Annotated in this window: 56 protein-coding genes and 2 pseudogenes (2 of these 58 cut by a window edge); 25 read left to right on the top strand and 33 right to left on the bottom strand. The window is 66.3% G+C overall.

Translation table 11 applies throughout. The features are described from left to right. From LCM15_RS22900 to LCM15_RS14315, 8 genes and pseudogenes are all read right to left on the bottom strand, one after another. A pseudogene (locus LCM15_RS22900) lies at window positions 1–249 on the bottom strand (siderophore-interacting protein); its annotated part reaches 108 nt to the left of the window's first position; the annotation flags it as partial. Between the two features lie 111 nt (window positions 250–360). Beyond that, complete coding sequence (locus LCM15_RS14345) at window positions 361–774, bottom strand: PadR family transcriptional regulator (protein ID WP_224857560.1); 414 nt, start codon at window positions 772–774, stop codon at window positions 361–363. A 369-nt stretch (window positions 775–1143) separates the two neighbouring features. Continuing rightward, window positions 1144–1434 carry a hypothetical protein gene (locus LCM15_RS14340; protein WP_224857558.1) on the bottom strand — a complete coding sequence of 97 codons (291 nt, stop codon included), beginning with the start codon at window positions 1432–1434 and terminating at the stop codon, window positions 1144–1146. A gap of 155 nt (window positions 1435–1589) precedes the next feature. Continuing rightward, on the bottom strand, window positions 1590–2861 hold the full coding sequence (locus LCM15_RS14335) for a TRAP transporter large permease (protein ID WP_224857556.1): 1272 nt from the start codon (window positions 2859–2861) through the stop codon (window positions 1590–1592). Between the two features lie 10 nt (window positions 2862–2871). Then, the gene (locus LCM15_RS14330; RefSeq protein ID WP_224857554.1) at window positions 2872–3363 is read right to left on the bottom strand and encodes a TRAP transporter small permease; all 492 of its coding nucleotides are present in this window, start codon (window positions 3361–3363) and stop codon (window positions 2872–2874) included. A gap of 60 nt (window positions 3364–3423) precedes the next feature. Further along, window positions 3424–4398, bottom strand: coding sequence for a C4-dicarboxylate TRAP transporter substrate-binding protein (locus tag LCM15_RS14325; RefSeq protein WP_224857552.1), 975 nt, complete (start codon window positions 4396–4398; stop codon window positions 3424–3426). Between the two features lie 14 nt (window positions 4399–4412). Beyond that, window positions 4413–5153: a FadR/GntR family transcriptional regulator gene (locus LCM15_RS14320; RefSeq protein ID WP_224857550.1), complete on the bottom strand. Its 741-nt coding sequence runs from the start codon at window positions 5151–5153 to the stop codon at window positions 4413–4415. Between the two features lie 100 nt (window positions 5154–5253). Continuing rightward, window positions 5254–6144 (bottom strand): GntR family transcriptional regulator, encoded by an 891-nt coding sequence (locus LCM15_RS14315; RefSeq protein ID WP_224857548.1) that lies wholly within the window; start codon window positions 6142–6144, stop codon window positions 5254–5256. Between the two features lie 123 nt (window positions 6145–6267). Here LCM15_RS14315 and LCM15_RS14310 point away from each other — a divergent pair, with 123 nt between their 5' ends. The 3 genes from LCM15_RS14310 to LCM15_RS14300 are packed head-to-tail and all read left to right on the top strand — an operon-like array spanning window position 6268 to window position 9873. Then, a complete protein-coding gene (locus tag LCM15_RS14310; protein WP_224857529.1) occupies window positions 6268–7272 on the top strand; it encodes a zinc-binding alcohol dehydrogenase family protein in 1005 nt (334 codons plus the stop codon). Beyond that, complete coding sequence (locus LCM15_RS14305; RefSeq protein ID WP_224857527.1) at window positions 7269–8375, top strand: mannitol dehydrogenase family protein; 1107 nt, start codon at window positions 7269–7271, stop codon at window positions 8373–8375. Before LCM15_RS14310 ends, LCM15_RS14305 begins: the two co-directional genes overlap by 4 nt. A gap of 1 nt (window position 8376) precedes the next feature. After that, on the top strand, window positions 8377–9873 hold the full coding sequence (locus LCM15_RS14300) for a UxaA family hydrolase (protein WP_224857526.1): 1497 nt from the start codon (window positions 8377–8379) through the stop codon (window positions 9871–9873). A 701-nt stretch (window positions 9874–10574) separates the two neighbouring features. Here the strand turns inward: LCM15_RS14300 and LCM15_RS14295 are convergent. Continuing rightward, a complete protein-coding gene (locus LCM15_RS14295) occupies window positions 10575–10814 on the bottom strand; it encodes a DUF2842 domain-containing protein (protein WP_224857524.1) in 240 nt (79 codons plus the stop codon). Then, entirely contained in the window at window positions 10814–12109 is a 1296-nt protein-coding gene (locus LCM15_RS14290; RefSeq protein ID WP_224857522.1) for an adenylosuccinate synthase, read from the bottom strand. The genes LCM15_RS14295 and LCM15_RS14290 overlap by 1 nt, the downstream gene beginning before the upstream one ends. A gap of 180 nt (window positions 12110–12289) precedes the next feature. Between LCM15_RS14290 and LCM15_RS14285 the strand changes: the two are divergent. Continuing rightward, window positions 12290–12382: pseudogene (locus tag LCM15_RS14285) on the top strand (IS5/IS1182 family transposase); the annotation flags it as partial. A 105-nt stretch (window positions 12383–12487) separates the two neighbouring features. Here LCM15_RS14285 and LCM15_RS14280 read toward each other — a convergent pair. Continuing rightward, window positions 12488–12802: a hypothetical protein gene (locus LCM15_RS14280; protein WP_224857520.1), complete on the bottom strand. Its 315-nt coding sequence runs from the start codon at window positions 12800–12802 to the stop codon at window positions 12488–12490. Window positions 12803–13102: 300 nt separating this feature from the next. Here LCM15_RS14280 and LCM15_RS14275 point away from each other — a divergent pair, with 300 nt between their 5' ends. Then, window positions 13103–14773, top strand: a complete 1671-nt coding sequence (locus tag LCM15_RS14275; protein WP_224857518.1) for a putative transporter — start codon at window positions 13103–13105, stop codon at window positions 14771–14773. Window positions 14774–14798: 25 nt separating this feature from the next. Here the strand turns inward: LCM15_RS14275 and LCM15_RS14270 are convergent, their stop codons facing one another. After that, window positions 14799–15236 (bottom strand): DMT family transporter, encoded by a 438-nt coding sequence (locus LCM15_RS14270; RefSeq protein WP_224857516.1) that lies wholly within the window; start codon window positions 15234–15236, stop codon window positions 14799–14801. Further along, the gene (locus LCM15_RS14265; RefSeq protein ID WP_224857514.1) at window positions 15233–15778 is read right to left on the bottom strand and encodes a GNAT family N-acetyltransferase; all 546 of its coding nucleotides are present in this window, start codon (window positions 15776–15778) and stop codon (window positions 15233–15235) included. The genes LCM15_RS14270 and LCM15_RS14265 overlap by 4 nt, the downstream gene beginning before the upstream one ends. 42 nt (window positions 15779–15820) lie before the next feature. Between LCM15_RS14265 and LCM15_RS14260 the strand changes: the two genes are divergently transcribed. Continuing rightward, window positions 15821–16354 (top strand): helix-turn-helix domain-containing protein, encoded by a 534-nt coding sequence (locus LCM15_RS14260; RefSeq protein ID WP_263619660.1) that lies wholly within the window; start codon window positions 15821–15823, stop codon window positions 16352–16354. 34 nt (window positions 16355–16388) lie between these two features. On the opposite strand, the gene LCM15_RS14255 is transcribed toward LCM15_RS14260, so the two are convergent. From LCM15_RS14255 to acs, 10 genes are all read right to left on the bottom strand, one after another. Further along, on the bottom strand, window positions 16389–16814 hold the full coding sequence (locus LCM15_RS14255; RefSeq protein ID WP_224857511.1) for a universal stress protein: 426 nt from the start codon (window positions 16812–16814) through the stop codon (window positions 16389–16391). Window positions 16815–16826: 12 nt separating this feature from the next. Further along, the gene (locus tag LCM15_RS14250; protein WP_224857677.1) at window positions 16827–19454 is read right to left on the bottom strand and encodes a TRAP transporter permease; all 2628 of its coding nucleotides are present in this window, start codon (window positions 19452–19454) and stop codon (window positions 16827–16829) included. Between the two features lie 119 nt (window positions 19455–19573). After that, window positions 19574–20542 carry a TAXI family TRAP transporter solute-binding subunit gene (locus LCM15_RS14245; RefSeq protein WP_224857510.1) on the bottom strand — a complete coding sequence of 323 codons (969 nt, stop codon included), beginning with the start codon at window positions 20540–20542 and terminating at the stop codon, window positions 19574–19576. A gap of 606 nt (window positions 20543–21148) precedes the next feature. Continuing rightward, entirely contained in the window at window positions 21149–22558 is a 1410-nt protein-coding gene (locus tag LCM15_RS14240; protein ID WP_224857509.1) for a 3'-5' exonuclease, read from the bottom strand. Then, a complete protein-coding gene (locus LCM15_RS14235) occupies window positions 22555–23067 on the bottom strand; it encodes a hypothetical protein (protein ID WP_224857508.1) in 513 nt (170 codons plus the stop codon). The genes LCM15_RS14240 and LCM15_RS14235 overlap by 4 nt, the downstream gene beginning before the upstream one ends. 24 nt (window positions 23068–23091) lie before the next feature. Next, window positions 23092–24915, bottom strand: coding sequence for a putative nucleotidyltransferase substrate binding domain-containing protein (locus tag LCM15_RS14230; protein ID WP_224857507.1), 1824 nt, complete (start codon window positions 24913–24915; stop codon window positions 23092–23094). A 111-nt stretch (window positions 24916–25026) separates the two neighbouring features. Further along, window positions 25027–26805: a sodium:solute symporter family protein gene (locus LCM15_RS14225; RefSeq protein ID WP_224857506.1), complete on the bottom strand. Its 1779-nt coding sequence runs from the start codon at window positions 26803–26805 to the stop codon at window positions 25027–25029. 5 nt (window positions 26806–26810) lie between these two features. After that, entirely contained in the window at window positions 26811–27074 is a 264-nt protein-coding gene (locus LCM15_RS14220; protein WP_224857505.1) for a DUF4212 domain-containing protein, read from the bottom strand. Between the two features lie 68 nt (window positions 27075–27142). Continuing rightward, window positions 27143–27829 (bottom strand): adenylate kinase, encoded by a 687-nt coding sequence (locus tag LCM15_RS14215; RefSeq protein WP_224857503.1) that lies wholly within the window; start codon window positions 27827–27829, stop codon window positions 27143–27145. Window positions 27830–27835: 6 nt separating this feature from the next. After that, window positions 27836–29806 carry an acetate--CoA ligase gene (gene acs / locus LCM15_RS14210; RefSeq protein WP_224857501.1) on the bottom strand — a complete coding sequence of 657 codons (1971 nt, stop codon included), beginning with the start codon at window positions 29804–29806 and terminating at the stop codon, window positions 27836–27838. A gap of 426 nt (window positions 29807–30232) precedes the next feature. On the opposite strand from acs, the gene dctP reads away from it, so the two are divergent. From dctP to LCM15_RS14185, 5 genes are all read left to right on the top strand, one after another. Continuing rightward, on the top strand, window positions 30233–31246 hold the full coding sequence (dctP, locus tag LCM15_RS14205; protein ID WP_224857499.1) for a TRAP transporter substrate-binding protein DctP: 1014 nt from the start codon (window positions 30233–30235) through the stop codon (window positions 31244–31246). 83 nt (window positions 31247–31329) lie between these two features. Beyond that, on the top strand, window positions 31330–31962 hold the full coding sequence (locus LCM15_RS14200) for a TRAP transporter small permease subunit (protein WP_224857497.1): 633 nt from the start codon (window positions 31330–31332) through the stop codon (window positions 31960–31962). Then, complete coding sequence (locus LCM15_RS14195; protein WP_224857495.1) at window positions 31962–33359, top strand: TRAP transporter large permease; 1398 nt, start codon at window positions 31962–31964, stop codon at window positions 33357–33359. The genes LCM15_RS14200 and LCM15_RS14195 overlap by 1 nt, the downstream gene beginning before the upstream one ends. A 376-nt stretch (window positions 33360–33735) precedes the next feature. Then, window positions 33736–33924, top strand: a complete 189-nt coding sequence (locus LCM15_RS14190; protein WP_224857493.1) for a PLD nuclease N-terminal domain-containing protein — start codon at window positions 33736–33738, stop codon at window positions 33922–33924. A gap of 56 nt (window positions 33925–33980) precedes the next feature. Then, window positions 33981–34145, top strand: a complete 165-nt coding sequence (locus LCM15_RS14185) for a DUF1328 domain-containing protein (RefSeq protein WP_224857491.1) — start codon at window positions 33981–33983, stop codon at window positions 34143–34145. A gap of 180 nt (window positions 34146–34325) precedes the next feature. Here LCM15_RS14185 and LCM15_RS14180 read toward each other — a convergent pair whose 3' ends face one another. Next, the gene (locus LCM15_RS14180; protein WP_224857489.1) at window positions 34326–35126 is read right to left on the bottom strand and encodes a response regulator; all 801 of its coding nucleotides are present in this window, start codon (window positions 35124–35126) and stop codon (window positions 34326–34328) included. Between the two features lie 115 nt (window positions 35127–35241). Between LCM15_RS14180 and LCM15_RS14175 the strand changes: the two genes are divergently transcribed. The 5 genes from LCM15_RS14175 (at window position 35242) to LCM15_RS14155 (ending at window position 39511) form a co-directional block, all read left to right on the top strand. Continuing rightward, window positions 35242–35412 carry a NepR family anti-sigma factor gene (locus LCM15_RS14175; RefSeq protein WP_224857487.1) on the top strand — a complete coding sequence of 57 codons (171 nt, stop codon included), beginning with the start codon at window positions 35242–35244 and terminating at the stop codon, window positions 35410–35412. Beyond that, on the top strand, window positions 35409–35963 hold the full coding sequence (locus LCM15_RS14170) for an RNA polymerase sigma factor (protein WP_224857485.1): 555 nt from the start codon (window positions 35409–35411) through the stop codon (window positions 35961–35963). Before LCM15_RS14175 ends, LCM15_RS14170 begins: the two co-directional genes overlap by 4 nt. 62 nt (window positions 35964–36025) lie before the next feature. Continuing rightward, window positions 36026–37816: a sensor histidine kinase gene (locus LCM15_RS14165; RefSeq protein ID WP_224857483.1), complete on the top strand. Its 1791-nt coding sequence runs from the start codon at window positions 36026–36028 to the stop codon at window positions 37814–37816. Beyond that, on the top strand, window positions 37800–38771 hold the full coding sequence (locus LCM15_RS14160) for an amidoligase family protein (RefSeq protein WP_224857481.1): 972 nt from the start codon (window positions 37800–37802) through the stop codon (window positions 38769–38771). The genes LCM15_RS14165 and LCM15_RS14160 overlap by 17 nt, the downstream gene beginning before the upstream one ends. Continuing rightward, window positions 38768–39511: a gamma-glutamyl-gamma-aminobutyrate hydrolase family protein gene (locus LCM15_RS14155; RefSeq protein WP_224857479.1), complete on the top strand. Its 744-nt coding sequence runs from the start codon at window positions 38768–38770 to the stop codon at window positions 39509–39511. Before LCM15_RS14160 ends, LCM15_RS14155 begins: the two co-directional genes overlap by 4 nt. A gap of 23 nt (window positions 39512–39534) precedes the next feature. Here LCM15_RS14155 and LCM15_RS14150 read toward each other — a convergent pair whose 3' ends face one another. Next, window positions 39535–40221 (bottom strand): PRC-barrel domain-containing protein, encoded by a 687-nt coding sequence (locus LCM15_RS14150; protein WP_224857477.1) that lies wholly within the window; start codon window positions 40219–40221, stop codon window positions 39535–39537. 475 nt (window positions 40222–40696) lie between these two features. On the opposite strand from LCM15_RS14150, the gene LCM15_RS14145 reads away from it, so the two are divergent. The 8 genes from LCM15_RS14145 to LCM15_RS14110 are packed head-to-tail and all read left to right on the top strand — an operon-like array spanning window position 40697 to window position 46640. Continuing rightward, the gene (locus tag LCM15_RS14145; protein WP_224857475.1) at window positions 40697–40846 is read left to right on the top strand and encodes a hypothetical protein; all 150 of its coding nucleotides are present in this window, start codon (window positions 40697–40699) and stop codon (window positions 40844–40846) included. Beyond that, window positions 40843–41004 carry a hemin uptake protein HemP gene (gene hemP, locus LCM15_RS14140; RefSeq protein WP_224857473.1) on the top strand — a complete coding sequence of 54 codons (162 nt, stop codon included), beginning with the start codon at window positions 40843–40845 and terminating at the stop codon, window positions 41002–41004. Before LCM15_RS14145 ends, hemP begins: the two co-directional genes overlap by 4 nt. Before the next feature lie 56 nt (window positions 41005–41060). Next, complete coding sequence (locus tag LCM15_RS14135) at window positions 41061–42320, top strand: imelysin family protein (protein WP_224857471.1); 1260 nt, start codon at window positions 41061–41063, stop codon at window positions 42318–42320. A 12-nt stretch (window positions 42321–42332) separates the two neighbouring features. Further along, on the top strand, window positions 42333–42587 hold the full coding sequence (locus LCM15_RS14130; RefSeq protein WP_224857469.1) for a bacterioferritin-associated ferredoxin: 255 nt from the start codon (window positions 42333–42335) through the stop codon (window positions 42585–42587). Then, window positions 42577–43062 (top strand): bacterioferritin, encoded by a 486-nt coding sequence (bfr, locus tag LCM15_RS14125; RefSeq protein WP_224857467.1) that lies wholly within the window; start codon window positions 42577–42579, stop codon window positions 43060–43062. The genes LCM15_RS14130 and bfr overlap by 11 nt, the downstream gene beginning before the upstream one ends. Next, the gene (locus LCM15_RS14120) at window positions 43034–44578 is read left to right on the top strand and encodes a di-heme oxidoredictase family protein (protein ID WP_224857465.1); all 1545 of its coding nucleotides are present in this window, start codon (window positions 43034–43036) and stop codon (window positions 44576–44578) included. The genes bfr and LCM15_RS14120 overlap by 29 nt, the downstream gene beginning before the upstream one ends. Further along, window positions 44579–45562 (top strand): imelysin family protein, encoded by a 984-nt coding sequence (locus tag LCM15_RS14115; protein WP_224857463.1) that lies wholly within the window; start codon window positions 44579–44581, stop codon window positions 45560–45562. It begins immediately after the preceding gene. Between the two features lie 4 nt (window positions 45563–45566). Continuing rightward, window positions 45567–46640: a DUF1513 domain-containing protein gene (locus tag LCM15_RS14110; protein ID WP_224857461.1), complete on the top strand. Its 1074-nt coding sequence runs from the start codon at window positions 45567–45569 to the stop codon at window positions 46638–46640. Between the two features lie 226 nt (window positions 46641–46866). Here the strand turns inward: LCM15_RS14110 and LCM15_RS14105 are convergent, their stop codons facing one another. From LCM15_RS14105 to LCM15_RS14070, 8 genes are all read right to left on the bottom strand, one after another. Beyond that, window positions 46867–48333 carry a mannitol dehydrogenase family protein gene (locus LCM15_RS14105; protein WP_224857459.1) on the bottom strand — a complete coding sequence of 489 codons (1467 nt, stop codon included), beginning with the start codon at window positions 48331–48333 and terminating at the stop codon, window positions 46867–46869. 14 nt (window positions 48334–48347) lie between these two features. Then, the gene (locus tag LCM15_RS14100) at window positions 48348–49121 is read right to left on the bottom strand and encodes an L-iditol 2-dehydrogenase (RefSeq protein ID WP_224857457.1); all 774 of its coding nucleotides are present in this window, start codon (window positions 49119–49121) and stop codon (window positions 48348–48350) included. Continuing rightward, the gene (locus LCM15_RS14095) at window positions 49118–50119 is read right to left on the bottom strand and encodes an ABC transporter ATP-binding protein (protein ID WP_224857455.1); all 1002 of its coding nucleotides are present in this window, start codon (window positions 50117–50119) and stop codon (window positions 49118–49120) included. Before LCM15_RS14095 ends, LCM15_RS14100 begins: the two co-directional genes overlap by 4 nt. Before the next feature lie 19 nt (window positions 50120–50138). Continuing rightward, window positions 50139–50969 (bottom strand): carbohydrate ABC transporter permease, encoded by an 831-nt coding sequence (locus tag LCM15_RS14090; RefSeq protein WP_224857453.1) that lies wholly within the window; start codon window positions 50967–50969, stop codon window positions 50139–50141. Between the two features lie 13 nt (window positions 50970–50982). After that, window positions 50983–51849: a carbohydrate ABC transporter permease gene (locus LCM15_RS14085; protein ID WP_224857451.1), complete on the bottom strand. Its 867-nt coding sequence runs from the start codon at window positions 51847–51849 to the stop codon at window positions 50983–50985. A 140-nt stretch (window positions 51850–51989) separates the two neighbouring features. Beyond that, on the bottom strand, window positions 51990–53294 hold the full coding sequence (locus tag LCM15_RS14080; RefSeq protein WP_224857449.1) for an ABC transporter substrate-binding protein: 1305 nt from the start codon (window positions 53292–53294) through the stop codon (window positions 51990–51992). 105 nt (window positions 53295–53399) lie between these two features. Beyond that, entirely contained in the window at window positions 53400–54347 is a 948-nt protein-coding gene (locus LCM15_RS14075; protein ID WP_224857446.1) for a sugar-binding transcriptional regulator, read from the bottom strand. Next, complete coding sequence (locus LCM15_RS14070) at window positions 54340–55038, bottom strand: HAD family hydrolase (RefSeq protein WP_224857444.1); 699 nt, start codon at window positions 55036–55038, stop codon at window positions 54340–54342. The genes LCM15_RS14075 and LCM15_RS14070 overlap by 8 nt, the downstream gene beginning before the upstream one ends. Window positions 55039–55212: 174 nt before the next feature. On the opposite strand from LCM15_RS14070, the gene LCM15_RS14065 reads away from it, so the two are divergent. After that, a protein-coding gene (locus tag LCM15_RS14065; RefSeq protein WP_224857442.1) for an HU family DNA-binding protein crosses the window boundary here: on the top strand, window positions 55213–55374 show its 5' portion. The gene runs 258 nt beyond the window's last position; the window shows 162 of its 420 coding nt (coding positions 1–162); it begins with the start codon at window positions 55213–55215; the stop codon falls past the right edge of the window.

Here is a 55374-nt window from a genome sequence, read left to right as displayed (position 1 = left end):
CCGAACCGCGCGGCCTGCCAAGGGTGAGGTGTGGACGGACGCCGCGTCGATCGCCCCGGACGGGCACCGTGCAACGCGACACCGAGGACCAGTTTGCCGCGCTCTGCGTCGAAGGCGCGGCGAGTATTCTCGCCTCTCGGGCGTCGCGGCGACGCGGGGAAAGATCAGCTTGATGTGGGCTTCCGCACCAAGGCTGGTGACATCGGCAAGCTCGTCGTTGTGAAGCACGATGCGGATTATGTGCGGCGTAAGATGGCCCGCTTCACGCGCCGTGAGGGTGCACCGTTTGAGCTTTTCCGATGCCTCGAAACGATCTGGGAAAGTGAAGAACTATACTTAGAATTAAGGTTCTTACGACGCTTACTTAATGTTTTCTGAAATCTCCTGCGCGGTCCTGCGCAGCGTGTCGGTCAGGGCCTCGATCACCGCGGGATCATGGTCGCAGGCTGCGAGGCGCCGGCGCAGGGCCAGCTTTATGTCGTCCATCGCGGTGACGATTTCCTCGGGCGCGCTGGCACGGTGATCTGCCGGGAGGGTGCGGGTCAGCAACGCATCGGCGGCGGAGCGGTTCTCCGCGACGAAGCCCTCGCCCTCGGGGGTGATGCGCGCGAGCTTCAGCGCGTCCTCGTCAGGTGCCACAGCGATGTAGCCCATCTCCTCTAGCCACGACAGGCAGGGATATATCACGCCGGGGCTGGGACGGTAGCCGCCGTTGAAGCGCTCTTCGATGGCGGTGATGATCTCGTAGCCGTGGCGCGGGCTTTGCTCGATCATCGCGAGGAGCAGAAGCCGCAGCTCGTCATACCCGAACAGCCGTTTCGGGCTGGGTTTCGCGGGAGCCTTGTGCCGATCGGGTGAGGGTCTGGCGTGAGGGCGGGATGGGCCGGAAGGTTTGCGGGTCATCGCACGGGAACCATGGCTGGGCTGAGGTGAAAAACTCAGCTCAAGATGTATCCGGATTTACCCCGTTTGCAAGACTGTCGTTCATTCACATGCTGCGCGAAGTTTGCGGCTTAGGAGTCTGATAGTATTTGATAAAAATAAATATAGATCGCCCACTCTGGCATGTCCATATGTGTGCCCACACCCGGCCTCGGTCAGACGTCACGCGGCCAGATCCTGCGCCGCCATTGGGTCAGGCTGTTATCCGGAGGGACGTCCCTGCGGCGCGGTCTGGCGGTCTGCCAGACGCTGCTTGGCGGTGGCGAACTTCACCCGCGCGGTCTCGAGCCGGAGGAGCGCGCGGGCACGGGCCTCGTAGAGTTCGCGCATCCGCGAGCCGGGATCGCCGATCGCCGCACGGTAGGGCCGCGCGCCGGTCGGAAACCACTGCCGCATGTCCGAAAGCGCGAGCGCCCACGCGCGGTCGGCCTTGAGATAGCGCTCATATGTGAGGTGCAGGAGCCGGCGTCGGGTCATCAGTTCTGACTGCATCGTCTCCTCCCTGAGTTCGGATCCAGTACCGGAGGAGTATAGCAGGCGATCGGCCTCGCGCAAAATCGCATCTCGTTGAAGCGGCCCAGAGATGACAACGCCCGCATCCCAAGGGAGGGGGATGCGGGCGTTCTCGGCTGGTCTCGGGGAGGAGATCAGACCAGCGCGAGGGAAATCGCGGGGATGAAGGTGACCATCATCAGCGCGATCAGCAGGGCCAGCAGGAACGGCCAGCCGCGTTTGACGAACTCTCCGAAGGGGGTCTCGGTGAGGTTGCAGACCAGCAGCATCACCGTGCCGACCGGCGGGGTCAGCGTGCCGAGCGCGAGGTTGAGGATCATCACGATGCCGAAATGCACCGGGTCGATGCCGAGCTGCATCACCACGGGCTTCAGCAGCGGCACAAGGATGATGAGCAGCGCGTTGCCCTCGATGAACATGCCCAGCACCAGCAGGATCACGTTCACGATGAGCAGGAACGTCCACGGGTTCTGCGTCAGCGACATGATCCACTCGGCCAGCGCCACGCCGGCCTGCTCGAGCGAGAAGATCCAGCCGAGCGCCGAGGACATCATGATGACCAAGAGCACCGCCGCGGTCTGACGCGCGGTCTGGCTGAAGGCGTCGGTCAGGTCGCGCAGCCGCATTTCGCGATAGACGAAGAGCCCGATCACGATGGTCACAACGGTGGCGATGGCACCGGCCTCGGTGGGCGTGAAGATCGCCATCCGGATGCCGCCGATGATCACGAGGATCAGCAGGAAGGCGGGCCAGGCGTTGGCCAGCGTGCTGGTGGTCTCCTTGGCGGTGGGCCAGCTGGTGCGCGAGGGCTTGTAGCCCTCCTTCTTGGCGACCCAGTAGGTTGCCGCGATCAGCAGGGCGGCGCAGAGCAGGCCGGGCAGGATGCCGGCCACGAACATCGAGCCGATCGAGACATCGGCCACCAGCCCGTAGATGATCAGCGCGATGCCCGGCGGCAGGATCGGGGTGATCAGCGCCGAGGCGGCGGTGATGGCAGCGGCGGTGCCGCGGTTGTAGCCGGCCTTGAGCATGTCCGGCACCAGCATCCGGCACATCATCGCGGCATCCGCGAGGTTCGAGGCCGAGAGCCCGCCCATCAGGGTCGAGAGCATGATGTTGGTGTGGCCGAGCCCGCCGGTGAGCTTGCCGACCAGCAGGTCGGCGACCTTCAAGAGCCGCGAGGCAATGCCGGTGGTGCCCAGAAGCGTGCCCAGCAGAATGAAGAACGGGATCGCCAGCAGCGAGGGGTTCTGCGTCGGCGCGATCAGGCGCTGCACCGCGATCTGGATGGGGATCTGCTGGAAGAACAGGAAGTAGCCGAGGATCGCCGCGAACATCGCGAGGTAGATCCGCATGTTCAGGGCAAACAGCAGGAACATGATGGGGATGATGATGAACCAGTCCATGTCGCGCGCCTCAGCCCAGATCTTCGGACGTGTCGTCGACGGAAGGCACGGGGCGGTTCAGGATCAGAAGCCCGATCCGCCACAGCATCACCAGCGCGATGCCGATGGCGCCCACGGTCACGGCGATGTCGATCCAATACCACGACATGCGCAGGATCTGCGTCTTCTTCAGCGCGGCGCTCTCGGCCAGCCGGTAGCCAAGCCAAGCCATGTAGCCCAGCAGCCCCACCGAGGCGAGGCCGACGACCACGCCGAGCCAGCGTTCAAGCGCCTTGGGCAGCATCAGGGTGATGACATCGATCTTGAGGTGTTGGTCCTCGATCTCGCAGGCGATGGCGCCGAGGAACACGATCCAGATCAGCAGGAACGCCGACATCTCCTCGGTCCACTGGATCGGGGTGCCAAGCAGGTAGCGGGCGATCACGGCGGCGGCAGTGATCGCGATCAGCGCGAAGACCAGCAGGCCGGCCAGCGCCGAGACGAATTTGTAGGAAAGCTTCACGACGGACCTTCGGACTAGAGGGCGGCCCGCGCGACAGGCATCGCGCGGGCCGGGATCGGATTACTGGCCAAGCTGCTCCTGGATCTCTTCGTAGAGACCCTCGGACCACTCGGGGAACTGGTCGTAGACCGCCATGGCCTTTTCCTTGAACGGGGCAATGTCGGGGTAGGTCACGGTGACGCCGGCGGCTTCCATGTCGGCGAGGATCTTCTCGTCGGCTTCCGCGGCGAGCTCCTGGCTGTAGAGGCCTGCCTCGTAGCCGGTCTCGTGCAGCATCTCGACGACCTCCGGGTCGAGCGTGTCGAAATAGGCCTGACCGCCAAGCCAAAGCGAGGTGTTCTGCAGGTAGGAGATCATCGACAGCTCCTTGGCCTGCTCGTGCAGCTTCTGGCCGAACAGCACCGGGAGCGGGTTCTCGACACCGTCGATCACGCCTTGGGTCAGTGCCGGGTAGACATCGCCCAGCGGCATCGGGGTCGGCGTGCCGCCCATCGCCTCGATGGCGCGGATCTGCATGATGTTGTTGGGCGTGCGGATCTTCATGCCCTCGAGGTCCGCCGGGGTCTCGACCTTCTTGGTCGCGAGCAGCTGGCGGGTGCCGTAGAGGTAGTTCTTGATCACGATGTGGATGCCCTGCTCCTGCAGCGCGGCCTCTTTCTCCTTGAACCAGTCGGATTCGTAGATGTCGAACAGGCTCTGCGCGTCTTCGGTGAGGTAGGGGCCAAAGAGGATGCCGAGATCGGGATCATAGTCGGTCAGGAAGCCCACATCGGCGATGGTGATGACGTTGACGCCGAGCATGCCCTGCTCGATCACGTCCTTCTTCGCGCCAAGCTGCGAGGAGGGGTAGAGCTCCAGCACCACTTCGCCGTCCGAGGCCTCGGCCACCAGTTCTTTCCAGCGGTTCATAACGAGGTCCGCGGGCTCGCCCGGGTTGTTCTCGTAGGCGATGCGCACGGTGGTTTCCGCCAGCGCCGGCATCGCCAGCATCATCGCGGTGGTGGCGCCGAGCAGGGCCTTGGTGAGTGTTTTCATGGGTCTCCTCCGTATCACGGTTGCTGGGTCGGTCGGGGCGCGCGCTGAACCGGCCAGATGGTGATCGGTTCGGAACGCTGCTCGCGGGAGGTCAGCCAACTGGCCAGAACCTCGCCGGAATGCTGGAAATGGTCGGACAGGGCTGCGCCGAGCGCGGCGGCATCATGGTCCTCGAGCGCCGCGACGATGCGGTCGTGCTGGGCCTTGGCGGTCGCGGTGTTGAGCTCCTGCGACTTGCCGACCTCGAGATAGTATTTCAGCGGCACGGAGAGCACGTCATACATCCGGCTCAGCACCGTGTTGCCGGCGGCCTGCACCAGCCCGTAATGAAAATCGTAATCCGCCTGCGCGGCCTCGGCGGCGGTCAGCGCGCCGACCATGCGGTCGTTGGCGGCGCGGATCGCGTCGAGCTGCGCGGGCGTGACGTGGCAGATCATCAGCGGCGCCGCACCGGTTTCGTTGATGCGGCGGAAGTTCAGCACATCGGTGAAGCTGCGCGCCGACGTGTCGAAATGATCGGTCAGTTCCTGGAACATGATGCCGAAATCCGGCGTCCGTACCTTGGCACCGCGCTTCGTCTTTTCGATCAGGGAAAGCGCCTCGAGATGGATCATCGTCTCGCGGATGGTGTTGCGCGACACGTCGAACCGCTCCGCAAGCTCGCGCTCGTTGGGCATGAGATCGCCGGGCCGATAGCTTTCGGCGATTTCGCGGCGCAGTACGTCGCGGATCTCTTCCACCGTCGATTTGGCCACCTGCTCCTCCCACAGATCGTGACTTTGGTTGGACCATAGGGCCACAGAAAAAGCGCCGTCAAGCGCTCGCAAACCTGTTTGCGCAAACAGAGTGGCGGGTTCAGGACCAGTTCACAGAGGCGAGCAGGGTCTCGCGGGCGGTTTGCAGATGCTGGTCGAACGCGTCGCGCGCCTCATCGCTGCGACCCTGCAAAACTGCTTGAATCACAGCGAGATGCTCGCGGATCGCCTCGCGGTTCCGCACCGTCTCGTCGCGCTTGTTCCACTGGTAGTGGTAGTGGACGATGATCGAAATCCGGTGCGCGAATTCGTCGTAGAAGCGGTTGCGCGCGGCACTGCAGACCAGCCGGTGAAACCGCGCATCAAGGGCCGGGAACTCGGTCATCGCCGAATCGTCGCGGGCCAGAAGATTGATGTGCAGCCGCTCCATCTCGACCATGCGGGGCAGGGCGGGATGGTCGGGATCGGCGCAGAGCCGGCGCATCGCCTCGCGCTCGATCAGCTCGCGCATGTCGCACATTTCGAGCGCGTAGTCGCGGGTGAAGCCCCGAAACGTCCAATGTTTGTTGGGGTTCTTCTCGACCAGCCCGCTGACCCGGAAGTTCTGCAGCAGGTCGCGGACCAGCGCCACGGAGATGCCGAGCTGGCGCGCCAGCTCGCTTTCGTGGATCTGCGCGTTGGGCGGCAGGTCGGTGCGCAGGATCCATTCGTGGAACTGGTGCTCGGCGCGCTCCGCCGGCAGGGCCACGTCTTCGGGCGGAAAGCGGTCCGCCACCGTGGGCGCCCGCAAGAGCACCTTGCGGCGGCCCTCCCATTCGAGAATCCCGAGGTTCGCCAGATGCGACAGCACGTTGCGCGCTGTGGTGCGCGAGATTTCGAGCCGGTCGCAGAGCTCGGCCTCGGTGCCCAGCTCGCAGCCCGGCTCGAGGCCTGAAAACAGGTCCATCGCCTGGTTGGCGGCGGCTTTGAACGTCTGGTTCTGTCGCGACATCTGGCACGCCTTTCCGGCTGACCGCTCTTTCAACTTGAGTGGAATGTATTTTATTTATAAAAAACCGTAAAGGGGCGCGCGACTCCCCCGCTTTCGCGTGCCCTCAGCCGACGGAGGATTCCCATGACCGCGACCGAAATGAAGGCTCTGCTCTGCGACGAGCCGGGCAAACTGAGCTGCGTGACCCGCCCGCGTCCCGAGGACAGGCCGGGCCATCTGCGCATCCGCATCGAGGCCATCGGCATCTGCGGCACCGACTATCACATCTACGGCGGCAACCAGCCCTTCCTGCAATACCCGCGCGTCATGGGCCACGAGCTCTCGGCCCGCGCCATGGCCGACAGCGCCGATGGCCGCATCCGGCAGGGCGATCTGGTGGTCGTGAACCCCTATCTCACCTGCGGCACGTGCCGCGCCTGCACCATCGGCAAGCCCAACTGCTGCGAGAACATCGCCGTGCTGGGCGTGCACACCGATGGCGGCATGTGCGAGGAGATCGTGGTGCCCGAGGGCAACCTCTACCCGGCCGGAGACCTCAGCCCGGCGGCGGCGGCGATGGTCGAGTTCCTTGCCATCGGCGCCCACGGCGTGCGCCGCTCGGGGCTGGGCGCCGGGGTGACGGCGCTGATCGTCGGAGCAGGCCCGATCGGCGTGGGAGCGGGTCTCTTCGCCCACATCGCCGGGGCCGAGGTCACCTTGCGCGATACCTCGCCCGACCGCCTTGCGCTGGCCAAGGAGATCATTCCCGCCGCCAAAACCGAGCTTGTCTCGGAGATGGCCGACACGGTCTATGACACCGTCTTCGACGCCACCGGCAATATCGGCGCGATGAACGCAGGGCTGAGCTACCTTGCCCATGGCGGCAACTACGTGCTGCTCTCGGTGGTGAAGGGCGATCTGAGCTTCGCCGATCCGGAATTTCACAAGCGCGAGACCACGCTCTTCGCCAGCCGCAACGCGCTCAAGGCCGATTTCGAGCATGTCATGGACTGCATGGCCAAGGGGCTGGTCCCGGTCGACAAGATCGGCACCCACCGCACCACGATCGAGGGCGCGGTGGAGGATCTGCCGAAATGGGCCGAGGACCGGGGCAGCGTGGTCAAGGCGCTGATCGAGGTGCGTGCATGACCGGTGTGACCACCCCCATCGTGCAGTTCGGCACCTCGCGCTTCCTGCAGGCCCATGCCGACCTGTTCTTTTCCGAAGGCTCGCCCGCCCGTGCCATCACCGTGGTGCAGAGCTCGGGAGATCCCGCCCGCGCGGCGCGGCTCGGGGCGCTGGCCGCGGAGGGCGGCTTCCCGGTGCGCGTGCGCGGCCAGCAGGACGGCAAGGTCGTCGACGAAGAGCGCCGCGTGACCTCGGTCAGGCGGACGCTCTCGACCGCCTCCGACTGGGCCGAGCTGTCGCGCGTCGTCACCGGGGAGGCGGAGCTCATCCTGTCGAACACCGGCGATGCGGGGTTCGACCCCAAGCCTGCCGACGATCAGGCACGGCCCAATCAGGCGATGTCGTACCCGGCCAAGCTCTTCCACCTGCTGGCGGCGCGTCACGCGAGCGGGGGCCAGCCACTCACGATCTTCCCGATGGAGCTGATCCCCAACAACGGCAGGGTTCTCAAGGCGCGCGTGCTCGAGATCGCCGCCGGCAAGAAGGCCGACCCGGTGCTGATCGAGTGGCTGAACGCCTGTCTGTGGGTGAACAGTCTCGTCGACCGCATCGTTTCGGAGCCGATCGATCCGGTGGGCGCGGTGGCCGAACCTTACGCGCTCTGGGCCATCGAGGCGCAGGACGGGCTCACGCTGCCGGTGGTGCACCCCTCGGTTCAGCTGGTCGAGGACCTCGAGGAGATCGAGCGGCTGAAGCTGCACATTCTCAACCTCGGCCACACCGCGATGGCCGCGTTCTGGATGGCGGGCGCGGCCGATCCCGACGCCATCGTGCGCGACCTGCTCGCGGGCGAGGTGGGGGACAAGATGAAAGACGTGATGAAGACGGAAGTCCTGCCGGGGTTCGCCCTGCGCGGGCTCGGCGACAAGGCCGAGGCCTATCTGGCGGTGACGCTCGAGCGCTTCGCCAACCCGTTCCTCGACCACCGCATCGCCGATATCGCGCAGAACCACGACCAGAAGCTCGAGCGCCGAATCGGCGCCTTCCTGTCATGGGTGCGTGAGGTGCAGCCGGATTATGCCGCGCCCACGCTTGACGCTCTTTGCACACGAGAGGAGGCCTGACATGGCAGCGCCCACGATCATGGTGCTCGACCCCATGGATACCGTGGCCGTCGTGCTCTCGGACATGGACGCCGGTGAGACCCGCGACGGCCTGACCGCGCGGGAGCCGATCCCGCGTGGCCACAAGATTGCCCGCAAGGCGATGGCCGCCGGCGATCCGGTGCTGAAATACGGGCAGGTAATGGCGGTGGCGAGCCGGGACATCGCGGTGGGGGACCATGTGCACGTGCAGAACTGCGCGCTGCCCGAGGGCGGCCACGGTGTCAGTGCGGTGCAGGCGCGCCTGCCGGAGGTGCCGAGCCGCACCACGTTTCAGGGCTTTGCCCGGCCAGACGGGCGGGTGGGCACGCGCAACTATATCGGGGTGATCGCCTCGGTGAACTGCTCGACCACGGTGTGTGACGCCATCGCCGCCGAGGCCAACCGCACGCTGTTGCCGAGATTTCCCAACGTCGACGGCTTCGCACCCATCGTGCACGATCAGGGCTGCGGCATGGCCAACCAGGGCGAGGGGTTCGACGCGCTCGTCCGCACCCTCAAGGGCTATCGCGACCATCCGAATTTCGGCGGCGTGCTGATCATCGGCCTTGGCTGCGAGGTCAACCAGCTGACACTCTACAAGCCGACCGAATGGACCAAGGAGCGCTTCAAGACCTTCAACATCCAGGAGGTCGGCGGCTCGCGCTCGGCGGTGAAGCGGGCGCTGGAGCTGCTCGAGCCGATCGCCGCTATGGCCAACGGGGATGCGCGCAGCGAGCAGCCGGTCTCGGCCCTGACGCTCGGGATGCAATGCGGTGGCTCGGATGGCTTCTCGGGCATCACCGCCAACCCCGCGCTCGGCGTCGCGTCGGACATGCTGGTCGCGGCGGGCGGCACCTCGATCCTGTCGGAGACGCCCGAGATCTACGGCGCCGAGCACCTGCTCATCGCGCGCGCCGAGGACGAGACCGGCCACAAGATCGAGGACATGATCGCGTGGTGGCGCGACTATGCCAGCAAGAACGGCGCCTCGCTCGACAACAACCCCAGCCCCGGCAACAAGAAGGGCGGTCTGACCACTATCCTCGAGAAATCACTGGGGGCTGTGGCCAAGGGCGGTCTCGCGCCGCTCTCGGGGGCCTACGCTTATTCCGAGAAGATCGACCGGCACGGCTTTGTCTACATGGACAGCCCCGGCTACGATCCGGTGGCGGCGACCGGACAGGTGGCCTCGGGGGCGACCCTCATCGCCTTCACCACCGGGCGCGGCTCGTGCTTCGGTGCCAAGCCCGCGCCGTCGATCAAGCTGGCGTCGAACTCGGATCTGGCGCGCTCGATGCCCGAGGACATCGACATCGATTGCGGCGGCGTGGTCGAGGAGGGCGTGTCGCTGACCGAGATGGGCCAACGGATCTACGACCTGCTGCTCGACACCGCGTCGGGCAAGAAGACCATGTCGGAAGAGTTCGGCTACGGAGACAACGAGTTCGTGCCATGGAAGATCGGCGCGGTTCTCTAGGCTTCGCCCGGACCGTCACGTTTGCGAGGCGCGCTGCGGTGCGCCTCGTGGCGTTTATCGGCGCCTGACTGGGTCTCTCTTGGTGCGAAACAGGGGGCGGCTCGCCATGTCGCCTGCGCCGGTGACGCGGTTGCGCGCCAGACACGACCCAAGCAAGGACGTTGCGCAAAAGGGCGCCGTCACAAAAGCCGGAGCGGGTGGTCCGAACGTGCTGGCGACGCGGGCGTCGGGAACTGGCATGGTTTCGGGTGCGGGCGCAGTTCGCAGACGACCCCCAGGCTATCCGTTTTGGCAAACGGCCCCTCACGCTGCGCCCGCACCATGTTCCAGAGGCAAGGTCCGTCATATCCCGAGCGAAAGGCGCACCGGCTGGCCGCCGGGCGGGCCGCCCCTCGGTGGCAGGGCGCGCAGCTTTCACCGTGAACTCGTGCGCCGGACGTGACGAGGGTCGTCTGACAGCGGGGCGAGCCACGTTTGGCCGGGCCTGCGGTTGTCGTCGATGCGCACACCGGCCTGCACGGCGAAGGGTTTCGCCGGTTCATGCGATCGATGATGGGGCCGGGCGGGGAAACTGGGCGGCGCGACCGTGTCGGGGCTGGTTTGCCGCTAATCTAGCTCACAGAGAGCGGCGTCTTCCGGGGAAGGCAAAACGCCGCCCAGCAGGGCGGCGTTCAATATCTCGCAAGCTGTGACTGCAGGTGTCAGCCCTTGTCCTCAGGCGGGCGCGGCGCGTCGGGGTCGGGCTGGCCCACGCCCTTGAAGACGAACTTGAACGGCAGCGCCCAGAGAAAGCCCAGCACGACGTAGACCAGCAGCTCGACCACGATCGACGGGCGGTCGAGCGCGTTGACGATGCTGACCGCCGCCACGATGTAGAGCGGCAGCCAGACCAGCAGCAGCAGCAGCGACAGGCGCTTGCGGGTCTTGTGAGACAGCGCCATCAGTCCTCGAACGGGTCAGTGACGAGGATGGTGTCCTCGCGCTCGGGCGAGGTCGAGAGCATGGCGACGGGGCAGCCGATCAGTTCCTCGACGCGGCGCACGTACTTGATCGCCTGGCCGGGCAGGTCGTTCCACGAGCGCGCGCCCTCGGTCGACTCGCTCCAGCCATCCATCTCTTCGTAGATCGGGGTGCAGCGGGCCTGCTGGTCGGCGGCGATGGGCAGGTGGTCGAGCACCTCGCCGTCAAGCTCGTAGCCGGTGCAGATCTTGATCTTCTCGAACCCGTCCAGCACGTCGAGCTTGGTCAGCGAGATGCCGTTGACGCCCGAGGTGGCACAGGTCTGGCGCACCAGAACCGCGTCGAACCAGCCGCAGCGGCGCTTGCGCCCGGTGACGGTGCCGAACTCGTGGCCGCGGGTGCCGAGGCGGTTGCCGTCCTCGTCGTCAAGCTCGGTCGGGAACGGGCCTTCACCGACGCGGGTGGTGTAGGCCTTGACGATGCCGAGCACGAAGTCGATGGCGCCCGGACCGATGCCGGTGCCGGTGGCCGCTTGCCCCGCGATCACGTTGGACGAGGTCACGAAGGGATAGGTGCCGAAATCGATGTCGAGCAGCGCGCCCTGCGCCCCCTCGAAAAGGATGCGCTTGCCGGAGCGGCGCTTCTCGTTGAGCACCTTCCACACGGGGCCTGCATATTGCAGCACCTCGGGGGCGATCTCGAGCAGCTGCGCGATCAGCGCCTCCCGGTCGACCGGCTCCATGCCGAGGCCCCTGCGCAGCGCGTCGTGGTGGGTCAGAGCGCGATCGACGCGGCTTTCCAGCGTGGCGCGGTCGGCGAGGTCTGCCACACGTACCGAGCGGCGACCGACCTTGTCCTCGTAGGCCGGGCCGATACCGCGACCGGTGGTGCCGATCTTGGCGCCCTTGGCCGCGGCTTCTTCGCGCGCGCGGTCGAGCTCGCCGTGGATCGGCAGGATCAGCGGCGTGTTCTCGGCGATCATCAGCGTCTCGGGGGTGATCTCGACACCCTGCTCGCGGATCGTCGCGATCTCCTTCACGAGGTGCCACGGATCGAGCACCACGCCATTGCCGATCACCGACATCTTGCCGCCCCGCACCACGCCCGAAGGCAGCGCGTTGAGCTTGAAGACGGTGCCGTCGATCACCAGGGTATGGCCTGCATTGTGGCCCCCTTGGAAACGGGCGATCACGTCGGCCCGGCTCGACAGCCAGTCCACGATCTTGCCCTTGCCCTCGTCGCCCCACTGGGCGCCCACGACGACCACGTTTGCCATAGCTCACCTGTCCTTTTGGAGATCCAAAACGGGCTCCGTATAGCGAAGCGCGGGGGCGGGTGAAACCATCAAATTGAGCGCGCGGCCTGTGATCCGGGCCAGTCGGTCGCCCCGCGCTCGGGCAGATCGGGCAGGCCCGTGCGCAGAGCCCTGCGCAAACGACCGTTCTTGGCGCACACCGTCGCCACACGCTACGACAAAACCGCTGAAAGCGACCTGGGCTTCGTCGACATCGCATCGATCCGCCTCTGGGTCCGCCTGTTGTCAACATGACTTGGAAAGAAACCAAACCCCGGCAGCGCAAGTTGGGTCGGACAGCATTACGAGAGATTCATGATGAAACCAGCCCTTCTGATACTCCCATTCCTTGCACTCGTGTCAGGTTGCGCAGATCCCGCGCCCCAAGGCGAACGTCCGATGGACGAAGTCCCGGTGCAAAGCGTCCTGCCGACCGGCCAGCGGCAATACAGCTTTGAAAACGGCTGCGATGTCATCCTTGAGGCCGAGGCCGCAGTCCTTGTACGCGAAGATCCCGAATGCGCTTTGCATCACCGTGACATCGCATTGCTCTACGCTTCCGGCGACTGACGCCAGCTCCACCCGATCCAGTTCATCTTGGTCGCCCTTTCGGGCGGCCTTTTTCGTGGATATTGCGATGACCAGCATCAAGATGAGCGCTTCGATCCTGATCACCAAGACACGCAGTTTCTGGCTTGCCGCGCCAGCCCCTCCAATCCGACACCGTGCTGGGGATCAAATCACACCGCTTCGCAACAGACCACTCGCCAAGCGGTACTTTTGCACCACGGCCCGCATCGAAGACCTTTCACCTTTCCGGACATTCTCCGCACCATAGGATGTGCCCAAACTCAACGGTTTCTGCTGCTGGCGCAAACGACGGTTTTTGATCCAGAGCATTGCCCGGAGGCGCCCCGAGGGGCGAGAAGGGGGCCAGGGCACCGCGAAAAGTGCCGATTGCGAGAGGACAGGAGCATGACCGGCACGGTGTTCGGACTGGGAGAGGTGGCGCAGGCCACCATCGCGCTGGCGCTTGCGGGGGTGCTGGGGCTGCTCCTTGGCAGGCTCACCCTCCGCGGCGTCGGGCTCGGCATCGGCGGAGTGCTGTTCGCGGGCATCGCGCTTGGCGATGTTGCGGCGCGCGCCGGGGTCCAGTTCAACCCCGAGATGATGGAGTTCGTGCGCGAGTTCGGCCTGATCCTCTTCGTCTTCACCATCGGCATCGAGGTCGGGCCGGGGTTCTTCGGCTCGTTGCGCAAGTCGGGCCTGCAGCTCAACGCGCTTGCGGCTTCCATCGTGCTCTTGGGCGTGGCGGTGACCGTGGCGCTGCATTACGCCTTCGACATCCCCGTGCCGGCGCTGGTGGGCATCATGTCGGGCGCGGTGACCAACACGCCGGGGCTTGGCGCCGCGACGCAGGCGCTGTCCGACATCGGCGCCGGGGCCGACGCGGTGGCCACGCCCTCGCTGGGCTACGCGGTGGCCTATCCGTTCGGCATCGTCGGCATCCTGCTGGCGATGCTGCTGGTGCGCTTCGCCGCCCGGGTCGACACCGAAGCCGAGGCCCGCAGCTTCGAGGCACATCGCCGCAAGGGCTCGGGCACGCTGCCCTCGCTCGACGTGGTGGTGCGCAACGAGAACCTCGACGGGCTGACACTGGGGGAGGTGCCGGGGCTGTTCGACGCGGGCGTGGTACCGTCGCGGATGCGCAAGAGCGGCGAACTGGTGGTGCCGCAGCGCGACACGGCGCTGGCGGTGGGCGACATCCTCCACCTCGTCGGCCCGGCCGACAAGCTGCAGGGGATGCGGCTGGTGCTTGGCGTGGAATCGGAGACTAGCCTGACGACTAAGGGCACGGGTCTGTCCTGGGCGCGGGTCCTCGTCACCGATAACGCCGCCGCCGGGCACCGGCTGCGCTCGCTGCGGCTCGAAGAGAGCTACGGCGTGTCGGTGTCGCGGATCATGCGGGCCGGGCTCGAGATCCCGGCGCAGGCAGATGGCACGCTCGAGTTCGGCGACATCGTCACGGTGGTCGGCCCGCGCGAGATGATCGACAAGGTGCGCGGCATCCTCGGCGACGAGACACGCCGCCTCGACCGGGTGGATTTCCCCGGCGTGTTCCTCGGCATCGTGCTGGGGGTGATCTTGGGCAGCATTCCGATCGCCGCGCCCGGCTTGCCGGCCCCCTTGAAGCTGGGGCTTGCCGGGGGGCCTCTGGTGGTGGCGATCCTGCTGGGGCGACTTGGCAGCTGGGGGCCGTTTACGTGGGTGATGCCGCCCGCGGCCAACCATGCCCTGCGCGAGTTCGGCATCATCCTGTTCCTCGCCGTGGTGGGGCTGAAGGCCGGCGACCGTTTCCTCGACACGCTGATCACCGGCGATGGCCTGTCGTGGGTGCTTTACGGCGCCACCATCACGCTGGTGCCGCTGATCGCGGTGGGCGTGGTCGGGCGTTTCGTGCTGGGGCTCAACTACCTGTCGCTTTGCGGGGTGCTCGCGGGGTCGATGACCGATCCGCCGGCGCTGGCCTTCGCCAATGCGCAGAGCGAGTCGCCCGCGGCCTCGGTGGCCTATGCCACGGTCTATCCGCTGGTGATGGGCCTGAGGATCTTTGCGCCGCAGCTTCTTGTGCTGCTGCTGCTCTGAGCCCGGTGCCTGTCGCGTGGTCGGGTCAGCTTCGTCCGCCGACCACCAGTGCCACGCCCGCGACGAGCAGCACCAGTCCGAAGATCTGCGCGGGAGCCACGGTTATGCCGCGCAGCGTGTCGAAGCCCAGCCCCGCCACGATCTGCGAGGCCACCAGCGCCGAGATGGTCAGCGTGGCACCCACCTGCGCATAGCCGGTCAGGCTCGCGAAGACGAAGAGCGTGCCGAGCAGCCCCGGCACGAGGAACAGCCACCAGCGGCCCGTCGCCAGCCGGGCAAAGGCCTCGGGGCCGTCGACCGCCAGCGCGGTGACGCTAAGCACCACGAGGCCCACCGCCGAGTTCAGCCACAGCGCCACCCAGATCGAGCCGGACACCGTGCGCGCCTCGAGCATCAGCGCGTTCTGCAGCACAAGCGCGCTACCCGCGGTCGCCAGCAGCAGCAGGGTCACGAGCAGGGTCATTCCGGCGCCTCCCGCGCGTCGAGCGTCAGCTGCAGGAAGGTGAGGTCGAGCCAGCGTCCGAACTTGCAGCCGACCTGCGGCATCTCGGCGGTGACGACGAAGCCCAGCTTGCGATGCAGCGCGAGAGAGGCGGCGTTGCCGCTCTCGACCCCGGCCACCATGACGTGCTTGTCCAAGGCCCGCGCCCGGAGGATCAGCGCTGTCATTAGGGCGCGCGCCACGCCGCGTCCGCGCGCCGAGGGGTGGATATAGACCGAATGCTCGACGGTGTGGCGGAAGCCCTCGAACGGGCGCCAGTCGCCGAAACTCGCATAGCCCAGCACCGCGCCATCCGCATCGCGCGCCACCAGCACCGGGTAGCCTTGCGCCTGTCGCGCCTGCCACCAGTCGCGGCGATTGCCAAGGTCGACCGGCGTCTCGTTCCAGATCGCCAGCGTGTTGTGCACTGCGTCGTTGTAGATCTCGAGAATGCCCGGAAGATCCGCCTCGGAGGCGTCTTCGATCTGCGGGGCGGCGAAGGAGAGGCTTGGATCTGCGTGCATTTGTCTAATATATTAGACGCCATGAGCACAGGTCTAGCCCGAATGATACAGAACGAGCGAAAGCGGCGCGATTGGTCGCTGACAGAGCTTGCGGAACGGGCAGGGGTGTCGCGCGCGATGATCCATCGCATCGAAGCCGACGAGAGCAGCCCCACCGTCGCGACGATCGGCCGACTCGCGGGCGCGTTCGGCATGACCATGTCCGAGATGCTGGCCGAGCCGGTGACCGGCGGCTCGCGCCTGTCGCGGGCGCAGGACCGCGAGGTCTGGCAGGACCCCGAGACCGGCTATGTCCGAGAGGTTCTCACGCCGCGGTCCGAGCCCGGAGGCCGCTCGCTCGAGATCGTCAAGGTCACGCTTCCGGTGGGGGCGCGGGTGAGCTTTCCGCCGCAGAGCTTCGGCTTCCTGATGGAGAGCATCTGGGTGCAGTCGGGGCAGCTGACCTTCGAGGAAGGTAAGAAGGTGTGGCGGCTGGGGCCGGATGATTGCCTGACACTGGGGGCGCCGCGGCGTTGCAGCTTCGTCAACGAGAGCGACGCGCCCTGCCACTACGCGGTGGTGGTCGCCCGGATCTGACCGGGCGCGCCACCTGCTTCAGGGGCCGTGCGCCTCAGCGCACCACGAGCACGGTCTTCGGCGCGTGGCGTACGACGCGCGCGGCGTTGGGACCGACGAGGTAGTCCTTGAGCGCCGGGCGGTGGGCGCCCACCACGATGGCCTCCGCGCCGAGGTCCTGAGCCGCCTTGATGATCTCGTGATAGATCGTGCCCTGCGTCACCTTCAGCTTGCCGAGCAGATCGACCGGGATCACCTCACTTGCCCACGCGGCGAGCCTGTCGCGCGCCTCGGTCTGGATGGCGTTGGCCTGGTCGGGGCCAAGGAAGGAGCCCACCATCGCCATTCCCGATCCGGGGATGACGTTGACCACGTGCAGGGTCGCGCCTTCGCCTTTTGCCATGCGCACCGCCGCCTCGGCCACGTGGCCGGATTCGGGCAGATCGTTGATGTCGACCGCCAGCAGGATCGTCTGGTACATTGCCTGTTCTCCTCAGAAGGCCGGTTGCTTGGCGCGGGGGCGCTGAATCATCACCACCCCGGCCAGCAGCAGCAGCGCCGGAATGAAGAACCATTCCTTCGCCATTCTCTCGTTCTCGACCTCGACCGCAGAGATCACCACCGGGGTGTCCGCGTAGTAGTCGTACTCGGTCCCGATCTGGTCGAAGAGCGGCGTGCCGGGGAAGGGCTCGTCGAGCAGCAGGCGGCCGTCCTCTTCGAACACCGTGAGGCCCTGATCGGCCAGCGCCGTCTCGCCGTCGCCGGCGACCGCGGGGATCACCACGGTGGTCGGGCGCACCTTCCCGGTGTCGAAGTCGGGGCCCTCGATCAGCACCCGGATGTCGGCGCCGTCGGGCTCTTCCGACATCAGCTCGATCGCGGCGCCGCCGGAGGCCGAGACATAGGGCTCTTCGACCATGTCGAGGAAGAAGCCCGGCCGGAACAGCATGAAGGCGATGAAGAGCAGCACCGCGCTTTCCCAGATCCGCGACTTGGCGATGAAGTAGCCCTGCGTCGCGGCGGCGAAGAGCAACATCGCCAGAAGCGATATGAAGAACACGAAGATCGCGTGTCCGAGGGTCACGTCGATGAGCAGCAGGTCGGTGTTGAAGATGAACAGGAACGGCAGCAGCGCGGTGCGGATGTCGTAGCCGAAGCCCTGAAGACCGGTCTTGATCGGATCCCCGCGCGAGATCGCCGCCGCGGCATAGGCGGCAAGACCCACCGGTGGCGTGTCATCGGCGAGGATGCCGAAGTAGAACACGAACATGTGGACCGCGATCAGCGGCACCACGAGGCCGACCTGCGCGCCGACGCTGATGATCACCGGCGCCATCAGCGACGAGACCACGATGTAGTTGGCGGTGGTCGGAAGCCCCATGCCGAGGATCAGCGACAGCACCGCCACGAGGATCAGCAGCACCATCAGGTTGCCGCCCGAGATCACCTCGATCACCGTGCCGATGACCTGATGCGCACCAGTCAGCGAGATGGTGCCCACGATGATGCCGGCGGCCCCGGTCGCGACGCCGATGCCGATCATGTTGCGCGCGCCGAGGATCAGGCCCTGCACGAAATCGCCCCAGCCAGCACGCGCCTCGGTGCCCACGTCGTGGCCGCGGAAGGCCGCCTTGATCGGGCGGTGGGTCAGCGCGATGATGACCATGAAGAAGGTCGCCCAGAAGGCCGACAGCGCCGGCGACAGCCGGTCGAGCGTGTCGGTGCGCACCATCAGGTTCCAGACCAGGATGAAGATCGGAATGGCGAAGTAGAGCCCGCCGATCAGCGTCGGCGTCAGGCGCGGCGCGGTCGGCGGCGCGTTGGTGTCCTTGTCTTCCTTGATCTCGGGGAAGCTGGCCGAGATCTTCAGAAGCACGAGGTAGAGGACCGCCACCAGCGCCACGGCGGCGTAGACCGAGTTGCCGGTGATCGGCTCGAGCAGGGTGCGCAGGCCGATCATCAGGAAGGTCAGCGCGCCAAGCAGGATGAAGCCCGACAGGAACAGGATCATGATCATCAGCACGCCGATGCGCCGGCCCGGCTTCTCGAGCCCCTTGAGGCCCATCTTCAGGCTCTCGAGATGCACGATGTAGAGGAGCGCGATGTAGGAGATCACCGCCGGCAGGAAGGCGTGCTTGACCACGTCGATATAGGGAATGTTGACGTATTCGACCATCAGAAAGGCCGCGGCGCCCATCACCGGCGGGGTCAGCTGGCCATTGGTCGAAGAGGCGACCTCGACCGCGCCGGCCTTCTCGGCGGGGAAGCCGATGCGCTTCATCAGCGGGATGGTGAAGGTGCCGGTGGTCACGGTGTTGGCGATCGAAGAGCCCGAGATCATGCCGGTCATCATCGAGGACAGCACCGAGGCCTTGGCCGGGCCGCCTCGCAGCGCGCCAAGCAGGGCGATGGCGACCTGGATGAACCAGTTGCCGCCGCCGGCGCGGTCGAGGATGGCGCCGAACAGCACGAAGAGGAAGATCATCGTCGTGGACACGCCAAGCGCCACGCCGAACACGCCCTCGGTCTGCATCCAGTAATGCCCGAGCGCCTTGCTCAGCGACGAGCCGCCGTAATTGGTGATGTTGCGCGCCCATTCCGAGTAGCCGCCGAAGAAGGCGAAGGCCACGAAGATGAAGGCGATGATCACCAGCGGCAGGCCGAGCGAGCGCCAGACCGCGATCATCAGCGTCACCATGCCGATGGCCGACATGACGATGTCCGTGGTCGTCCAGAGCCCGGGGCGGGTGGCGATCTCGTTTCGGAAGACCACCAGATAGAGACAGGAGGCCACGCCCAGCAGCATCAGGACCCAGTCATAGGCGGGGATGTGATCGCGCGGCGCGGACTTGGTCAGCGGGAAGGCCAGCGTCGCGAGCCCCATGGCGAAGGCCAGGTGGATAAAGCGCGCCTGGGTGACGACGTTGGCGAAGAACGACACGCCGGTCGCCTGGGCCAGCATCCCGGGAATGCGCGAGGCGATGTAGAGCTGGAACAGCGACCAGGCGATACAGGTGCCCAGGATGAGCGTGCCTTGCCAATTCGCCGGGTTGCGCGCCCCGGTATCGGCCTCGGCCACCATGTCGTCGGCTGTGCGTTCCGTAGACGGCTGATCCACCATCGCCGTGTCCCCCATGTGCTGGATTATCTTTATTATTTATCGGTTTGCCCGGGTTGTTCTCGAGCGGGGCAGGCTCGGTGGAAGGCGCCGCGCGGGCGCCTTCCGGGCGCGGGGCGCCGTTACTCGATCAGGCCGAGCTCACGATAGGCCTTTTCCGCACCGGCGTGCAGCGGGGCCGAAAGACCGTCGGAGACCATTTCTTCGGCCTTGAGGTTGGCGAAGGCCGGGTGCAGCTGACGGAAGTCGTCGAGGTTCTCCATCACCGCCTTGGACAGCACGTAGACCGCGTCTTCGGAGACGTCTGCCGAGGTCACCAGCGTCGCACCGACGCCGAAGGTCGTGACGTCTTCGTCGTTGCCAGCATACATGCCGCCCGGAACGGTGGCGACGCGGTAGTAGGGGTTTTCTTCGATGAGCTTGTCGATCACCGGGCCGTCGACGTTCACGAGGCTCACGTCGCAGGTGGTCGCGGCTTCCTGGATGGCAGCGGCCGGGTGGCCCACCACGTAGACCATGGCGTCGATGTTGCCGTCACAGAGTTGCTGCGACATTTCCGAGCCCTTGTATTCGGTGGCGAGCGCGAAATCGTCCATCGTCATGCCGTACTCTTCCATCAGCACCTCGGTGGTGGCGCGCAGACCCGAGCCGGCGTTGCCCACGTTGAAGCGCTTGCCCTTGAGGTCCTCGAAGCTCTCGATGCCGGCATCGGCACGGGCGATCAGGGTAAAGGGCTCGGGGTGGACCGAGAACACCGCGCGGATGTCGGGGAAGGCGGCATCGCCTTCGAACTGCGAGGTGCCGTTATAGGCGTGGTACTGCCAGTCGGACTGGGCCACGCCGAACTCGAGCTCGCCGGCCTTGATGGTGTTGATGTTGTACACCGAGCCGCCGGTCGATTCGACCGCGCAGCGGATGCCGTGCTCGCGGCGGTCGCGGTTCACGAGGCGGCAGATCGCGCCACCGGTCGGGTAGTAGACGCCGGTCACGCCGCCGGTGCCGATGGAGATGAACTGCTGGTCCTGCGCGCTCGCAGCCGCGCCCATGACGAGCGCGCCGGTGACGACGGCGCCAAAGAGGGTGGTTTTCATCAGATCGTACTCCCTGTGATCTTGATTGAAATCGTAATGTTGATAGTGCCCAGATCTACGCTCGGATGCAAACAGGGCAAGATTGCCGATGGCTGACCAAGCGTCATGGATAGGGACGACCCTCCATGGCGCAATTTTCGTGCGTCAGAGGGGGTCCCTGCCTTACGTGGTCTCGCACCGGGAAGGCCCCTATCTCTATGATTGCACAGACAAGGCCTCTCGCAACGCATTTGAGGGGCGGCTGAAAGAGTTGTCGGCGCGGGCGATTCGACGCTGGCCGACCGCGATGGCGGTGCGCCGTGCGGCGCGTCAAAGGGTGGACGGGCAATCGCGAGCGGACCGGCTTTGCCGAGGCGCCGATCCGCGCCGGTGGGGCGGCTCCCAGCTCTGGACGTCATTCGCTCGGCAAGGCGCCGCGAGCGCGCTCTACGAGGCGCCGTTTTGCGCCGGAAGGGCGTCAGCAATGAGTCCAGCTCGCAACTCGGAACGACCCTCCCTCGGGCGAGCCGCAGGGGGCTTGGCAATAAACGCGACGCCGCGAGGATGGCGGGTTCCGCTGAGGTGCCGTAGCCGCCACCCGCAGTGCACGCGCGGTCGCTGGCCGCCTCAGTTCAGATCGGCGAGCAGGCGGCCGTGCTTGCGGGTCTGTTCGATCACATCGCCGAAGGTGTGGATGCCGCGCGCCTGCAGCATCGGCAGCATCTTCACCAGCACCTGCGCCGTGGCCTGCGCGTCGCCGAGCGCGGTGTGGCGCAGCCGCGCCGGGATCTCGACGCCGAGCCGCTCGCAGAGCGCGTCGAGGGTATGGGTCTGGCCAGCCCCGAACAGCACCGCCGAGAGCAGCACCGTGTCGAGGATTGGGTGATCCCAGTCCACCCCCATGCGGGCGCGGTGGCGGCGCAGGAAGGCCATGTCGAAGGGCGCGTTATGCGCCACGATCACCGAGTCCTTGGCAAAGCGGTGAAAGCGCCGCCCGGCCTCGGCGATGTCGGGCTGGCCGCGCACCATGGCGTCGCTGACCTGATGCACCTTGGTAGAGCTGGGCGGGATCGGGATACCGGGATCGACGAGCTGGTCCATTACCTCGCCGGGCACGATGCGCCCGTTCAGCACCCGCACTGCGCCGATCTGCACCACTTCGTCCTTGTGCGGCAGCAGCCCCGTCGTCTCGGTGTCGAAGACGGTGTAGCAGAGCTTCGCGAGCGGCGTGTCCTCGACCGCCTCGGGGGCGTCCAACGTGAGCAGGTCGAAATCATAGACCAGCGGGCGCTCGGCCTCGGGCGCCATATGGGTCTGGGCGCCGTCGATCACCATCATGTAGCCGCCGCCCTCCATCGGTTTCAGCCGCGCCGAGTAGCTCTGCGCGCCGTCGATGCCTTCGGCCACGAAGCTGACCTCGCGACCGGTCTTGTGCAGTTGCTTCACCGCGGCGTCGAGGCCCTTGGCCTCGAAGAAATCAGACAGCGGGGCGTTCAGGCGCGGCACGTGCAGCTGTGTCAGCACCTCGGCCGCCTGACCGTCATAGAGCACGATCTGGCCGCGCGGATTGACAAGGATCATCGCCACCGGGATCTCGGTCAGCAGCGCGGTGAGGCGCTCCTTCTCCTGCGCCAGCCGCTCGGTCTCGAGCGCGACCTTCTGGGCGGTGGTCATGGTGCCGAGGATGAGCTTCTCGGACACCGCGTGGGCGGCGCCTGCGAGGTCGCCGAGATAGCGGGCGGAGCTGAGATCGACCTCACGGGAGACATCGGCATGGGCGCGCACCCGCATCTCGGCGGCGAGCGTCTCGATGGGCTTGGCGACGTTCTCGTCGAACAGCAGCCAGATCCCGGCGGTCAGCGCGAGCAGGGCGAGCGCCGACAGGATGGCGGCGAAGACGAAGCCGTTGGCGGGCGTGGTGTCGAGCGCGCGGGCGTAGCCGAGCCACAGCGCGCCGCCCACCGCCACGCTGCCGCCGAGGCCCAGCAGCACGAAGAACAGGAAGATGCGCAGGCGCAGGCTGAGCCGGGTGATCATGCGGTGCCCCCCGGCGCCTCGCAGACCGCCGCGACGATCGGATCGTCCTCACCGGCCTCGCGCCAGACCGGGTCGCCGCCATCGCCGCCCGCCGGATCGGCGCGGCGGTGGTTGACGCAATCCACCATCATCTCGACCGACCGCACCGGCTGCCAGCGGGCAAAGAAGTAGAGATCGGCGATATAGAGCCCCTCGGTCCCGGCATTGGCCCGGCGGGCGCCGTGATCGACGGCGATGAAGCGGTCGACCATCGGCGCGGCGTAGGTCCAGGGCCGGTAGAAGGCGCGGGCCTCGTGCACCGACGCCACGGTGAAGCCCTCGGGCAGGGCCTCGGCGGTACGCCCGTACCAGCCGTATTCGCTCGAGATCGTGGCGGCGATCATCGCGGCGCCCGCGGCCACCGGGACGAGCCAGCGCGGCAGGCGACCACCGAGGATCCTGTTGAGCAGCATGAAGGCCCCGGCACCAGCAAAGCCGGCCACGAAAACCGCGATCAGTTCAAAAAACATCTGTCCTCCTCCCAGAGAGCGGGCCTAGCCCAGCATACCGCGCCCGTGCCCGAGGGCCGATTGCAGCGACTTTATCACCACGAAGGCATCGCGCAGGTGACTGCGCTCGAAATCCGACAGGTCGGCGGGAGCGAGGTAATTGTCCGGCGCCTCGCCACGCTTCACCTGTGCCGCCTGATGCTCGAGCCGGGTTTCGGCGATCAGGTCGTAGGCGTCGAGCAGATCCTGCCCGCCCGAGCCGGAAAGTTTGCCCGCAGCCACCGCCGCCTCGAGCCGGGCGCGGGTGTTGACCTCGGCAAGCTGGCCCTGCAGCGCGTAGACCCGCGCCAGATCGACCACCGGCACCACGCCGTTGTGCTTGAGGTCGAGCGTGTTCTTGTGCTCGCCCGAGCGGATCGTTGCAAAGCCGCGCAACAGCCCCAGCGGCGGCGTGTGCTTGAGCGAATTCGAGATCATGTGCGCTACGAAGATCGAGTTCTTCGCCGCCGCCGCCAGCGTCTCGGCCTGCAGCTCCTCGTAGAGCGACTTGGTGCCGCCGATGGGGCGCAGGTCGAACATCACCGAGGCCAGCATCTGCGCCTTGGGATCGGGCTTCTTGATCCAGTTGGTGAAATACTGCCGCCACGTGCCGACCCGCTGGCACCATTGCGGATTGGTCGCCATCATGTCGCCGGGGCAGTGGTAATAGCCCGCCGCGTGCAGACCGTCGCTGACGAAGTCCGCCAGCTTGGCGAAGTAGCGCAGGTCGTCCTCGGTGGCGGCGTTGTCGAGAAACAGGCAGTTGTCCTGATCCGAGATGCCGGTCTGCTCCTGCCGCCCCTGCGAGCCGCAGGCCAGCCACAGATAGGGCACCGGGGCCGGGCCGAGCTTTTCCTCGCCAAGCGCCAGCAGGCGGCGGGTGGCGGTGTCGGCGATGTCGGTGATCAGCCGCGTCACCACCTCGTGGCGGTTGCCGCCGGCCACCAGCTGCGCAAGGAGCTGCGGAATGCGGGCGGTGATCTCGGCCATGCGGGCCGGGCTCTCGGCGTGGGCGATCCCGGCCACGAGCTCGGCGGAGCTCACCGCCTGAAAGCGGGTAAGGTCGGTCTGGGTGACCATGCCGACCAGCCGGCCTGCCTCGCAGACCGGGATGTGGCTGACATTGCGCTCCATCATCATGTGCAGCACGTCCGAGCCGATGGCCGAGGGCGGCAGGGTCATCGGATCGGCGGTCATCACGTGGGCCAGCGGGGTGTCGAAGGGCAGGCCCGCGCCCACCACCTTGCCCGACACGTCCCGTATGGTGAGAATGCCGAGCAGGCGATCGCCCTCGGTCACGCAGACCGAGGAGACGTGGCGCTCGGCCATGGCGCTCGCGGCCTCCTGCACGGTGGCGGAGGGCGGCAGGGTGAGCGGCCTTGCCGCCATCAGCGTCTCGACCCGGCTGTGGGCGAGGTCGGTCTTGCGCGGCTTGGCCCCGCGCGAGCGGTCGAAGAAGCGCTTCGCGGCGGGATGCTCGCGCACAAGCTCGTTGAAAGCGTAGACCGGCAGCATGAAGAGCAGCGTGTCCTCGACCGTGCGGGCCGAGGTGGCGGCGATGCCATCGCGCGCCAGCCCGCGTTCTCCGAACGAGTTGCGCGGCCCGAGCAGCGAGACCACCACCTCGTTCTCGTCGCGGATCTCCACCTGTCCGGAATGGATCAGGTAGAGCCCCTCGAGCGGGTTGCCGTAGGCGTAGATCGGCTCGCCCGCCGGCAGGCGGCGCTGGACGAATTGCGGCACTAGGCTTTCGAGCGCATCCGCCTCGAGCGCGTCATACGGGTGGACGCCGCTGAGAAAGCGCAGCAGCTCTTCGGGTGCGATCGGCATGGCGGCTCTCCCGGTCAGGCGAACGGTGGAAACGAAAATCCCGCCCCGGAGTAGCGCGGGACGGGATGAAAGGGTAGGGGAAAGGCCGCGGCGCGGCCTGACCCGTGAGGCTTAGTGGTCTTGGGCTGCGCCCGCGCCACGCGGCACGCGCACGCTTTCCACCAGCTCGCTGATGTGCCGCGGGATCGGACCGGTCATCTTCGAAACGGTGAAGGCCACCACGAAGTTGATCAGCGCGCCGACGGCACCGAACGAGGTCGACTTGATGCCCAGGAAAAGCGGCTCCGCGTCGGTGTAGCTGTTGGTGTCGGGGATGAAGAACCAGCCCTTGTGCAGGAAGATGTAGAGCAGCGTGACCAGCAGGCCCGCGAGCATCCCTGCGACGGCGCCCTGACGGTTCACCTTCGAGAAGATGCCCATCATCAGCACCGGGAAGATCGAGGCCGCCGCGATGCCGAAGGCCAGCGCCACGGTCTGCGCCGCGAAGCCCGGGGGGTTCAGACCCAGCCAGGTGGCCACCGCGATCGACACCGCCATGGCGATACGTGCCGCCAGAAGCTCGCCCTTCTCCGAGATGTTCGGGGTCAGCTGACCTTTCATCAGGTCGTGGCTCACCGCCGAAGAGATGGCGAGCAGGAGACCGGCGGCGGTCGAAAGCGCTGCGGCAAGACCACCGGCGGCGATCAGGCCGATCACCCAGGAGGGCAGGTTGGCGATCTCCGGGTTCGCAAGAACCAGGATGTCGTTGTTGAAGTTGGTCAGCTCGTTGCCGGTCCAGCCTTCAGCGGCCGCCCGCTCCTGCATTTCGGGCGAGGCGTCGTTGTAGTACTGGATGCGGCCGTCGCCGTTCTTGTCTTCCCAGCCCAGCATACCGGTCTGCTGCCACGTGGCCATCCAGTCATAGGTCGGGTCGCTCTCCATCTGCTCGAGCGAGACCGCCTGTGCGTCCGTGCCTTCCGGCCAGAACTGCTGGGTGATGTTGAGGCGCGCCATGGCCCCCACCGCCGGAGCGGTCAGGTAGAGCAGGGCGATGAAGACCAGCGCCCAGCCGGCGGACCAGCGTGCGTCGGCCACGCGGGGCACGGTGAAGAAGCGCATGATCACGTGCGGCAGGCCGGCCGTCCCGATCATCAGCGACAGGGTGAAGAGCACCATGTTCAGCGTATCGCCATTGTGGGCGGTATACTGGTTGAAGCCGAGATCGGTCACGATCGCGTCGAGCGTCTCGAGCAGCGGTGTGCCGTCGGCGGTGGAGCCGAACAGGCCCAGGGCCGGGATCGGGTTGCCGGTGAGCTGCAGCGAGATGAAGATCGCCGGGATGGTGTAGGCGAGGATCAGCACGACATACTGCGCCACCTGCGTGTAGGTCACGCCCTTCATGCCGCCGAACACCGCGTAGGCGAACACGACCACGGCGCCGATCAGCAGACCGGTGGTGGTGTCGACCTCGAGGAAGCGGCCGAAGGCCACGCCGACGCCGGTCATCTGGCCGATCACGTAGGTGATCGATGCGATGATCAGGCAGAGCACCGCGACGAGGCGCGCGGTGGGCGAGTAAAACCGGTCGCCGATGAACTCGGAGACGGTGAACTTGCCGAACTTGCGCAGGTAGGGCGCAAGCAGAAGCGCCAGCAGCACGTAGCCGCCGGTCCAGCCCATCAGGTAGGCCGAGTTGTCATAGCCGACGAAGGCGATGAGGCCCGCCATCGACAGGAACGACGCCGCCGACATCCAGTCGGCTGCCGTCGCCATGCCGTTGGTGACCGGGTGAACGCCGCGACCGGCGGCGTAGAATTCCGACGTGGTGCCCGCGCGGGCCCAGATCGCGATGCCGATGTAGAGCGCAAAGGACGCGCCCACGAACATCAGGTTGATGGTAAACTGATCCATGAGCCTTATTCCTCGTCCACGCCGAATTCTTTATCCAGCTTGTTCATCCGGAAGGCGTAGAAAAAGATCAGCGCCAGGAAGACCAGGATGCTGCCCTGCTGGGCGAACCAGAAGCCCAGATCGGTGCCGCCGACGCGGATGCCCGAGAGCATCGGACGCAGCAGGATGCCGAAGCCGAAAGAGCAGACCGCCCAGATGACGAGGCTTATGATGATGATGCGCAGGTTGGCCTTCCAGTAGGCCTCGCCGCTCGATGTATGATCCGCCATGAGCGGGTCCCTCCTCTCCTTGATATCTCCTGCGGCCCCCGTCCCGGAAGGCCGCCCGGCAACGGCCCTCAGCGGGCCGTCGCGTCCTCCACGATCGCGCCGAGATCGGCGGCGATCTTGTCGATGGCACCCATCGCGTCGACCCGCGTGAGTGCACCTTTCTCCTCGTAGTAGCCGATCAGCGGCGCGGTCTGGGCGTGATACGCCTCGAGCCGGCTAGCCACGGTCTCGGCCTTGTCGTCGGCGCGCCGCTTCATCTCGGTGCCGCCGCACTTGTCGCAGACCCCGTCGGTAGCGGGCTGCTTGAAGCTGTCGTGGTAGCCCTCACCGCAGGCGCCGCAGGTGTAGCGGCCCGAGATCCGGGTTACCATCGCGGCGTCATCCACCTCGAGGCTGATCGCGGCGTCGATCTTCTGGTTGCTCTCGGCGAGCAGACGGTCGAGCGCATCGGCCTGAACCGTGGTGCGCGGAAAGCCGTCGAGGATGACGCCCTTGGCGCAGTCGGGCTCGGCCATTCGGTCGCGCAGGATGGCGATGACGATCTCGTCCGAGACCAGCCCGCCGGCCTCCATGACGGCCTTGGCCTGCTTGCCGGCCTCGGTCCCCCGCGCCACGGCGGCGCGCAGCAGGTCACCAGTGGAGAGCTGCACCAGGCCGAACGTGTCTTCGAGCATCCGCGCCTGCGTGCCTTTCCCGGCCCCCGGAGGGCCGAGAAGGATGAGCACGGGGGCAGCGGTGAAGGTTTGTCCGTCCATCTCGGCTTACCCCTTGTTCGCGCGGTTTTCGATGAGGTCGTCGACCACCGAGGGATCGGCGAGGGTCGAGGTGTCGCCAAGGGCGCCGTAGTCGTTCTCGGCGATCTTGCGCAGGATGCGGCGCATGATCTTGCCCGAGCGCGTCTTGGGCAGGCCCGGGGCCCACTGGATGAGGTCGGGCGAGGCGATCGGGCCGATCTCGGTGCGGACCCAGCCGCGCAGTTCCTTCTTGAGTTCCTCGGAAGGCTCGATGCCGTTCATCAGCGTGACGTAGCAATAGATCCCCTGGCCCTTGACGGGGTGCGGGTAGCCCACCACCGCCGCCTCGGCGACCTTGGCATGCGCCACCAGCGCCGATTCGACCTCGGCCGTGCCCATGCGGTGGCCCGAGACGTTGATCACGTCGTCGACCCGACCGGTGATCCAGTAATCGCCATCGGCGTCGACGCGGCAGCCGTCGCCGGAGAAATAGTAGCCTTTGTACTGCTGGAAATAGGTCTGCTCGAAGCGCTCGTGATCGCCCCAGACGGTGCGCATCTGCCCCGGCCAGCTGTCGGCGATCGCCAGAACGCCCTCGGTCGGGACGTCGTGGATCTCCTCTCCGGAGCTGGGCTCGAGCACCACCGGCTTGATGCCGAAGAACGGCTTCATCGCCGAGCCGGGCTTGAGCGCGTGGGCGCCGGGCAGGGGGGTCATCAGGTGGCCGCCGGTCTCGGTCTGCCACCAGGTGTCGACGATCGGGCAGTTTCCCTTGCCGATCTTGTCGTTGTACCAGTTCCAGGCCTCGGGGTTGATGGGCTCGCCGACGGTGCCGAGTAGCTTGAGAGAGCTCAGGTCGCACTTCTCGACGAAGGCGTCGCCCTGGCCCATCAGCGCCCTGAGCGCGGTCGGCGCGGTGTAGAACTGGTTGACCTTGTGCTTGTCGCAAACCTCCCAGAAGCGGCTGGCGTCGGGCCAGGTGGGCACGCCCTCGAACATCAGCGTGGTGGCGCCGTTGGCGAGGGGCCCGTAGACGATGTAGCTGTGGCCGGTGACCCAGCCCACATCGGCGGTGCACCAGTAGACGTCGCCGTCGTGGTAATCGAACACGACCTCGTGGGTGAGGGCGGCGTAAACCAGATATCCACCACTTGCGTGCACAACCCCCTTGGGCTTGCCGGTGGAGCCCGAGGTGTAGAGGATGAAGAGCGGGTCTTCGGCGTTCATCGGGCGCGGCGGGCAGTCGGGGGCCGCGTGCTCCATGAGGTAGTTGAGGTCGACGTCGCGGCCCTGGATCCAGGTGGTCTGGTCGCCGGTATGCTTGACCACGAGGCAGCGGACCTTGTCGGAGCAGTGCAGCAGGGCGGCGTCGGTGTTGGACTTGAGCGCGGTCTTGCGGCCGCCGCGGGGCGCGGTGTCGGCGGTGATGACGATCTTGGCGCCGCAATCGTTGATGCGGTTGGCCAGCGCGTCGGGCGAGAAGCCGGCGAAGACGATGGAATGAATGGCGCCGATCCGGGCGCAGGCCAGCATGGCGTAGGCGGCCTCGGGGATCATCGGCAGGTAGATCACCACGCGGTCGCCGCGCATCACGCCCTGGCTGAGCAGGACGTTGGCCATGCGGTTCACCTTGTCGTAGAGCTCGGCATAGGTGATGTGCTGGGCGGGATCGTCGGGGTTGTCGGGCTCGAAGATGATCGCGGTCTGGTTGGCGCGGGTCTTCAGGTGGCGGTCGACGCAGTTATAGGCGACATTGAGCACGCCATCCTCGAACCACTTGATATCGACCTTGCCGAACTCGAAGTTGGTGTTCTTGATCTTGGTCGGGCGGGCCATCCAGTCGAGCCGCTGCGCCTCGTCGGCCCAGAACCCCTCCGGATCGCTGATCGAGCGGGCATACATCTCGTCATACTTGGCAGCGTCCACATGCGCCTTGCTGACGAAGTCGGATGACGGCGGGTAGGTGCCGCTGGCGGCGGTTTGGGCATCGTCTTTCATGGAGATCCTCCCTAGATCCGTATTTCCAGAACGCCGCACTGCGGCATTTCCCATCCCTGCGCCGATCATACGCGAGAGCGAAAAGAAATAAATAAGTAACCGAAAACACAGATTTTATTTGTAAATTATTTTCGTTAGCGTCGCGGTTTGTGTAAAGTAATTCGCAAGAGACGGTAAATTTCGACTGGTTTCAACGGGCTTGTGTTAACTCCTTGTAAAGGTTTCATCGGCGCGAGCGCTCCGGACGGGTTCGCGCATAGGATGCAACGTCTTGTTCAGGCATCCCCCACCGTTTGTATCAGGACGGCAGCCGGCGCCCCGGATGCGGATCGAGTCGGCCATGCGTCTTGCGTCATGTGCCTGATGCTCTAACCTCGCGTGCCAAGGCGGCTGGAGGGCCGCCGGACAACGGGAGGAAAATACCAAATGAAGACCACCACCAAGACGCTGTGCGTCTCCGCGCTGACTCTTGCCTTCGCCACCGAGGCGATGGCGACCGAATGGAACGTGTCCGTCTGGGGCAAGCGCCGCGCCTTTACCGAGCATCTGCACAAGCTGGCGGAGCTCGTCGAGGAGAAGACCAACGGCGAGTTCACCATGAACATCTCGTATGGCGGCCTGTCCAAGAACACCGAAAATCTCGACGGCATTTCGATCGGCGCTTTCGAGGTCGCCCAGTTCTGCGCCGGCTACCATCCCGACAAGAACCGCGCGATCACCGTGCTCGAACTGCCTTTCCTCGGCGTCTCCAATCTCGACGAGGAGGTCGCGGTGAGCCACGCGGTTTATGATCACCCGGCGGTGGCCGACGAGATGGCGCAGTGGAACGCGCGGATGCTGATGACCAGCCCGATGCCGCAATACAATCTCGTCGGCACCGGCGAGCCGCGCGATGAGTTGGCCGAGTTCGACGGCATGCGGGTGCGCGCCACCGGCGGCCTCGGTCGCGCCTTCGAGGCGGTGGGCGGCGTGCCGACCTCGGTGACCTCGTCCGAGGCCTATCAGGCGATGGAATCCGGCGTCGTCGACACCGTGGCCTTCGCCCAGCACGCACATCTGTCGTTCGGCACCATCAACGAGGCTGATTGGTGGACCGCCAACCTCAATCCCGGCACGGTGAACTGCCCGGTGGTGGTGAACATCGACGCCTACGAGGCGCTGAGTGACGAAGAGCGCGAGGCGCTCAACAGCTCGGTGCCCGAGGCCATCGATTACTACCTCGAGAACTACGGCGAGCTTCTGGCGCGCTGGGACGAGGTGCTCGAGGAGAAAGAGGTCGAGAAGGTGATGATTTCGGACGCGCAGCTTGCCGAGTTCGAGACCGTCGCCAAGCCCATTCACCAGCAGTGGATCGATGACATGACCGCGCAGGGTCTGCCGGGGCAGGAGCTGTATGATCTGGTCAACGACACGCTCGACGAGGCGCGCGCCACGAACTGAGCCGGTCCGCACCGTGTGACGGGGTGATCCTGTTGCCTCCGGATCCTCGATCCGGGGGCCTTTGACTTGTGAAAGGTGCTGCGATGGCTGGTTCCTCCGCCGTGCTGAGCGACACATCGACCCTCAGCCGACTCGACCGCGGTTTGCTGAAGCTCGAGACGGTGTTCGCTTTCCTCTCGGGCCTCGGGGCCTTTGCGCTGATGATGCTGGCCGTGATCTCGGTGAGCGGGCGCAATCTCTTCAACGAGCCGCTGCGCGGCTATGTCGACTGGATCGAGACGGCGATGCCGCTGATTGCGATCCTCGGCATTTCCTATGTGCAGCGGCAGGGCGGTCACATCCGGATGGACATCGTCGTGGGCAAGCTGAAGGGGCGGGCGCTCTGGGCGGCGGAGTGGCTGACCACCTTCGGCATTCTGGTGCTGATCGTGGCGCTGGTCTGGGGCTCGTGGGCGCATTTCGACCGCAGCTTCGACATGACGCGGCCGATGTGGTCGCGCGACAGCACCATCGACATCGGCCTGCCGCTGTGGCCGGCCAAGCTCATCGTGCCGGTGGCGTTCACCGTGATGAGCCTGCGGCTGCTGCTGCAGCTCTGGGGCTACACGCGGGCTCTGGTGCTGGGGCTCGCGCATCCGGTGGCGGTGCCGCTGGTACAGAGCATCGCCGAACAGGCGGCAGAAGAAGCCGCGCATATCCGGGGGCATGACGACTGATGGACACGATCGAAATCGGCCTCTGGGTCACCGGCGGGATGCTGGTCATCGTGGTGCTCGGGATGCGCGTGGCCTTTGCCGCGGGGCTGGCCGGGCTGGTGGGGCTCGTCTGGATCTTCTGGGACAAGCGCGGCTACGACCCCGAGATGCTGGGCTGGGCCATCGGCGTGGCGATCAAGACCGCGGGGCAGATCCCGCACGGCAAGGTCGCCAACCAGGCGCTGAGCCTGATCCCGACCTTCATCCTGATCGGCTACCTCGCCTATTACGCAGGCCTGACGAAAGCGCTTTTCGAGGCCGCCAAGCGCTGGATGGCCTGGGTGCCGGGCGGGCTCGCGGTCTCGACCGTGTTTGCCACGGCGGGCTTTGCGGCGGTGTCGGGGGCGTCGGTCGCGACCTCCGCGGTGTTTGCCCGCATCGCCATCCCCGAGATGCTCAAGATCGGCTATGACAAGCGTTTCGCGGCAGGGGTTGTGGCGGCGGGGGGCACGCTGGCCTCGCTGATCCCGCCCTCGGCGATCCTTGTGATCTATGCCATCATCGTCGAGCAGGATGTGGGCAAGCTGCTGCTGGCGGGCTTCATTCCCGGCGCCTTCTCGGCGGTGGTCTACGGCACGCTGATCATCGGCCTCGCGCTCACCATCAAGGGGTTCGGGCCGCCGGTGCGCGGCTTCACATGGGCGCAGCGGTTTGCCGCGCTGCCGCCGGCGCTGCCGATCGTGGCGGTGGTCGTGATCATCATCTTCTTCGTCTACAACCCGTTCGGCGACGCGTGGGGAACGCCGACCGAAGGCGGCGCGGTGGGGGCGTTCATTGTCTTCTTGATGGCGCTTTTGCACGGGATGCGGGGCGCCGAGCTGAAGGACGCGCTGATCGAGACCGCGAAGCTGTCGATCATGATCTTCACCATCATCTGGGGCGTTCTGATCTACGTGCGCTTCCTCGGCTTCGCCGATCTGCCCTCGGCCTTCGCCGACTGGATCTCGTCGCTGCAGTATCCGCCGATGGTGATCCTGATCTGCATCCTACTGGGCTACGCGGTGCTGGGCATGTTCATGGACGCCATCGGGATGCTGCTGCTCACCCTGCCAGTGGTCTACCCGGCGGTGATGGCGCTCAACGGGGGCGAAACCGTCGCTGCGGCCGAGAGCACCTTCGGCATGTCGGGCGAGATGTGCGCGATCTGGTTCGGCATTCTCGTGGTGAAGATGGCCGAGTTCTGCCTGATCAGCCCGCCCATCGGGCTCAACTGCTTCGTGGTGGCGGGCGTCCGTCCCGATCTGAGCGTGCAGGACGTGTTCCGCGGCGTGACACCGTTCTTCATCGCCGACGCGGTGACGATCGGTTTGCTGGTGGCCTTCCCGTCCATCGTGCTGTGGCTGCCCTCGCTGGCCTGAGCCGAACCCTCTATGGTTGAGCGCAAACAATAGCGGCGCCGCCCGGAAGGACCGGGCGGCGCCGTTGTCCCGGGCCGGGCTTGGAAGAGGCGGCCTGAAGGGAGAGGCCCCAAGAGGAGGGCTGTGCTAACCTTGGGCGATGCTGCGGCGCGAGGGAATTCTTAAATTCTAAGAGCTGACCCCGGCGTCTTCACGCGCGGAACCAATCTCATCAATTGCGCGTTAACCGTGCAGAACGACCGGACGGCTTTGCCTCCGCGCACAACACATCAGTGGAAGACCCGAACTCTCGGAGCGTTGCGCTTCGGCGGAGGCAGAAGGCCACCGCTCAGAGGGAGTGTGTCTCCCGCATCTGAGACGCAAAGGAGACCTCATCATGGAATTCGCAGGCATTGGCGGCTTCATCATTCTCGTACTCGACATCTGGGCGATCGTGTCGATCCTCACGTCGGGTGCCAGCACCGGGTCGAAAGTTCTGTGGACGCTGCTCGTCCTCATCCTGCCGGTCCTCGGCTTCATCATCTGGCTCGTCGCCGGGCCGAAATCGTCGCGCGCCGCGGTGTGAGCGCCTGACTTTCATCTTCGCGTAACCAACTCCATCTCCAATAATAGGACTCTACCATGCTTTACTGGGCCATTCTGTTCTTCGTCGTCGCCATCGTCGCCGCCGTGTTCGGTTTCGGGGGTATCGCTTCCGCCTCCGCAGGCATCGCGCAGGTTCTGTTCTTCATCTTCCTGGTGCTCTTCGTGATCGCCCTCGTGATGAAGTTCGTCCGAAAGGCCTGACGCCTCCGGCGCATACAGTCCCGACCGAGAAAACGCCGCCGTGCCTTCCCACGGGCGCGGCGGTTTTTCTTCGCCCAACGAAAGCCCGAGGGCGGGCAGGGCGCGCGCGCAAGGAAGCATGAAACGAAGAAAGCGCGCCACGGGGGCGCGCTTCCATAAAGCCGAAGAGAGAGGGAAATCTCAGGCCTTGAGCGTCTCGGTCGACGAGAAGAACATCGCCTGGCTCACAGCGGAGCGAACCTGTTCCTCGGAATAGGGCTTGGAAATCAGGAAGGCCGGCTCCGGACGTTCACCGGTCAGCAGCCGCTCGGGGAAGGCGGTGATGAAGATGACCGGACGGTCGCCCAGCTCCTTGAGGATGTCGTGGACCGCGTCGATGCCCGAGGAATTGTCGGCCAGCTGGATATCGGCCAGCACGAGATCGGGGGTCTCTTTCTTCGCAAGGTCGATTGCGGCGCCGCGGGTGCGGGCCACGCCGGTCACGCGATGTCCAAGATCGGCGACGATGCTCTCGAGGTCCATGGCGATGATCGCCTCGTCTTCGATGATCAGCACGCGGCCAGACACCGCGTCTGCCATTTCCTGACGGGCAAGCGCCACGAGCTGCTCGGCTTCGCTGTTGTCGATCTGCATGATCTCCGCCAGCTCGGGGATCGAGAATTCCTCGATCGTGTGAAGCAGCAGGGCCTCGCGGCTGTTGGTGGTCAGCTTGGAGAGTCGGTCATGCGCCTTGGCAAGGGCGCCGGTGTTCTCTTCGACCACCGGGGCACCGGTGCTGACCCAGATCCCGTGGAAGACCTTGAACAGCCCGACCTTGGGCGAGCTGGCATCGGAGGCGGCACTGCGATCGGTCAGGATCGCTTCGAGCGTGGCAGCGGCGTAATTGTCGCCCGTCGTCTGGCTGCCCGTCAACGCACGCGCGTAGCGGCGGAGATAAGGAAGCGCTGTTCCGATGGCCTGGCTCAGGTCGCCTTTTGACATATCGAACGTCCTTTTTTTTCGATTTTTCGGGAACCAAACGTCTGATCGGTGCATTGGTTCCAGCATGAGCTTAAAATAATGCACGGCGCGTCAGAGAATAAAGAGCAAGGATCACATGGGTCATACGCGGAGTAAAGACAAAGAGGCAGAGGTCATCGATGAGAACCTGCGTCGGGTCTACCAGGATATGCTGGACGAAAAGGTGCCGGACCGATTCCTCGACCTTATCGCACAGCTCAAGTCACAGGATGATGATGGCAGTGCCGCTGGCGGAGACGCCAAATGACCGGTGATCCAAGGGACGAGCTCGTCGAGCACCTGCCGGCCCTCAGGGCGTTTTCCCTGTCGCTGACGCGCAACGGCGCGGTCGCCGACGACATGGTTCAGGATACGCTGGTCAAGGCGTGGTCCAAGATTTCCAGCTTCGAGCCCGGCACCAACATGCGCGCGTGGCTCTTTACGATTCTGCGCAACACCTATTACTCGAACCGTCGCAAGGCGGGGCGCGAGGTTTCGGACGCCGAGGGCGTGTTCACCGAGAGCCTGTCGGAGAAGCCGGCCCATGACGGCCGCCTCCAAATGGCAGATTTCCAGCGTGCCTTCGTGAAGCTGACCGACGAACAGCGCGAGGCTCTGATCCTTGTCGGCGCGCAGGGATTTTCCTATGAAGATGCTGCCGAGACCTGCGGCGTCGCCGTCGGCACCATCAAGAGTCGCGTCAACCGTGCACGTGCCCGGCTCAGCGAGCTGCTTAAGCTTGACGATGACGACAACCTCGAGATGACCGATCAGGCGACCATGGCTGTCGTGACGGGTGCTCGCCCGGCGGCCCGCTAGAGCAATAATTCCCCGGGCAGAGGGCTCTGGCCGGGGCGCACAATAAAAGACGAACGGGCAGAATGATCGACAAAGCTTCGCCACGCCTGCGCCCGATGGGGCTGGCAGCGCGCATAATCCTGTTTTTGTCGCTTGCGCTGGTGCCGATCGGTGTGGTGGCCTATTTCCAGACTGCCAAGCTGCAGGAGGAAACCCGGCTACGGTCGCAGCTGTCGCTGGTGGCGCTGACCGAGGCCGGCGCATTGGCCGAGCGCGAGACGATTCTGCGAGCGCAAGGCGGCGCGCAGGCGCTTGGCGCCACGATCGGGCAAGAAGCGATTCTTGGTGGCGATCCTGAAAGCTGCTCGACGCGACTGTCCTCCTACCTTGCTGCCTCGCCGGGATATTCCTTCGGACTCGTTCTGACCGTCGACGGAGAGATCCCTTGCCGTTCGGGTGACGAGGATCTCGAGGTCGAGAATTTCCCGCGGATGCAGGCCATCGTAGAGAATCCCGGCTCGCGCGCCTGGTTGAACCCGAACGGGCCGATGAGCCGGCGCCCCGTGATCGTGGTGGCCGAGCCCTTCTTCCTTGGCGGAGAACTTGCCGGCCACGTGCTTCTCTCGGTCCCCGCTGAGCTATTCGCGGGCGACAGGGATGGGGACGCGACCGGGCGCAACGGCTTCGAAGACATCGTGACCTTCAATCAGAACGGTGAAATCCTGACGGCGCGCAGCGGGGTGATGCAGGCGGCCGAGCACCTGCCTGCAGACCTCAATCTCGCGACGCTGGCGGGCGGCAAGACCCAGAGCTTTGCCGCGCGCAGCGTGGACGGGGAAACCCGTGTCTTCGCGGCGGCGCCCCTGGTGCCCGGGCTGGTTTACGCGCTTGGTATCTGGAGCTCGACCAATGCCGAGGCCGAGGCGATCACCGTCACCGTCAACGGCATTGCCAAGGCGCTGCCGCTGCTGATGTGGGCGGCGTCGGTGATCGTGGCGTTCCTTGCCGTGAACCGGCTGGTGATCCGCCATATCAAGCGCCTGTCGCGCCGGATGCGGATCTTTGCCCGCACACGCCGTATTCCCGAGCACCGCATTCACCTCGAGATGCCGGCGGAACTGGCCGAGATGGAGGACGATTTCCTCGACATGGCCGACGCCATCCTGCGCGACGAGGCGCAGCAGGAGAACGCCCTGCGTGAAAAGACCATCCTGTTGAAGGAAGTCCATCACCGGGTGAAGAACAACCTTCAGCTCATCTCGTCGATCATGAACATGCAGATCCGACAGGCGCGCGAACCCGAAACGAAGTTCGTGCTGCAGCGCCTTCAGGACCGGATCCGCAGCCTCGCGACGATTCACCGCAACCTCTACCAGACCGAGGATCTCGGCCACGTGGACGCGGGCGCTCTGCTGGTGGATCTGGTCGGGCAGATGACCGACATGACCGAGGTTGCCGGCCAGCCGATCAAGGTGACCACCGATCTGGAACATATCGAGACGGTGCCGGATCAGGCGGTGCCGCTGTCTCTGCTCACGGCCGAGGCGCTGACCAACGCGCTCAAATATGCGTCTCCGCCAGTCGGGGCAAGCCAGGCCGAGGTGTGGGTCCATTTCCGTTACCAAGGCGGGGGACGCGCGATGCTCGAGATCGGCAACAGCGTGGCACCGGACGGCCCGTCGAAGCCCGAGATGCGGGTGGAACCCGAGGGGCTCGGCTCGCGTTTGATCCAGGCCTTCACGACGCAGCTCGGAGGCGTCCTGTCGCAAAAGCGCGAGGCGGATATCTACCGCGTTCACGTGTCTTTTGTGCTGAAGGATTTCGAAGCCGACGAGACCGTCCCGACCAAGGTGCCCGATGTCCCAGACTTCTGAGACCCCGCCGGAACTGATGCCGCTGCCGCACCCCCGCAACGCCGAGGGAAACCCGCGGCGGGTGGGTGTCGAGGTGGAGTTTTCAGGCCTGACCGAGGAAAAGGCCGCGCGTGTGCTCGCCGAGACGCTCGGCGGCGCCGCGAGCGAGGAGAAGCCGGGGGAGTGGTCCGTGACCGGCACCGGCCTTGGCGATTTCGAATGCTATCTCGACAGCGCGCCGCTCAACAAGATGGACCGCGACGGCATCGGCAAACCGCTGCGCGAGCTGGCCCGGTCGGTGGTGCCTGTCGAGATCGTCACCGATCCCGTCGAGATCGACCAGATCCCGGCGCTCGACGAGGCGCTCGCGGCGCTGGCGAAGGCCGGGGCGACCGGTACCAGCCGGGGCGTGCTGCTGGGGTTCGGGGTACATTTCAATCCCGAGGTCTCGGCGCCGACCTTCGAAGCCATCGCGCCGGTGCTCACCGCCTATGCGCTGCTCGAGGATCACCTGCGCCGCAGCGCCGGCATCGACATCTCGCGCCGGATGCTGCCCTGGGTCGATCCGTATCCGCGGAACCTGATCGATCGTCTCGCGGCGGAGGATGCGCCCTCCGACATGACCAGCCTCATCGACACCTATCTCAAGCTCGCGCCGTCGCGGAACCACGGCCTCGATATGCTCTGCCTCTTCGCGCATATCGACAAGGATCGTGTGGCGCGCGTGATGAGCATGGAGCAGATCCAGCCCCGCCCGACCTATCACTGGCGCCTGCCTGATTGCCGCATAGACGAGCCGGGCTGGTCGCTGGCGCTGGAGTGGAACCGCTGGGTGCTGGTCGAACGTGTCGCCGCCGATGAAGGGCTCTTGCAGGCGCTCAAGGAAGCGTGGCGCGATCATCGCGACTCGCTGACCTCGATCCGCTCGGACTGGGCCCGCCGCGTTTCCAGCATGGTCATGAGCGCGTCGCCTTGAGGCCGCTGATCGGGGTCACCGTTTCACGCCGCTCTGGCTGGCGCGTGTTTCCGCTGATGGCGCTGGCCATCTGGCTCGCGGGTGGACGCGCGTTGCGTTGGCAGGCGGGGTATCGCAACGTCGATCTGGGCGCGGTGCAGGGCGTGGTGATCGGCGGCGGCGACGACATCGCGCCGACGCTTTACGGCGGCGAGCTGCGCCTCGGCGTGCGGCTCGATCCTGCGCGCGACGATCTCGAATCCGGTGTGCTGCGCGGCGCGTTCGAGCGCAGCCTGCCAATCCTAGGCATCTGCCGCGGCTCGCAGATGCTCAACATCGTGCTCGGCGGGACGCTGCATCAGGACGCCTATCAGGTCTACGACTCGCGCCATTACCGCACCATCCTGCCGCGTAAGAAGGTCGAGATCGGCAACGACACGCTTCTGGCGCGCTCTGCCAAGGCGCAGTGTCTTTATGTCAATGCCCTGCACAGCCAGTCCGTCGACCGTTTGGGTGACGGGCTGCGGGTGGCCGCGCGTGACGAGGGCGGCATGGTGCAGGCGATCGAGCGCATGAGCGACCCGTTCGCGCTCGGGGTGCAGTGGCACCCGGAACACCTGATCTACCGGCGCGCCCATCGCCGCCTGTTCCGCTCGCTCGTGGCGGCGGCCAAGGCCGGACGCGGCAAGGACGCGCAGGTCGCCGCGGCCGAGAAGGAAGCGCGCGAGGCGGACGAGCCTCTCTGGGGCGGCGTCGAATAGGAGCCGAACGCCGGCCACGCACCTCAGCTGCGGGCCGGGTCCAGCAGATCCTCGGGGGCAGGGGCGGCGACAAGGTCGTGCTCGGCAAGATCAAGCACCAGATGCCCGCCCTTGTTGCCCGGCGCGCGGTGCGCCAGCGACGAGAAGGGCAGCGCGTACTTCTTGCCTCCGATCCACTTCCCGTCATCCACCACGAGATAATCGATCCGGTTCGCCTCCGCGTTGTAGAGCATGTCGCGCAGCGTGCCGATCTCGGCGTCGCGGGTGAACACCGCGCGGTCGCGCCAGCGGCTGAACCGCTGGTGGCGGTCGATCACCGCCTCGGCGCGCGGGTCTGTCTCGGTGCCGTCGGGCCGGGTGCCGAGAAAGCCGCCGAGTGCGAGGGGCGCATGGGTGGCGCCGAACGGGCCCACCACCAGCGGCGGCATGGCGGTGAGCAGGGCGTCGAGCTCCCGCGTATCGCCCTGCCAATGCGGCGCTGCCGCCAGCTCTTCGTCGCTGATCGCCACCGCGAGCCTGCGGTTCTCCGCGTCGGGGGCCTCGAGCCGCGACGCATTGGCAAGCGCCGCGCCGTCTAATGCGCCGCGCGTATGAAGCGCGAGATGGGTGAGCTGGCGCGTCTCGGGATCGAACAGGACGTCGCTCAGGGTCCCGGACTGATCGCCCGTCTGCACGGGCCATGAGAGCAGGTCGGTCAGGCTGAAGAGCATGGTGCCTCCGCTTCGGCTACAATTCGCTTAAATAACCCGTGATGAGGAATAAATGTTCCGGAACCGACTCCGTCCATGACGGGTTGGTGACGTGAACATCGAATGGAGGCAGCCATGACCGCAGACATATTCGTTGCGGCGATGGCCGGTCTCACGGTGATAGCGGTATTGATCTACGCGCTCACAAGTACGCGGGATCGCGACAGGGACACGCGCTAATCAGCGGACCGGTCCATCTTTGAGGGGCGGAGCAGTCGGAAACCGGCGCTCCGCCCTTCGCACGTCCGGGCCCCGGCATGCGGCTTCACGGTTCCGCGCAAACCTCCGGCAAATCCAAGAAAATTCCCGCCTTCCGAAAGCTGACTTAATTTGTCGGATTGACTTATCCGATTCTTTTGCTCAGAAAAGGTCCTGTCCAGCCACCCTGCTTTCGCGTCGGGGCAGCCCGATAGAGTAGCGACACACCGAGGCGAGAATGTCCCAGACCCGAGCCAACGCCGAGGCACCAGCCTCGTGCCAAGATCGCAAGGACCTGATTTCTCTGGCGTTCGCGGGGCTCTGGCCCGCGGAAGCAAGCCTCGAGACGCTGCTCGATCAGATCGAAACGAGGGAATTTTCAAAATGATGGAAACCAAGTTCAACGCCGAGTCCGCAGTGCCCGCGCTGCCGCGTCACGTCGCCCGGTCGCTCACCGACGGTGGCAACATCGCCGAGATCGAACTCGACGGGCAGGTCTACACGCTGCGGATCACCAAGGCTGGCAAGCTGATCCTGACCAAGTAAGCCATCGTAAGCCAACAAGACTCCGTTTCAGAACGACACGCCAACGAGGACAGATAATGAAGTTCACCACCTCCACCGCGCTTGCCCTGCTGCTCGCCGCGCCCGCCTTTGCCGCGACCGAGAAATCCGCCGTGCTCGACACCTATGCCGACATCGCTCATGCCGGCTACGAGGACAGCCTGATCACCGCGCAGGCGCTGGCCGAGGCCGTCGACGCGCTGATCGCAGAGCCGTCGGAAGAGACTCTGTCCGCTGCCCGCGAGGCGTGGCTGAAGTCGCGCAACCCCTACCAGCAGACCGAGGTGTACCGCTTCGGCAACCCGATCGTCGACGAGTGGGAAGGCAAGGTGAACGCATGGCCGCTCGACGAGGGGCTGATCGACTACGTGGACGAAGAGTACGGCGGTGCCACCGATGAAAACGAATACGCCGCGCTCAACATCATCGCCAACCCGAGCGTGACGCTGGCGGGGCAGGAGGTCGACGCCTCCGAGATCACCCCCGAGCTGATCGCCGACACGCTGAACGAGGCCGACGGCATCGAGACCAACGTGGCGCGCGGCTATCACGCCATCGAGTTCCTGCTTTGGGGGCAGGACCTCAACGGCACCGAGCCCGGCGCCGGTGAGCGCCCCTATACCGACTACGTGACCGGCGAGGACTGCACCGGCGGCAATTGCGACCGCCGCGCCGATTACCTCAAGGCGGCCACCGACCTGCTGGTCTCGGACCTCGAAGAGATGGTCGCAGCCTGGGGCGAGGGCGGCGAGGCGCGCGAGGCGGTGATGGAAGACGAGGATGCCGGCATCGTGGCGATGCTGACCGGCATGGGCTCGCTGTCCTATGGCGAGCAGGCCGGTGAGCGGATGCGCCTCGGCCTGATGCTCAACGATCCCGAGGAAGAGCACGACTGCTTCTCGGACAACACCCACAACTCGCATTACTACGACGGCAAGGGCATCCAGAACGTCTATCTGGGCTCCTACACTCGCATCGACGGCTCGACCGTCGAGGGTGCGTCGCTGTCGGATCTCGTGGCCGAGACCGATGCCGCGCTCGACGAGGAGATGAAGGCCAAGCTCGACACCACCATGGCGGCGCTCGGCGACATCAAGGAGGCGGCCGAGGGCGGCTTTGCCTACGACCAGATGCTCGCGCTCGGCGACGAGAAGGGCGAGGCGCTGATCATGGGCGGTGTCGACGGGCTCATCGACCAGACCCGCAGCATCGAGCGGGTGGTTTCGACGCTGGACCTGTCGGGTGTCGACTTCGAAGGCTCCGACAGCCTCGACGACCCGAACGCCGTCTTCCAGTAAGGGAACTCGACGATGATCGTCTGCAGCTGTCAGGGCATCTCGGATCGTGACATTCACGCCGCGATCGACTGGATGCGCGCGTCTGACGCGCGGACGATCATCACCCCCGGCAAGATCTATCATGCCCTCGGAAAAGCGGCCGATTGCGGAGGCTGTATGCCGCTCTTCTTGCAAACCATGCGCTCAAACGACAATCTCGAAGTACCCATGGAACTTCGTGGGCTTAGATGCCGCGGAAACGTAAAGGAAAAGCGCAATGAAGGGTGACGAAAAGGTTATCGAGTACCTCAACAGGGCACTCCGCTCCGAGCTCACCGCCGTCAGCCAGTACTGGCTGCACTACCGTCTTCAGGATGACTGGGGCCTCGCCCACATGGCGAAGAAAAGCCGCGAGGAGAGCATCGAGGAGATGAACCACGCGGACAAGCTGATCACCCGGATCATCTTTCTCGGCGGGCACCCGAATCTTCAGAAGCTTGACCCGCTGCGCATCGGGGAGAACCCGAAAGAGACGCTCGAGGCCGATCTGGCCGCCGAGTACGAGGCCCGCGCGCTCTATATCGAGGCCCGCGAGCATTGTGAAAAGGTCGCCGACTACGTCAGCAAGAACCTGTTCGAGGAGTTGATTGCCGACGAGGAAGGCCATATCGACTTCCTCGAGACACAACTGGAACTCTATGCACGGGTCGGTGACGAACGCTATGCGGTCATCAATGCCACACGGATGGACGAGGCCGAGTAAGCTTGCCCTCTGCGTCGCCCTGATCTGGGGCGGCGCGTGCCTCGCCGCCGAGACGGAACCGCAGGATCTTGGCGATCCGCATCTGCGCCTCGTTCCTCGCACGCAGGCCGAGCGCGTCCGCATCGCCGATGTGACCGCTCCGCCGCGTGATTTCAGCGCCTCCGAACCCTACGAAACGCTGCCCGCCGGCGCCGGCACCGTGCCGGTGCGCCGCGATGATCGCGGCTTTTCGCAGCCGGCGACGAACCTGCCCGAGGCGCGTCGGATGGAGTTCACGCTGGGCGAGGCGCTGTTCCAGAAGCTCTGGACCTCGTCGCCGTCCTCGACGCTGGCGTCTGACGGGCTGGGGCCGCTCTATAACGCCCGCAGCTGCGAGGCCTGTCACGTGCGCGAGGGGCGCGGCCACGCCCCGGACGGGCGCGACGACACGGCGCTGTCGATGTTCCTGCGCGTCTCGGTGCCCGCCGATCCCGGGGCCGAGATGCCGGCCATCGCCGACTGGATCGCCACCGCGCCGGACCCGGTCTACGGCGCGCAGTTGCAGGACATCGCCACCGTCGGGCGCCCGGCGGAATACCGGCTCGAGGTGGACTACCAGGAGATCGAGGTGGCGCTCGCGGGCGGAGAGACCGTCTCGCTGCGCAAGCCCAGCTACGAGGCCGCGGATCTGGGCTATGGCCCTCTGGCCGAGGGCGCGATGCTGAGTCCGCGCGTGGCACCTCAGATGATCGGGCTTGGCCTGCTCGAGGCGATCCCGGTCGCCGACATCCTCGCCAGTGCCGACCCCGACGATGCCGACGGTGACGGCATCTCCGGCCGGCCGGCGATCGTCTGGTCGCGCGAGCATGACCGCGCGATGCTGGGCCGGTTCGGCTGGAAGGGCGGCGAGCCTACGGTGCGCGAGCAGACCGCCTCGGCCTTTGCCAGCGATATCGGCATCGCCGCGCCGCTGCGCCCGGCGCTCTGGGGCGATTGCACCGAGGCGCAGCGCGCCTGCCGCCGCGCGCCTCACGGCGGCGACATGGACGGGTTCGAGATCTCGGCCGAGGCCGTCGAGACGGTGGTCTATTACACCGCCAATCTCGGTGTGCCGGCCCGGCGCGACATCGGCGACCCTCAGGTGCTGCGCGGCAAGCAGGTGTTCCACGACAGCGGCTGCGCCAGCTGCCACCTACCGAAATTCGTCACCGCCCGGCTCGAGGACCGGCCCGAGCACAGCTTCCAGCTGATCTGGCCCCATACCGACCTGTTGCTGCACGACATGGGCGAGGGGCTTGCCGATCACCGCCCCGAGGGCCGGGCCACCGGGCGCGAGTGGAAGACGCCGCCGCTCTGGGGCATCGGCTTGACCGAGCGGGTCTCGGGGCATACCACGTTCTTGCATGACGGGCGCGCCCGGTCGCTTCTCGAGGCCATTCTCTGGCATGGCGGCGAGGCGCAGGCGGCCCGCGATGCGGTCGTCTCGATGACGCCCGCGGCCCGCGCCGACCTGATCCGCTACCTGGAAAGTCTCTGAATGCGTTATTCCCTGCTGTGCTGCGCCCTCCTGTCCGCCACCCCAGCGGTGGCCGGGGTCGAAGAGGCGCTGAGCGATCACATCCTGCCCGGCTATGCGGGCTTTGCCGAGGCGGCGGAGGTGCTGGCGGTGACCGCCGAGGCCGATTGCACGCCCGCGGCGCTGCGCGATCCGTGGAACGCCGCCTTCGACGCCTGGACCGAGATCGGCGATATCCGCATGGGCCCGTCCGAGACCGGGGCGCTGTCGGTGGCGTTCTGGCCCGACACGCGGGGGTTCACGCCGAAGACCCTGTCGCGGCTGATCTCCTCGCAGGAAGAGGCCGGCACCGATCCGGTCACCTTTGCCGAGGTGTCGATCGCCGCGCGCGGGCTCTTCGCGCTCGAGCAGATGCTCTATGACGAGGACTTCGCAGGCTACGAGGCCGACAGCTATGCCTGCACGCTGGTGCAGACCATCAGCGCCGATCTCGCCAATCAGGCGCAGGCACTCGAGGCCGGCTGGCGCGAGGGCTATGCCGAGGTGCTGCGCAGCGCCGGGCAGGAGGGCAACGCCGCCTATCTCAGCCGCGACGAGGCGCTGACCGCGCTTTATACGCAGGTGCTCTCGAGCCTCGAGTTCACCGCCGACAGCCGGCTTGGCCGTCCGCTCGGCACCTTCGAGCGCCCGCGTCCGACCCGCGCGGAAGCGTGGCGGTCCGAGCGCGCGCTGCGCAATGTCCGGCTCTACGCGGATGCGGCGAGCGGCTTCGCGCGCGCGCTGGCCGACCGCGAACTGCCGCTCACCGAGGATGCGCTGGCGCGGCTGCACGATGTCGCCGACCGCGTCGAGGACCCGGCGCTGCAGGACATCGAGGACCCCTCGGCCCGCCTGCGGCTGGAGATCGTGCAGCAGCAGGTCCGCGCCCTGCACGACGCCATCGAGCAGGAGGTCGGCGTGCCGCTCGGCTTGACGCCGGGCTTCAACTCGCAGGACGGAGACTGACCCCATGACCACCCGCCGCACCTTCCTCGCCAGCCTGCTTGCCGCCTCGGCCACGCCTGCGGTGGGCTGGGCGGCGGTGGGAGATCCGACCTACCTCGCCGCCGCGCGGCTCGCCGATGACAGCTACGTGCTGGCGGGGCTGCGCGAGGACGGCTCCACCGCCTTCAGCGTGCCCTTGCCGGCGAGGGGCCACGCCGCCTGCGGCCACCCGAAGCGCGCCGAGGCGGTGGGCTTTGCCCGCCGGCCCGGCACCTATGCGCTGGTGATCGATTGCCGCGACGGCGCGGTGCTGCATCGGCTCACGCCCCCGGCGGACCGGCAATTCAACGGACACGGCACATTCTCGCCAGACGGCAGCCTGCTCTACACCGTCGAGCAGGCGGTGGAGGACAGCGCCGGCCATATCGGCATCTGGGACGCGGCGGCGGGCTACGCGCGCATCGGCGCGTTCCCCAGCCACGGGGTCGGCCCGCACGACCTGCGGGTGATGCCCGATCACCAGACGCTGGTGATCGCCAATGGCGGCATTCAGACCGACCGGTGGGACCGCGCCAAGCTCAACACCGACACGATGCGCCCGAGCCTTGTTTATACCGCGCTCGACGGCAAGTTGCTGGAGGCGCAGGAGCTGCCGGAGTTCCACCAGAACTCGATCCGCCATCTGGCGCTGCGCGGTGACGGTCTGGTGGGCTTCGCGATGCAGTGGGAGGGCGAGCCGGGCATGGCCCCACCGCTGCTGGCGCTGCACCGGCGCGGCGAAGAGCCGGTGATCTGCGAAGCCCCGCTCGGGGACGAGCTGGCGATGGACGGCTATGCCGGATCGGTGGCGTTCTCCGGCGACGGCTCGGAGATCGCCATCACCTCGCCGCGTGGCGGGCGCATCCACCGCTTCTCGGACGCCGGGCGCTTCCTCGGCGCGGTGTCGCGCGCCGATGTCTGCGGCCTCGCCCCCCACGCCGGGGGCTACATGGCGAGCGACGGGCTGGGCGGCGTGCTGCTGGTCGGGCCGGAGGGCGCGCGCCCGCTGGCGCGGGCAGAGGCGGCCTGGGACAACCACCTGGTGCCGATCGCTCTCTAGCTCGGCGGGAAACGGGGCAGGGGCGCTGCCCCTCTTGCCCCGGACTGTGTCCGGGGCAATTCACCCCGAGGTATTTTTGAACCAGAGAAGGGGCGGGCCGTGGCACGGGGCCGTCAGTCTGCGAGCTAGGCTTCTAGGCTCGTCAGCACGCCGTTGGCCCGGAGACGGTCGGGCCTGCCGATGAACAGCGCCGCCCGGAGACCGGGCGGGCCGTGGCGCCGGGCCGTCAGTCCGCGAGGTAGGCTTCGAGGGTTGTCCGCACGCCGTCGGCCCAGAGGCGTTCGAGCCAGTCGCTGAACAGCGCCGCGAATTGCGGGTTCGAGGCGAGATCGCCGTAGACCGTGCGTTGCTCGAGCCAGGCGACGGGGCGGGTTTTGGCCTCGGCCGAGAGCGCGACCAGACGGTCCCAGTCGGGATCGTTGGGGGCGATTTTCGTGCCATCCTCGAACTGCCCGGCGCAGTAGCGGCACCAGAGCGCGGACTCGAGCGCCAGTCCGGTGACGGAGGCGCCCGTTTTGAGACCGTCGAGGATCGAGGGCACGATGAACTTGGGCTGACGGTTCGAGCCGTCGAGGCAGAGCCGCCGCGTGGTGTCCTTCACCGCGGGATTGGAGAAGCGCTCTTCGATGAGCTCGAGATAGGCGGCGGGGGTGAAGTCGGGCACCGGGTGCACGTGGGGCAACACCTCCTGCTCCTCGACCTTGCGCAGGAAAGCGTGCACCAGCGGATGCGCCATCGCCTCGTCGACCAGCTCGCAGCCCAGAAGCGCGCCGGAATAGGCGATGATGGCGTGCCCGCCGTTGAGAATGCGGATCTTCATCCGCTCGTACTCGTGCACCTTGTCGGTGAAGGTGACGCCGACCTCCTCGAGCGCGGGACGGCCCTGCGGGAAATTGTCCTCGAGCACCCACTGCCGGAACGGCTCGCAGGTCACCGGGACCGGATCGTCGAGCCCGAAGGAGGCGGCGAGCGCGCGCTCGGCCGCGCCGGTGGCGGGGGTGATGCGGTCGACCATGGAGTTCGGGAAGGCCACGTTGGCGGTGATCCACTCGGCAAGCTCCGGGTCCGAACGGCGGGCGGTGCCGGTGACCGCGTCGCGGGTGACATCGCCATTGCCGGGGATGTTGTCGCAGCTCATCACCGTGAAGGGCGGCTGGCCGGCCGCCCGGCGCGCCCTGAGCGCCGCCACGATGGCGCCGAACACGGTTTTGGGCGCGTCGGGGGACTCGCCGTCGGCGACGATATCGGGATGGCTCGGGTCGAAGGTCTCGGTGGTCGGGTCGACGTAATAGCCGCCCTCGGTCACGGTGAGCGAGACGATGCGGGTGGCCGGATCCGTCATCTTGGCGATCAGCGGCGCGTTGGCCGGGTCGACCTCGACGAAATCGATCATCGCGCCGATGATGCGCGGGCGGTCGCCGTCGGGCGCGCGCTCGATCACCGTCGAGAGGCAGTCCTGCGCCTTGAGCGCCTCGCGCATCTGCGCGTCCGGGGCGCGCACGCCGGCGCCGGTGATGGCCCAGTCGTGATCGCGCCCGGTGGCGAAGAGATCGTCGAGATAGACCGCCTGATGCGCGCGGTGGAAATTGCCCAGCCCCACATGCACGATGCCGTGGCTCAGGGCGCTGTGGTCATAGCCGGGGCGGGCGAAACGCTGGTCCAGCGTGCCGAGGGTTTGGGTATCGAGTTTCATTCAGATCGCCTCCGTCAGCTCATCCACTGACCGCCGTCCACGTTGTAGCACTGGGCGACGATGTACTCGGCCTCGTCGGAGGCCAGGAAAATTGCCATGCCGGTCAGGTCGCGGGCGGTGCCCATCCGGCCATAGGGGACGGCTGCGCCGACCTCCCGTTTCTTCTGTCCCGGCGCCTTGCCCTCGTACTTGGCGAAGAAGGCGTCGACGCCGTCCCAGTGCTCGCCATCGACCACGCCGGGGGCGATGGCGTTGACGTTGATGCCGTGCCCGATGAGGTTGAGCGCAGCGCTCTGGGTGAGCGAGATCACCGACGCCTTGGTGGCGCAGTAGACCGCCACCAGCGGCTCGCCGCGGCGTCCGGCCTGCGAGGCCATGTTGATGATCCGGCCCTTGATGCCCTGCGCGATCATGTGGCGCGCCACCGCCTGCAGGGTGAAGAGCGTGCCGCCGACATTGATGTCGAAGACGCGGATATAGTCCTCGCGGGTGATCTCGGTGATCGGCGCGGCGGTGAAGAGCGCGGCATTGTTCACCAGGATGTCGATGCGCCCGAGCCGCGCCACGGTTTCGGCCACGGCGGCGTCGATGCTCTCCTGCCGGGTGACGTCCATCTCGACCGCGAAGGCGGCCTTGCCGAGCGCGGCGGCGGTGTCGCGGGCGCGCGCGATATCGATGTCGGCAATCGCCACGCGGGCGCCCTCGGCGATGTAGGCTTCGGCGAAGGCCGCCCCGATGCCGCGTGCGGCGCCGGTGATCAGCGCGCATTTGCCGGCGAGTCGGCTCATGCCCGCAGGCCCTGCTCGTTGAAGCGGTGGATCTTGTCGGCCTCGGGCGTCAGGAAGATCCGGTCGCCATGCTTGACCGGCAGTTCACCGTCGACGCGCACCGTGACGGTTTCGGCAAGGCCGGTCTCGTGCACGTGCAGGAAGGTGTCGGAGCCCAGGTGCTCGGCCACGCCGACCACGCCCTCCCAGGTGCCGGTCTCGGTCGAGGCGGCGATGTGCTCGGGGCGGACGCCGATCTTGGCGGCGCCGTGCTGCTGCGCCGGGTTGCCGCCGAAGATGTTCATCTTGGGGCTGCCGATGAAGCCCGCCACGAACTCGTTGCGCGGTTCACGGTAGAGCTCCAGCGGACTACCCACCTGCTCGATATTCCCAGCCCGCAGCACCACGATCTTGTCGGCCATGGTCATCGCCTCGACCTGGTCGTGGGTGACGTAGATCATCGTGGTTGCGAGGCGCTTGTGCAGCTCCATGATCTCGAGCCGCATCCCCACCCGCAGTGCCGCGTCGAGGTTCGACAGCGGCTCATCGAACAGGAAGGCCGAGGGCTCGCGCACGATGGCGCGGCCGATGGCGACGCGCTGGCGCTGGCCGCCCGAGAGCTGGCCGGGGCGGCGGTCGAGATAGTCGGTGAGGTTGAGCGCCTTGGCGGCGCTGTCGATGCGGCGCTTTTGCTCGTCCTCGGGGAGACCCGCCATCTTCATCGGGAAGGCGATGTTCTTGCGCACCGACATGTGCGGGTAGAGCGCGTAGCTCTGGAACACCATCGCCAGCCGGCGCTGCGCCGGCGGCATCCGCGTGGCGTCTTCGCCGTCGATGCGGATCTGGCCGGAGGTGACATCCTCGAGCCCGGCGATCAGCCGCAGCAGCGTGGACTTGCCGCAGCCCGAGGGGCCGACGAAGACCACGAACTCGCCGTCGTTGATGGTGAGGTCGAGCGGTGGGATGACGTTCACCTCACCGAAGCTCTTGGTCACCTTGTCGAGTGTGATGCGTCCCATGAGAGGTCCTCCCGTTTTCTTATTTCACCGCGCCGAAGGTCAGGCCGCGGACGAGTTGTTTCTGGCTGAACCAGCCCATGATGAGGATCGGCGCGATGGCCATTGTGGAGGCCGCCGAGAGCTTGGCGTAGAACAGGCCCTCGGGGCTGGAGTAGGACGCGATGAAGGCCGTGAGTGGTGCTGCCTTGGCGGCAGTGAGGTTGAGCGTCCAGAAGGCTTCGTTCCAGGCGAGGATGAAGTTGAGCAGCAGGGTCGAGGCAATGCCCGGGACCGCCATCGGGGTCAGGACATAGAGGATCTCATCCCGCAGCGAGGCGCCGTCCATGCGGGCTGCTTCGAGGATCTCGCCGGGGATTTCCCGGAAGTAGGTGTAGAGCATCCACACGATGATCGGCAGGTTGATCAGCATCAGCACGAGCGTCAGGCCTATCTTGGTGTCGAGCAGGCCCAGCCGGATGAACAGCAGGTAGATCGGGTAGAGCACGCCCACCGCCGGCAGCATCTTGGTGCTGAGCATCCACAGCAGGATGTCCTTGGTCCGCTTCGAGGGCACGAAGGCCATCGACCACGCCGCCGGGATCGCCACGATCAGGCCGAGCACGGTCGAGCCGCCGGCGATGACGATCGAGTTCCACAGGAACTGCGCGTAATCCGAGCGCTGCATCACCGCCGAGTAGTTCTCGGTGGTCCAGTCGAAGAACAGGAAGACCGGCGGATCGGCGATGGCGGCTGCCTCGGTCTTGAAGCTCGTCAGGATGGTCCACAGGATCGGGAAGAAGATCAGCAGACCGACGGTCCATGCGGCGAGGGTGTTGAGCGCCTTGCGTTGGGTGGTGACTGCGCGTGCCATGTCTGGTCCCTCCTCAGGCGTCCAGGTTCTTGCCGACGATCCGCATCAGGAAGATCGCGATGATGTTTGCGAGGATCACGGCATAGATGCCGCCGGCGCTGCCGAGGCCCACGTTCTGGCTCTCGAGGACGCGCTGGTAGATCAGGTAGGTGAGGGTGCGGGTGCCGAAGCTGCCCTGGGTGGTGACGAAGATCTCGGCGAAGATGCCCAGCAGGAAGATCGTCTGGATCAGCAGCACGATGGTGATCGCCCGGCTCAGGTGCGGCAGGATGATGTGGATGAAGCGCGAGCGCCACGGCGCGCCGTCCATCTCGGCGGCTTCGATCTGCTCGCTGTCGAGCGACTGAATCGCGGTCAGCAGGATCAGCGTGGCGAAGGGCAGCCACTGCCACGACACGATCAGCACGATCGAGGGCAGGGAGGCCTGGCTCAGCCACTGGATCGGCTCGGCGCCGAAGAACTGCCACAGATGCGCGAACAGGCCGTTCACCGGGTCCATGAACATGTTCTTCCAGACCAGCGCCGAGACGGTGGGCATGACGAAGAACGGCGCGATCACGAGGATGCGGACGATGCCCTGTCCCCACATCGGCTGATCGAGCAGCAGCGCCAGAGCGATGCCGAAGGCGATGGTGATGACCAGAACTCCGCCGACGATGATCAGCGTCGCCCAGATGCTGGGCCAGAATGCCGAGGAGGTGACGAAGCGCACGTAATTCTCGAACCCGACCCATCCGAGGTCGCCGCCGCGCAGGGGCAGGTACTGCTTGAACGAGAACACCAGCGTCATGGTCAGCGGCACCAGCATCCAGCCGAGCAGCAGGATCACGGCGGGCGCCAACATCAATCGGGCGGCAGATCGAGCGTGCTGGGTCGCCATGGCATACCTCCTTGGAGCGCGGAGACCGTCTCCGCCGGGATGCGACGCGGCAGGGGGGCGCCGGTCATTGTGTCTTGGGGGATCGGTGGGAGGCGGCTGAAGGATGCCGCCTCCCGGTCTGTGGCTACCTTGCGGAAGGATCAGTAGCCGGCAGCTTCCATCTCGTCGGTGGTGATCGCCTGCGCGTTCTCGAGCGCCTGCTCAACCGACTGCTGGCCTGCGAGGGCCGCGGAGAATTCCTGACCGACCTGAGTGCCGATGCCTGCGAACTCGGGGATCGCGACGAACTGCACGCCGGTATAGGGCACCGGATCGACGGTCGGCTGGTTCGGGTCGGCCGCTTCGATGCTGTTGAGGGTCATCTCGGCGAACGGCACCTTCTGGTACTCCTCGTTCTCGTAGAGCGAGGTGCGGGTGCCCGGCGGCACGTTTGCCCAGCCTTCTTTCTCGGCCACGAGCTCGGTGTATTCCTTCGAGGTCGCCCACGCGACGAAGGTCTTGGCGGCTTCCTCGGAGTCGGTGCCGGCGGGGATGCCCAGCGACCACGCCCAGAGCCAGTTGCCGCGCTTTCCAAGGCCGTTGTCGGGGGCGAGGGCGAAGCCCACCTGGTCCGCCACGGAAGAGTCGTTGGGGTTGGTCACGAAGGAGGCCGCCACGGTGGCGTCGATCCACATGCCGCACTTGCCCTGCTGGAACAGCGAGAGGTTCTCGTTGAAGCCGTTGGTCGAGGCGCCCGGAGGACCGTAGTTGGTCATCAGATCCATGTAGGTGTTGAGCGTGTTGGCCCAGGCCTCGCTGTCGAACTGCGCGTTCCAGTCCTCGTCGAACCAGCGCGCGCCGAAGGAGTTCGCCATGGCGCTCAGGAAGGCCATGTTCTCGCCCCAGCCGGCCTTGCCGCGCAGGCAGATGCCGTAGATCTCGTTGTCCTTGTCGGTCATCGCTTCGGCGGCGGCGGAGATGTCGTCCCAGGTGGGTGCCTCGGGCATCTCCATGCCGGCCTTTTCCATCAGGTCCTTGCGATACATGACCATCGAGCTTTCGCCGTAGAACGGCGCGGCATAGAGCTCGCCATCGACGGTGAGGCCGCCACGGATCGCGGGCAGGATGTCATCCGCGTCCCATTCCTCGGGCAGGTCGTTGAGCGACACCAGCCAGCCCTGCGCGCCCCAGATCGGAACCTCGTAGGTGCCGATGGTCATCACGTCGAACTGGCCGCCCTTCGCCGCCACGTCCTGCGTCACGCGCTGGCGCAGCACGTTTTCCTCGAGGGTCACCCACTCGACTTCGATGTCGGGGTACTCGGCGTTGAATTCATCCATCAGCCCCTGCATCCGGATCATGTCGCCGTTGTTCACGGTCGCGACGGTGATCGTCTCCGCCGATGCGGCAGTTGCAAGCGCACCAATGGCGCACGCGCCCATGAGGGCGCGGATCGAATTAGACATGGTGGTCCTCCCAAACCTTCAAGGTGAGCATATGCTCAAGAAGTGAGTAAAAGCTCACATGCGAGCGCGAGTCGTGTCAAGCCTGATTTGCGTGCAATGCATGGCTCAACTGCCGAGCAAAGCGGCGGCGGTGTGTTCGTCGGTGATCAGGCCGTGAATGAGGCGGCCCTTGAGTGCGGCGCGCAACGCCTTGATCTTGCTGGGGCCTCCGGCGATGCAGATCACCGGGTTGTCATTCACGGGCACCCGCGAGCCGACCATGAAATTGTTAACGGGGTGGTCGATATAGCGGCCCTCTGAGTCGAAGATGTGGCCGCAGATCTCTCCGGCCGCTCCGGCCTCCTGCACCGCGTGCAGCTCGTCGGCGGTGATGAACCCGTCGAGATAGAGCGGCGCGTCCTCGGCCATCTGGCCGATCCCCACGATGGTCAGGTCGGCCTGTGCCCCGAGCGCGCGCGAGCTTTTGACGTGGGGCAGGCTGCGGTAGATCTCGAAATGCTCGGCGTCGCGGGCCATCACCGGCACCGACATCGGGTAGTGCGGCGCGCCGGTCTTGTCGGCGATGCGCATGATGACCTCGTAGAACGAGGCCGACCCGTCGGGCGAGACATTGCCGATCAGCGAGACGACCCGGTGCTGGCTGGCGGGGAGCACCTGCATCTCCTCGATCACCGCTCGCAGCATCCGCCCGGTGCCGAGCGCCACGAGCTTGGGTTCGGGGTCGCGAAACACGCGCTCCAGCTCGGGGGCGGCGAAGGGGGCGATGGCGCGCGGCGCATCCTGTCCCGTGCCGATCCCCGGCGCGACACGCACCCGGTCGAGCCCGTACCTGCGGCGCAGCGCGCGCTCGAGCTCAAGGCAATCGGCGATGGGATGGTCGATACGTACCCGCACAAGCCCCTCGGCCATGGCGCGGGCCACCAGACGCTGGGCGCGCTGCCGCGAGATGCCCAGCTCCTGCGCGATCTGGTCCTGTCGCAGGCCGCCCACGTAGTAGAGCCAGCCGGCCCGCGCCGCGATGTCGTCGGTGGATGCCTCGCTGTCGTCAGCCATGCGCCGGTCCCTCCGTCTGTGCCGCCCTGAGAAGCTGCGGGGCAAGATGCGCGAGCTCCGAGAATTTGGCAAATGCTCGATGTGGCACGGCATCCGGCGCCGCGGGGGGCACGATGCCGTCGAAATGGCTGCCGCCGGTGAACTGCCAGACCTGCATTCCCGCCGCGAGCCCGGCGCGGATCCCGGCCAGCGAATCCTCGATCAGCAGGCAGTTCTCCGGCGCGATGCCGGCCTTTTCCGCCGCCCTGAGGGGAAGGTCGGGGGCCGGCTTGCCGCGCGTCACCTCGGCGGCGGTGGTGATGCGGCCGTCGAAGTAGTGCGTGAGGCCCGCGATCTCCATCGACTGCGCCACCCGCGCCGGGCTCGAGCTTGTGGCGATCACGTAGGGCACGCGGAGCGCCCCGAGCGTCTCGATCAGCCCCGGCATCACGCGCAGTCCGCCGCGGAAGGCAGCCACCAGCCGGGCGCGGTAATCGGCCTCGAAGCCTCGGGGCAGGGTGATCGCGAACTCGCGCCGGATCTGCTCGAGCACCACCGGGTAACTGCGGCCGAGAAAATGCTGCGCCACGTAGGGCAGGTCGATGGTGACCCCGTACTCGGCCAGCTCCGCCACGAGCATACGGGCGCTGATGACCTCGCTGTCGACGACAACTCCGTCGAAATCGAAGATGACGAGTTGGATCTCTGACATGTCGCTCCCCTTGCACTCGGTGTAGCCGAGCGCTGCACCGGGCACCAGAGCGCGCGACGCGGACCCCGTGGCGTGCCCGTGACATGGCCCTCTGTTCAGACGCGGCTCAATTGGTTAATAATATCACAATGGTATTTATCTGGACGTATCGCCCCCAACCGGAAACGGATCGCCATGACAGACAGCACCAAGGCGCCGCGCAGCGCATCCGAGACACCTTCGATAGACCCCGCCGAGGTTCAGGAGGCCACGCCAGCACCGTCCCCCGGGGTCGCGGAGGATCTCGCCCTTGTGCCCGATGCGCCCACCGGTGAGGCGCCAGGGGAACTCGACAAG

Origin of the sequence: Salipiger bermudensis, from assembly GCF_020171625.1 — a bacterium.
In the GTDB taxonomy this organism is placed as follows: Bacteria; Pseudomonadota; Alphaproteobacteria; order Rhodobacterales; family Rhodobacteraceae; genus Salipiger; species Salipiger bermudensis_B.
This window is presented reverse-complemented; position numbering and strand designations above follow the sequence as displayed.

Coding starts and splice junctions, on each gene's coding strand:
- LCM15_RS14245 (WP_224857510.1), bottom strand. CDS start 20,542: ATGAAAACCACCCTCTTTGGCGCCGTCGTCACCGGCGCGCTCGTCATG.
- LCM15_RS14170 (WP_224857485.1), top strand. CDS start 35,409: ATGACCGGTGATCCAAGGGACGAGCTCGTCGAGCACCTGCCGGCCCTC.
- LCM15_RS14215 (WP_224857503.1), bottom strand. CDS start 27,829: ATGGACGGACAAACCTTCACCGCTGCCCCCGTGCTCATCCTTCTCGGC.
- acs (WP_224857501.1), bottom strand. CDS start 29,806: ATGAAAGACGATGCCCAAACCGCCGCCAGCGGCACCTACCCGCCGTCA.
- LCM15_RS14135 (WP_224857471.1), top strand. CDS start 41,061: ATGAAGTTCACCACCTCCACCGCGCTTGCCCTGCTGCTCGCCGCGCCC.
- LCM15_RS14260 (WP_263619660.1), top strand. CDS start 15,821: ATGATACAGAACGAGCGAAAGCGGCGCGATTGGTCGCTGACAGAGCTT.
- LCM15_RS14265 (WP_224857514.1), bottom strand. CDS start 15,778: ATGCACGCAGATCCAAGCCTCTCCTTCGCCGCCCCGCAGATCGAAGAC.
- LCM15_RS14290 (WP_224857522.1), bottom strand. CDS start 12,109: ATGGCAAACGTGGTCGTCGTGGGCGCCCAGTGGGGCGACGAGGGCAAG.
- LCM15_RS14185 (WP_224857491.1), top strand. CDS start 33,981: ATGCTTTACTGGGCCATTCTGTTCTTCGTCGTCGCCATCGTCGCCGCC.
- LCM15_RS14235 (WP_224857508.1), bottom strand. CDS start 23,067: ATGTTTTTTGAACTGATCGCGGTTTTCGTGGCCGGCTTTGCTGGTGCC.
- LCM15_RS14095 (WP_224857455.1), bottom strand. CDS start 50,119: ATGGGACGCATCACACTCGACAAGGTGACCAAGAGCTTCGGTGAGGTG.
- LCM15_RS14175 (WP_224857487.1), top strand. CDS start 35,242: ATGGGTCATACGCGGAGTAAAGACAAAGAGGCAGAGGTCATCGATGAG.
- LCM15_RS14300 (WP_224857526.1), top strand. CDS start 8,377: ATGGCAGCGCCCACGATCATGGTGCTCGACCCCATGGATACCGTGGCC.
- LCM15_RS14075 (WP_224857446.1), bottom strand. CDS start 54,347: ATGGCTGACGACAGCGAGGCATCCACCGACGACATCGCGGCGCGGGCC.
- LCM15_RS14345 (WP_224857560.1), bottom strand. CDS start 774: ATGATCGAGCAAAGCCCGCGCCACGGCTACGAGATCATCACCGCCATC.
- LCM15_RS14150 (WP_224857477.1), bottom strand. CDS start 40,221: ATGCTCTTCAGCCTGACCGACCTGCTCTCATGGCCCGTGCAGACGGGC.
- LCM15_RS14165 (WP_224857483.1), top strand. CDS start 36,026: ATGATCGACAAAGCTTCGCCACGCCTGCGCCCGATGGGGCTGGCAGCG.
- LCM15_RS14145 (WP_224857475.1), top strand. CDS start 40,697: ATGTCCCAGACCCGAGCCAACGCCGAGGCACCAGCCTCGTGCCAAGAT.
- LCM15_RS14255 (WP_224857511.1), bottom strand. CDS start 16,814: ATGTACCAGACGATCCTGCTGGCGGTCGACATCAACGATCTGCCCGAA.
- bfr (WP_224857467.1), top strand. CDS start 42,577: ATGAAGGGTGACGAAAAGGTTATCGAGTACCTCAACAGGGCACTCCGC.
- LCM15_RS14190 (WP_224857493.1), top strand. CDS start 33,736: ATGGAATTCGCAGGCATTGGCGGCTTCATCATTCTCGTACTCGACATC.
- LCM15_RS14120 (WP_224857465.1), top strand. CDS start 43,034: ATGCCACACGGATGGACGAGGCCGAGTAAGCTTGCCCTCTGCGTCGCC.
- LCM15_RS14200 (WP_224857497.1), top strand. CDS start 31,330: ATGGCTGGTTCCTCCGCCGTGCTGAGCGACACATCGACCCTCAGCCGA.
- LCM15_RS14335 (WP_224857556.1), bottom strand. CDS start 2,861: ATGGACTGGTTCATCATCATCCCCATCATGTTCCTGCTGTTTGCCCTG.
- LCM15_RS14240 (WP_224857509.1), bottom strand. CDS start 22,558: ATGATCACCCGGCTCAGCCTGCGCCTGCGCATCTTCCTGTTCTTCGTG.
- LCM15_RS14115 (WP_224857463.1), top strand. CDS start 44,579: ATGCGTTATTCCCTGCTGTGCTGCGCCCTCCTGTCCGCCACCCCAGCG.
- LCM15_RS14295 (WP_224857524.1), bottom strand. CDS start 10,814: ATGGCGCTGTCTCACAAGACCCGCAAGCGCCTGTCGCTGCTGCTGCTG.
- LCM15_RS14250 (WP_224857677.1), bottom strand. CDS start 19,454: ATGGTGGATCAGCCGTCTACGGAACGCACAGCCGACGACATGGTGGCC.
- LCM15_RS14085 (WP_224857451.1), bottom strand. CDS start 51,849: ATGGCGACCCAGCACGCTCGATCTGCCGCCCGATTGATGTTGGCGCCC.
- hemP (WP_224857473.1), top strand. CDS start 40,843: ATGATGGAAACCAAGTTCAACGCCGAGTCCGCAGTGCCCGCGCTGCCG.
- LCM15_RS14100 (WP_224857457.1), bottom strand. CDS start 49,121: ATGAGCCGACTCGCCGGCAAATGCGCGCTGATCACCGGCGCCGCACGC.
- LCM15_RS14110 (WP_224857461.1), top strand. CDS start 45,567: ATGACCACCCGCCGCACCTTCCTCGCCAGCCTGCTTGCCGCCTCGGCC.
- LCM15_RS14130 (WP_224857469.1), top strand. CDS start 42,333: ATGATCGTCTGCAGCTGTCAGGGCATCTCGGATCGTGACATTCACGCC.
- LCM15_RS14070 (WP_224857444.1), bottom strand. CDS start 55,038: ATGTCAGAGATCCAACTCGTCATCTTCGATTTCGACGGAGTTGTCGTC.
- LCM15_RS14275 (WP_224857518.1), top strand. CDS start 13,103: ATGACCGGCACGGTGTTCGGACTGGGAGAGGTGGCGCAGGCCACCATC.
- LCM15_RS14270 (WP_224857516.1), bottom strand. CDS start 15,236: ATGACCCTGCTCGTGACCCTGCTGCTGCTGGCGACCGCGGGTAGCGCG.
- LCM15_RS14340 (WP_224857558.1), bottom strand. CDS start 1,434: ATGCAGTCAGAACTGATGACCCGACGCCGGCTCCTGCACCTCACATAT.
- LCM15_RS14230 (WP_224857507.1), bottom strand. CDS start 24,915: ATGCCGATCGCACCCGAAGAGCTGCTGCGCTTTCTCAGCGGCGTCCAC.
- LCM15_RS14195 (WP_224857495.1), top strand. CDS start 31,962: ATGGACACGATCGAAATCGGCCTCTGGGTCACCGGCGGGATGCTGGTC.
- LCM15_RS14325 (WP_224857552.1), bottom strand. CDS start 4,398: ATGAAAACACTCACCAAGGCCCTGCTCGGCGCCACCACCGCGATGATG.
- LCM15_RS14220 (WP_224857505.1), bottom strand. CDS start 27,074: ATGGCGGATCATACATCGAGCGGCGAGGCCTACTGGAAGGCCAACCTG.
- LCM15_RS14160 (WP_224857481.1), top strand. CDS start 37,800: ATGTCCCAGACTTCTGAGACCCCGCCGGAACTGATGCCGCTGCCGCAC.
- LCM15_RS14105 (WP_224857459.1), bottom strand. CDS start 48,333: ATGAAACTCGATACCCAAACCCTCGGCACGCTGGACCAGCGTTTCGCC.
- LCM15_RS14310 (WP_224857529.1), top strand. CDS start 6,268: ATGACCGCGACCGAAATGAAGGCTCTGCTCTGCGACGAGCCGGGCAAA.
- LCM15_RS14225 (WP_224857506.1), bottom strand. CDS start 26,805: ATGGATCAGTTTACCATCAACCTGATGTTCGTGGGCGCGTCCTTTGCG.
- dctP (WP_224857499.1), top strand. CDS start 30,233: ATGAAGACCACCACCAAGACGCTGTGCGTCTCCGCGCTGACTCTTGCC.
- LCM15_RS14180 (WP_224857489.1), bottom strand. CDS start 35,126: ATGTCAAAAGGCGACCTGAGCCAGGCCATCGGAACAGCGCTTCCTTAT.
- LCM15_RS14305 (WP_224857527.1), top strand. CDS start 7,269: ATGACCGGTGTGACCACCCCCATCGTGCAGTTCGGCACCTCGCGCTTC.
- LCM15_RS14080 (WP_224857449.1), bottom strand. CDS start 53,294: ATGTCTAATTCGATCCGCGCCCTCATGGGCGCGTGCGCCATTGGTGCG.
- LCM15_RS14315 (WP_224857548.1), bottom strand. CDS start 6,144: ATGTCGCGACAGAACCAGACGTTCAAAGCCGCCGCCAACCAGGCGATG.
- LCM15_RS14090 (WP_224857453.1), bottom strand. CDS start 50,969: ATGGCACGCGCAGTCACCACCCAACGCAAGGCGCTCAACACCCTCGCC.